Annotated in this window: 40 protein-coding genes and 5 pseudogenes (1 of these 45 cut by a window edge); 34 read left to right on the plus strand and 11 right to left on the minus strand. The window is 62.1% G+C overall.

Features of this window, described 5'->3' with window-relative positions; translation table 11 throughout:
• The 3 genes from ku to AC066S_RS03700 form a co-directional block, all read left to right on the plus strand.
• Positions 1-923 carry the 3' portion of a non-homologous end joining protein Ku gene (ku, locus tag AC066S_RS03690; RefSeq protein WP_126259310.1) on the plus strand. It extends 10 nt beyond the left edge of the window, so only the last 923 of its 933 coding nucleotides appear in the window; the start codon falls outside the window, past its left edge; it ends in the stop codon at positions 921-923.
• Positions 924-1,199: 276 nt separating this feature from the next.
• On the plus strand, positions 1,200-1,703 hold the full coding sequence (locus AC066S_RS03695) for an NUDIX hydrolase (RefSeq protein WP_126259258.1): 504 nt from the start codon (positions 1,200-1,202) through the stop codon (positions 1,701-1,703).
• Positions 1,700-2,164, plus strand: coding sequence for a metallophosphoesterase family protein (locus AC066S_RS03700; RefSeq protein WP_135167068.1), 465 nt, complete (start codon positions 1,700-1,702; stop codon positions 2,162-2,164). Before AC066S_RS03695 ends, AC066S_RS03700 begins: the two co-directional genes overlap by 4 nt.
• A 54-nt stretch (positions 2,165-2,218) precedes the next feature.
• On the opposite strand, the gene ligD is transcribed toward AC066S_RS03700, so the two are convergent.
• Together ligD and AC066S_RS03710 are read right to left on the minus strand one after the other, a co-directional pair.
• The gene (gene ligD, locus AC066S_RS03705; RefSeq protein WP_126259259.1) at positions 2,219-3,166 is read right to left on the minus strand and encodes a non-homologous end-joining DNA ligase; all 948 of its coding nucleotides are present in this window, start codon (positions 3,164-3,166) and stop codon (positions 2,219-2,221) included.
• Between the two features lie 38 nt (positions 3,167-3,204).
• Positions 3,205-3,306: pseudogene (locus tag AC066S_RS03710) on the minus strand (non-homologous end-joining DNA ligase); the annotation flags it as partial.
• Between the two features lie 104 nt (positions 3,307-3,410).
• On the opposite strand from AC066S_RS03710, the gene AC066S_RS03715 reads away from it, so the two are divergent.
• Positions 3,411-3,599, plus strand: coding sequence for a DUF3606 domain-containing protein (locus AC066S_RS03715; protein WP_126259260.1), 189 nt, complete (start codon positions 3,411-3,413; stop codon positions 3,597-3,599).
• A 25-nt stretch (positions 3,600-3,624) separates the two neighbouring features.
• Here the strand turns inward: AC066S_RS03715 and AC066S_RS03720 are convergent, their stop codons facing one another.
• On the minus strand, positions 3,625-3,903 hold the full coding sequence (locus AC066S_RS03720; protein ID WP_126259261.1) for a hypothetical protein: 279 nt from the start codon (positions 3,901-3,903) through the stop codon (positions 3,625-3,627).
• Between the two features lie 1,399 nt (positions 3,904-5,302).
• Between AC066S_RS03720 and AC066S_RS03725 the strand changes: the two genes are divergently transcribed.
• The 7 genes and pseudogenes from AC066S_RS03725 to AC066S_RS03755 all read left to right on the plus strand — a co-directional run bounded on the left by AC066S_RS03725 (position 5,303) and on the right by AC066S_RS03755 (position 16,449).
• A complete protein-coding gene (locus AC066S_RS03725) occupies positions 5,303-6,265 on the plus strand; it encodes an ArdC family protein (protein WP_126259262.1) in 963 nt (320 codons plus the stop codon).
• 103 nt (positions 6,266-6,368) lie between these two features.
• The gene (locus AC066S_RS03730) at positions 6,369-8,486 is read left to right on the plus strand and encodes a ParB/RepB/Spo0J family partition protein (protein ID WP_126259263.1); all 2,118 of its coding nucleotides are present in this window, start codon (positions 6,369-6,371) and stop codon (positions 8,484-8,486) included.
• 184 nt (positions 8,487-8,670) lie between these two features.
• Positions 8,671-12,655 (plus strand): annotated as a pseudogene (locus AC066S_RS03735) (strawberry notch C-terminal domain-containing protein).
• Entirely contained in the window at positions 12,655-13,716 is a 1,062-nt protein-coding gene (locus AC066S_RS03740) for a DUF7146 domain-containing protein (protein WP_126259264.1), read from the plus strand. Before AC066S_RS03735 ends, AC066S_RS03740 begins: the two are co-directional and overlap by 1 nt.
• A 329-nt stretch (positions 13,717-14,045) precedes the next feature.
• Positions 14,046-14,969, plus strand: a complete 924-nt coding sequence (locus tag AC066S_RS03745) for a DUF2493 domain-containing protein (RefSeq protein WP_126259311.1) — start codon at positions 14,046-14,048, stop codon at positions 14,967-14,969.
• 134 nt (positions 14,970-15,103) lie between these two features.
• A complete protein-coding gene (locus tag AC066S_RS03750) occupies positions 15,104-15,553 on the plus strand; it encodes a hypothetical protein (protein ID WP_126259265.1) in 450 nt (149 codons plus the stop codon).
• A 575-nt stretch (positions 15,554-16,128) separates the two neighbouring features.
• Positions 16,129-16,449, plus strand: a complete 321-nt coding sequence (locus AC066S_RS03755; protein WP_126259267.1) for a DUF736 domain-containing protein — start codon at positions 16,129-16,131, stop codon at positions 16,447-16,449.
• 100 nt (positions 16,450-16,549) lie between these two features.
• Here the strand turns inward: AC066S_RS03755 and AC066S_RS03760 are convergent, their stop codons facing one another.
• Positions 16,550-16,798, minus strand: coding sequence for a helix-turn-helix domain-containing protein (locus tag AC066S_RS03760; RefSeq protein WP_126259268.1), 249 nt, complete (start codon positions 16,796-16,798; stop codon positions 16,550-16,552).
• A 146-nt stretch (positions 16,799-16,944) separates the two neighbouring features.
• Here AC066S_RS03760 and AC066S_RS03765 point away from each other — a divergent pair, with 146 nt between their 5' ends.
• The 8 genes from AC066S_RS03765 (at position 16,945) to AC066S_RS03800 (ending at position 21,631) form a co-directional block, all read left to right on the plus strand.
• A complete protein-coding gene (locus AC066S_RS03765) occupies positions 16,945-17,217 on the plus strand; it encodes a DUF2285 domain-containing protein (protein ID WP_126259269.1) in 273 nt (90 codons plus the stop codon).
• 165 nt (positions 17,218-17,382) lie between these two features.
• Positions 17,383-17,577 carry a transcriptional regulator domain-containing protein gene (locus AC066S_RS03770; protein WP_126259270.1) on the plus strand — a complete coding sequence of 65 codons (195 nt, stop codon included), beginning with the start codon at positions 17,383-17,385 and terminating at the stop codon, positions 17,575-17,577.
• 303 nt (positions 17,578-17,880) lie between these two features.
• Positions 17,881-18,153: a DUF2285 domain-containing protein gene (locus AC066S_RS03775; RefSeq protein WP_235885188.1), complete on the plus strand. Its 273-nt coding sequence runs from the start codon at positions 17,881-17,883 to the stop codon at positions 18,151-18,153.
• Between the two features lie 133 nt (positions 18,154-18,286).
• Positions 18,287-18,568: a helix-turn-helix transcriptional regulator gene (locus tag AC066S_RS03780; RefSeq protein ID WP_008561544.1), complete on the plus strand. Its 282-nt coding sequence runs from the start codon at positions 18,287-18,289 to the stop codon at positions 18,566-18,568.
• A gap of 22 nt (positions 18,569-18,590) precedes the next feature.
• Entirely contained in the window at positions 18,591-19,472 is an 882-nt protein-coding gene (locus tag AC066S_RS03785; RefSeq protein WP_126259271.1) for a replication initiator protein A, read from the plus strand.
• A 289-nt stretch (positions 19,473-19,761) separates the two neighbouring features.
• Positions 19,762-20,226, plus strand: a complete 465-nt coding sequence (locus AC066S_RS03790; protein ID WP_126259273.1) for a DUF2840 domain-containing protein — start codon at positions 19,762-19,764, stop codon at positions 20,224-20,226.
• Positions 20,223-20,735 (plus strand): S26 family signal peptidase, encoded by a 513-nt coding sequence (locus tag AC066S_RS03795; RefSeq protein WP_126259274.1) that lies wholly within the window; start codon positions 20,223-20,225, stop codon positions 20,733-20,735. Before AC066S_RS03790 ends, AC066S_RS03795 begins: the two co-directional genes overlap by 4 nt.
• Positions 20,732-21,631 (plus strand): lytic transglycosylase domain-containing protein, encoded by a 900-nt coding sequence (locus tag AC066S_RS03800; RefSeq protein ID WP_245481448.1) that lies wholly within the window; start codon positions 20,732-20,734, stop codon positions 21,629-21,631. Before AC066S_RS03795 ends, AC066S_RS03800 begins: the two co-directional genes overlap by 4 nt.
• Positions 21,632-22,186: 555 nt before the next feature.
• Here the strand turns inward: AC066S_RS03800 and tnpC are convergent.
• The 3 genes and pseudogenes from tnpC to tnpA all read right to left on the minus strand — a co-directional run bounded on the left by tnpC (position 22,187) and on the right by tnpA (position 24,996).
• Positions 22,187-23,722, minus strand: a pseudogene (tnpC, locus tag AC066S_RS03805) (IS66 family transposase).
• Positions 23,723-23,791: 69 nt separating this feature from the next.
• A complete protein-coding gene (gene tnpB / locus AC066S_RS03810; RefSeq protein ID WP_126259275.1) occupies positions 23,792-24,124 on the minus strand; it encodes an IS66 family insertion sequence element accessory protein TnpB in 333 nt (110 codons plus the stop codon).
• Positions 24,121-24,996: an IS66 family insertion sequence element accessory protein TnpA gene (gene tnpA / locus AC066S_RS03815; protein ID WP_126259276.1), complete on the minus strand. Its 876-nt coding sequence runs from the start codon at positions 24,994-24,996 to the stop codon at positions 24,121-24,123. The genes tnpB and tnpA overlap by 4 nt, the downstream gene beginning before the upstream one ends.
• A gap of 261 nt (positions 24,997-25,257) precedes the next feature.
• On the opposite strand from tnpA, the gene AC066S_RS03820 reads away from it, so the two are divergent.
• The 15 genes and pseudogenes from AC066S_RS03820 (at position 25,258) to AC066S_RS03890 (ending at position 40,699) form a co-directional block, all read left to right on the plus strand.
• Entirely contained in the window at positions 25,258-27,021 is a 1,764-nt protein-coding gene (locus AC066S_RS03820; protein WP_126259277.1) for a relaxase/mobilization nuclease domain-containing protein, read from the plus strand.
• 36 nt (positions 27,022-27,057) lie between these two features.
• A pseudogene (locus AC066S_RS03825) lies at positions 27,058-29,044 on the plus strand (conjugal transfer protein TraG).
• A gap of 6 nt (positions 29,045-29,050) precedes the next feature.
• Complete coding sequence (locus AC066S_RS03830; RefSeq protein WP_126259278.1) at positions 29,051-29,476, plus strand: ribbon-helix-helix domain-containing protein; 426 nt, start codon at positions 29,051-29,053, stop codon at positions 29,474-29,476.
• Positions 29,477-29,612: 136 nt separating this feature from the next.
• On the plus strand, positions 29,613-30,947 hold the full coding sequence (locus AC066S_RS03835) for an MFS transporter (RefSeq protein ID WP_126259279.1): 1,335 nt from the start codon (positions 29,613-29,615) through the stop codon (positions 30,945-30,947).
• A gap of 223 nt (positions 30,948-31,170) precedes the next feature.
• A complete protein-coding gene (trbB, locus tag AC066S_RS03840) occupies positions 31,171-32,085 on the plus strand; it encodes a P-type conjugative transfer ATPase TrbB (RefSeq protein ID WP_135167081.1) in 915 nt (304 codons plus the stop codon).
• A gap of 1 nt (position 32,086) precedes the next feature.
• Positions 32,087-32,410 carry a TrbC/VirB2 family type IV secretion system protein gene (locus AC066S_RS03845; RefSeq protein ID WP_126259281.1) on the plus strand — a complete coding sequence of 108 codons (324 nt, stop codon included), beginning with the start codon at positions 32,087-32,089 and terminating at the stop codon, positions 32,408-32,410.
• On the plus strand, positions 32,410-32,673 hold the full coding sequence (locus tag AC066S_RS03850) for a VirB3 family type IV secretion system protein (RefSeq protein WP_126259282.1): 264 nt from the start codon (positions 32,410-32,412) through the stop codon (positions 32,671-32,673). Before AC066S_RS03845 ends, AC066S_RS03850 begins: the two co-directional genes overlap by 1 nt.
• A 10-nt stretch (positions 32,674-32,683) precedes the next feature.
• Positions 32,684-35,125: a conjugal transfer protein TrbE gene (trbE, locus tag AC066S_RS03855; RefSeq protein ID WP_126259283.1), complete on the plus strand. Its 2,442-nt coding sequence runs from the start codon at positions 32,684-32,686 to the stop codon at positions 35,123-35,125.
• A complete protein-coding gene (gene trbJ / locus AC066S_RS03860; RefSeq protein WP_126259284.1) occupies positions 35,122-35,850 on the plus strand; it encodes a P-type conjugative transfer protein TrbJ in 729 nt (242 codons plus the stop codon). Before trbE ends, trbJ begins: the two co-directional genes overlap by 4 nt.
• Positions 35,850-36,203 (plus strand): putative entry exclusion protein TrbK-alt, encoded by a 354-nt coding sequence (gene trbK-alt / locus AC066S_RS03865; RefSeq protein WP_126259285.1) that lies wholly within the window; start codon positions 35,850-35,852, stop codon positions 36,201-36,203. Before trbJ ends, trbK-alt begins: the two co-directional genes overlap by 1 nt.
• Positions 36,200-37,429 (plus strand): P-type conjugative transfer protein TrbL, encoded by a 1,230-nt coding sequence (trbL, locus tag AC066S_RS03870; protein WP_126259286.1) that lies wholly within the window; start codon positions 36,200-36,202, stop codon positions 37,427-37,429. Before trbK-alt ends, trbL begins: the two co-directional genes overlap by 4 nt.
• Before the next feature lie 103 nt (positions 37,430-37,532).
• On the plus strand, positions 37,533-38,216 hold the full coding sequence (trbF, locus tag AC066S_RS03875) for a conjugal transfer protein TrbF (protein ID WP_126259287.1): 684 nt from the start codon (positions 37,533-37,535) through the stop codon (positions 38,214-38,216).
• A complete protein-coding gene (gene trbG / locus AC066S_RS03880) occupies positions 38,213-39,247 on the plus strand; it encodes a P-type conjugative transfer protein TrbG (protein WP_478268934.1) in 1,035 nt (344 codons plus the stop codon). The genes trbF and trbG overlap by 4 nt, the downstream gene beginning before the upstream one ends.
• On the plus strand, positions 39,244-40,455 hold the full coding sequence (locus tag AC066S_RS03885; RefSeq protein ID WP_126259288.1) for a TraB/TrbI/VirB10 family type IV secretion system protein: 1,212 nt from the start codon (positions 39,244-39,246) through the stop codon (positions 40,453-40,455). Before trbG ends, AC066S_RS03885 begins: the two co-directional genes overlap by 4 nt.
• A gap of 4 nt (positions 40,456-40,459) precedes the next feature.
• A complete protein-coding gene (locus tag AC066S_RS03890) occupies positions 40,460-40,699 on the plus strand; it encodes a DUF2274 domain-containing protein (RefSeq protein WP_126259289.1) in 240 nt (79 codons plus the stop codon).
• Positions 40,700-40,841: 142 nt separating this feature from the next.
• Here the strand turns inward: AC066S_RS03890 and istB are convergent, their stop codons facing one another.
• The 4 genes and pseudogenes from istB to AC066S_RS03910 all read right to left on the minus strand — a co-directional run.
• Entirely contained in the window at positions 40,842-41,684 is an 843-nt protein-coding gene (gene istB / locus AC066S_RS03895; protein WP_126259290.1) for an IS21-like element helper ATPase IstB, read from the minus strand.
• A complete protein-coding gene (gene istA / locus AC066S_RS03900; RefSeq protein WP_126259314.1) occupies positions 41,681-43,213 on the minus strand; it encodes an IS21 family transposase in 1,533 nt (510 codons plus the stop codon). Before istA ends, istB begins: the two co-directional genes overlap by 4 nt.
• Before the next feature lie 277 nt (positions 43,214-43,490).
• On the minus strand, positions 43,491-43,661 hold the full coding sequence (locus AC066S_RS03905; protein ID WP_126259291.1) for a YegP family protein: 171 nt from the start codon (positions 43,659-43,661) through the stop codon (positions 43,491-43,493).
• 396 nt (positions 43,662-44,057) lie between these two features.
• Positions 44,058-44,537: pseudogene (locus tag AC066S_RS03910) on the minus strand (IS5/IS1182 family transposase); the annotation flags it as partial.
• Positions 44,538-44,662: the final 125 nt, after the last annotated feature.

Here is a 44,662-nt window from a genome sequence, read left to right on the forward strand (position 1 = left end):
GCGCTAACTGGAAAGGCTTCCTGCGTCTTTCCCTCGTCACCTGTCCGGTAGCGCTCTATCCGGCCACGTCGGAATCCGAAAAAGTCTCGTTCAACCAGCTCAACCGAAAGACCGGCCGCCGCATCAAGTACGCCAAGGTGGACGCTCATACCGGTGAGGAGGTCGACAACGAAGACATCGTCAAGGGCTACAAGGTCGACACCGACACATTCATTGAGGTGACGAAGGAGGAGCTCGAGAACGTCGCGCTGGAATCGACGCGAACGATCGAGATCGACGAGTTCGTCGACCGCAGCGAGATTGATCCACGCTACCTGATCCGCCCTTACTACCTGACTCCAGATGGCAAAGTCGGGCACGACGCCTTCGCCGTTATCCGCGAAACCATCCGCGAAATGAACAAGGTCGCGATCGGTCGCGTGGTGCTGACCAATCGCGAGCACATCATCGCGCTGGAGCCGCTGGACAAGGGGCTGATGGGGACATTGCTGCGCTATCCCTACGAAGTCCGTTCTGCGGATGAGTATTTCGACGATATCCAGGATGTAAAAGTCACCAAGGACATGCTTGATCTCGCCAAGCACATCGTCAATCAGAAGGCGGGTCATTTCGAGCCGGACAAGTTCGAAGACCAGTACGAAACCGCCCTTATCGATCTCATCAATCAGAAGCGCGCGGGCAAGCCCATCGCCGCGAAAGCGCGTCCTCGAGGTGAGAACGTCGTGGACCTGATGGACGCGCTGCGCAAGAGCATCGGAAGAGAGGGCGCGGCAGCTCCAGCGGCACCCAAGAAATCAGGAAAAAAGCCGCGCAAGGCGGCGGCCGGGCAGAAGGAAATGCTGATGCCGATCACCGGCAAGAAGCCTGCGAAGGAGACCGCGGCGAAGAAGCCGGCGGCCAAGCCGCAGCGGAAGTCGGCTTAGGCGTCGTGAAGTATCCGGTGACGATGGACGGCCACTACTTCGTTGTCCGCGGCAGGCTTTGGCGAATGGCTAATCCCATCTCAACGAGGTCACCCGAGATCGTATTGTCGGCCGTCTAGTGGCGGCCCGGCGGGTCGGTGCGCGCGCCAGCAAGGCGGCCGACCGCGAGGCCGAAGCCGCGCTGCATAGGGCCGTGGACGAGGCTAAGCAGCGAGCGCGGTCCAGTATGGCAGGACGGCTCGCCGGCATTCGACTGCTCTGCAAAGTAGGGGCGATATGGCTGCGGTGAACAAGACTTCCAGGAGATCGACCTTGAGCGCGGGCATTCTCGCATACCGCAAGGGAGCGCGGGGGCTCGAGGTACTGCTCGTTCATCCCGGCGGTCCGTTCTGGCGCAATAAGGATGATGGCGCCTGGTCCATTCCTAAGGGCGAAATCGACGCCGCGGATGCTCCGGAGCAGGTCGCGCGGCGCGAGTTTGCCGAAGAACTCGGTCCGAGTGCTTCGATTGGTCCGCTCCAGCCGCTGGGGGAGATCCGACAGCACGGTGGGAAGCGCGTCATCGCATTCGCCGGCGAGGGCCATTTTGACCCAGCTGCGCTAACCAGCAATACCTTCGATATCGAATGGCCGCCACGAAGCGGTCGACGGCAGAGCTTTCCCGAAGTCGACCGCGCGGAATGGTTCGATATCGAGTTTGCGCGGAAGAAGATGCTGTCCGGGCAGGTAGAGCTTCTCGATCGTCTTTTGGCGATCGCCGTTGAGAGCGCCGGGAAATGATCTTCAGGATTGGAATCATTTCGGACACGCACGGCCTGTTGAGGCCCGAGGCGGAACGAGGCCTGGCGGACGTCGATCATATCATCCATGCCGGCGACATCGGGCGCCCCGAGATCGTTGACGCACTTCGCCGGATCGCCCCTGTCACCGCCATTCGTGGAAACGTGGACAGTGGCGAGTGGGCTCGCGACTACCCCGACACGAAACTCGTACGTCTGGCGGACAAGTCGATCTACGTTCTGCACGACCTGAAGACGCTGAAGGTCGATCCCGGCGCCGGCATCGACGTCATCGTCTCCGGGCATTCCCACGTGCCGAAGATCGACACGGTCGGTGGCATTCTCTACCTGAATCCCGGCAGCGCGGGACCTCGCCGTTTCCAGCTGCCGATCACGTTTGCGACGCTCGAACTCACGCCTGACGGCATGCGACCGGAAATCCACGACCTTGGAGGCGAGTGAGTGTCGGCGGAGGGTGCGTCAAACCTTTTTGCCGGCTTTCGCCGAAGGGAAGCACTACTTGCGCGGACGTTCTCGCTCTCGCACGACGTCCTTCGCCCGCTTGTCGGACCTGAGCCCGAGGTAGACGGGCTGGCGCAGTTCGCCCTTACTCGTCCACTCCGCAAATTTGACCTCGGCAACCAACGAGGGCTTGACCCAGGTCGTGGCAGCCTCGTCCTTCACTTTGGCAGGGAAGGGCGATTTCGGGGTCGTCAGCTTCATGAGTTTGGTGTGGAGGTCTTCCAGGACCTTGTGGCTGAAGCCAGTGCCAACATGTCCGATATAGCGCCATGTGTCGTCTTCCCGTACGGCGAGGACCAGGGCGCCGAAGTATGGTCTTGTACGCCTCGGCGCCGTGAAGCCCGCGATCACCACTTCCTGCCGCTTTGCTGTCTTGATCTTCAGCCAATCCGCCGTCCGGCTTCCGGACGCATACGCGCTGTCGGCGCGCTTCGCCATGACGCCTTCCAAACCCTTCCGCTCGGCCTCGGCGAAGAATTTTGTGCCGCTCGCTTTGCGGTGACGGCTGAAGGTAATCAGCCGGTGACGCGGCAAGATCGCTTTCAGCCGTTCCTTGCGCTCGAGAAGAGGCTGTTTGCGCAAGTCAACTGTGTTCTGAAACATGAGATCGAACGCGCAATACAGGAGCTTCGCTTCATGCCGCAATGCGTTCTGAAGTAGCTGGAAATGCGAGACGCCGTCCTTTCCGATCGCAACGAGTTCGCCATCGATCACGGCGTCGCCCTTCACGCCCTCCAGCGCTTTGGCGACCTCGATATAGCTGCGGCTGATGATCTTGCCGTTGCGGCTGTAGAGCGAAACCTTGCCCCGCCGGACTTCCGCGATCATCCGGAAGCCATCGTACTTATCCTCGAAAACCCAGTCGGGGTCGTCGAACGGCGCGTCGGTGAGCGTAGCGAGCATTGGCTGTAAGCGCTTGGGCAGGGTCGACGTCCGGCTCATTCAAGGGCCAATCCTTCAGTGCGTGTGGCGTAATGCAGGGACGGCACCTTATCGCTCGAGGTGGCCAGGGCCGGTTCGATGAAGCCGGGGAAAGGCGCGTTGACGCCGATAACCGCCTGCTTTTTACGCTGAAACGCCACTGAAGAACTCCACGCTACAGACGATTCAAATTGGCACAGTTCGAATCGTTCCGGAACCTGCGAATCCCTGTCGCGTTGCTTCGATGTCACAACAGGAGGCACCCATGGCGGGAGCAAAAAAGAGCAAAACGGCGCGCGGACGAAGGCAGGACCGGGCGCGGGTGGCAGGCGGGCAGGACTACGAAGTGCAGTACGAGGCAAAGAAAACCGGAAGGTCGGCGCCAGCGGTGAAGAAGGCCGTCAAAAAGGTCGGCAACGCGCGCAAGCGCGTGGAGAAACGGCTGCGCCGCTGAGGCGGAGTAGGGTCGGCGTCGGGGCCTAGAGCCGGTCCTCCTCGTCAGGAGGGCATTCTGGGCAGGTATCACCAATCGAGTCCAGCGCGTCGCGAATCGCGGCCTCCACTGCCTGACGGGATACGTCTGCTGGCGGATCTCGACGGGCGATGTCGAAGGCCCGCTCTCGTGCATGCGGATCGGCACGGTCTTGCATCCAACCGTGCTCCTCGCACTCGCGGATGGCGCCGGCTTCGTTCAGCACGTTGATCGCCCAACCGCGCAGGGTGCGGAACGCTGGCCGTCTCTGCTTGGTCATCAGCATTGAAGGTTCTCCCATGCTGAGACGAATCGTTTAGTCCCGCAGACGTTCCCCATCGCTAACACACGACTGGGATTCCGGATCGTGGGATCTCGTGGTCCTTCAAAGGCCGAATTTTCCGCCCGGCCAGATGCTAGGGTGGACAAAAACGAACAGAAGAACCGTTTTCCGATGCTTCAGACGTCCGAGCACAGGTGGTTGCTTCTTGGTCCGTTTTGCGCGTGCGGCTGTCGCCGCACCGGGCTCTCGTGAACCGAGTCGCGCAGCGTCTCGGCCTTGCGGCTTCGATCCCTTGCGCACGAGAAGATAATTCCCTCGCGGGACAGAAACGAAAAACCGGACCTTTATGCAGCAGCCACCTGCACAAAGGTCCGGCTTTATCTTAGCGTGCCGCGATACCAAACGGCTGCAAAGGACGCTTCATATCCTTTGGGAAGGTCTCGCTTTTCATCCGGGTTGCGACCCGGAGGCGGCAATAGATCAGTAGCCGATACGACTACTTCTTTTTCTTTGAAGTCTTCTTCGCCACCTTCTTGGTAGCTGATTTCGTCGTCTTCTTTGCCTTCTTCGCTTTCTTGGCCATGTCGTCCTCTGTAAGAATTGGCTCTCAGTGAACATGCCCACGACGTGCATAGACATGCGCACGAGTGAGACGTTATCACAAAAGCAAAATTGATACCAAGCAGACGTGAAGCCGCATTGAGTCGCTCGCCGGAGGCACTCGCCCTCGGGCCCGCCGTCATTGCATGCCGGCGTCGCTATCACTGCCCTTCGGGTCGGGTGCCTTCTTAACCGGTCTCGCGACGGCACTCGGTCCCGGGTCCCGCCGCTACGCGTCGGCGCTATGCTGACCCTCCTGCGGGTGCCTCTTTCGCCGCGTCCGCGAGTGGTCTTCGCTTTCGCTCCGCCCACAGACCTCTCTTCCACAATTGTGAGACCCCTGTGAAAATGCCAGGCGGTTCTCGTATCATTGCCCGCATCATGTTCGCTCAGGTTTTGGCGCGTGCGGCCAGGGCCGCACCGCGCTCTCGTGAACCGAGCCGCGCAGCGTCTCGGCCTTGCGGCTTCGATCCCTCGCGCCAGAGCTTTGGTGCTCCTCGCCGGGGGCACTCGGGAAAGGGGCTCGCCTGCGGCGATCGCTATCACTGCCCCGTTCCCGGGTGCCGCTATTGAACCGGTGTCGTCGCTGCACTCGGACCCGCGTGCCCCTTCGGGTCGCTATGCTCACGCTCTCCGGGTGCCATTTTCCCTTGAGGCGATGCGCCCTTGTGCACACGCCTGATCGGGCCTGGGTCCCAGGTAGATGGCGCTAGAGGCTGAAAGTAAGAGTGCAGGCTGGGTTTTTTCGTGGCGGGTTAAAAGCTGCGAGAGAGGCTCGCGGTGCCCGTCGCGGAGACCCGCGATGTCAAACCTTAATGCTTGCGCGCGCGCCGGCCACGACCGGGCGAACCTCTATAGCGAAATCACCGATAAGATCATTGCCGAGCTTGAGGCCGGACGTGTCCCCTGGGTTCAGCCCTGGGGTACTGCCGCGGCGAAAGCGCCGCTGGCCATGCCGAAAAACGCGTCGACCAACCGGCAATACAGTGGGGTGAACATCCTCATCCTCTGGGGAGCCGTGATCGAACGCGGATTTACAGGTCAAAGTTGGCTCACCTTTCGTCAGGCGCTCTCGCTTGGCGGCCACGTTCGCAAGGGAGAGCGCGGTACTACTGTTGTTTACGCAGATCGTTTCGTGCCGAATGACGAAAAGCGCCGCGCCGCCGAGACCGGTGAAGACGCGCAGACGATTCCATTCCTCAAACGATTTACCGTTTTCAACGTCGATCAGTGCGAGGAACTGCCAGACGGCATCGCAACCGCTGCTCCGCCACCGCCGGCTGGCCTGATTGAACCCACGGTTGACGCCCTCATCAAGGCCAGCGGAATTCCATTTCGCATTGGTGGAGATCGCGCATTCTACGCAACAGCCGAAGACTATGTTCAGGTCCCGCCACCGCAGGCCTATTTCGAACCCATCAACTGGCACCGTACGGCCTTGCATGAACTCGGCCATGCGACCGGGCATCCCTCGCGCCTCAATCGCGACCAGAGCGGATCCTACGGTACGAAGAAATATGCCTTTGAAGAACTGGTCGCCGAGTTGAGCTCCGCTTTCAGCTGCGCATCGCTCGGGATCGTCCCGACCGTGCGCCATGCCGACTATATCGGTTCCTGGCTTGAAGTCCTACGTGAAGACAGTCGGGCCATCGTGCGTGCCGCCTCACAGGCGAGCAAGGCCGTGGACTATTTGCTCGGCTTCGTTCCCGGGTCCATTGAGCCCGCATCGTTGGATTCGGCTGTCGCCGATCACGAGACGGCGTGATGCTTGGCCTGGTGGCCGCGCGAGAGTGAGAGGAGGGGAGGCTGTTCGCGACGGGTTGGAAGCCAAGAGAGAGTCTCACGGCCGCCCGTCGTGGAGAGCCAAAATGACGAAAGCCGTCCAAAAGATCACGCTGTCGCCTTCCCGGGACATTCCCTTCAATAAGCTCGTGCTCAGCCAGTCGAACGTTCGCCGCGTCAAGGCCGGTGTTTCGATCGAGCAGCTAGCCGAGAGCATCGCGCAGCGTACGCTTCTGCAAAGTCTGAGTGTCCGGGCCGTTGTTGATGCAGCTGGCAACGAGACCGGCATGTTCGAGGTGCCGGCGGGTGGCAGGCGTTATCGCGCTCTCGAGCTTCTGGTGAAGCAAAAGCGGATGTCGAAGTCGCAGGCGGTGCCCTGCGTTGTTCGCGAAGGGGGCATTGCGGAGGACGATTCGGTGGCGGAGAACGATGAGCGGGTCGGCCTGCACCCGCTCGATCAGTTTCGGGCCTTCCAGACACTCCGCGATCTCGGCATGAGCGAGGAAGACATTGCCGCCCGCCATTTCGTGAACCCTGCAATTGTCAAGCAGCGCCTACGGCTGGCGTCGGTGTCGCCGAAGCTGCATGAAGTCTATGCCGAAGACGGCATGACTCTCGAGCAGCTCATGGCGTTCTCGGTCACGGCCGATCACGCCCGCCAGGAGCAAGTCTGGGAGAATGTCAGCCGTTCCGGCTATGACGAGCCTTACCTTATCCGGCGCTTGCTCACCGAGAACACCGTACGCTGGTCCGATCGCCGCGCCCAATTTGTGGGCCTTGATGCCTATCAGAACGCGGGTGGCGGCGTTCTGCGGGATCTGTTCGAGCACGACGACGGCGGCTGGCTTCAGGACGTCGTGCTGCTCGACCGCCTCGTAACCGAAAAGCTCAAGGCCGAGGCTGAGACGATTGCCGCCGAAGGTTGGAAGTGGATATCGATCGCCGTAGAGTTCCCCTACGGTCACATCCAAGGCCTAAGAGAAATCGAGGGCAGACCTGTCGATCTCTCGCCTGAGGAGCAGGCCACCATCGATGCGCTGAACGCCGAGCAGGCCAAGCTCCAAACCGATTATCAGGATGCCGACGAATTGCCCGACGAGGTCGATCAGCGTCTCGGCGCAATCGAGTCGGCACTGGCGGCATTCGAAGACCGGCCGATGCTTTATGATCAGTCGGAGATCGCCCGAGCCGGCGTCTTCATCAGCATCGATTCCGAAGGGCGCCTCTCCGTGGACCGGGGTTACGTCCGGCCAGAGGACGAGGTGCCGGCAGCCGATCCTGATGCCGAGCAGGGCGCTGATGCGTCGTCGACCGAAGGTCAAGGAGGGGGCTCTTCCGTCCAGCGCTCGGTCATAGCGGTCGCAGGTAGTGCTCCTGATGCTGAAGAAGATGATGAGGACGCGGCCAGGCCTCTGCCGGATCGGCTGATTATCGAGCTGACGGCGCATCGTACGCTGGCATTGCGGGATGCGCTGGCAGAAAATCCAGCGGTCGCGTTCCAGGCGGTGCTGCATAACTTCGTGCTGACGGCCTTTTACCGGTTCGCCTCGTCCGGGAGCTGTCTTGAGATCGGCCTTCGCACGCCAAATTTTCCCGCTCAAGCTCCGGGGCTGCGAGAAAGCGTCTCGGCCAAGGCTGTCGAGGCGCGGCATGAAGCCTGGAAGGCACGGTTGCCGAAGAGCGAGAACGATCTGTGGGACACGCTGACGGCTCTCGATGGTGGTGCACAGGCATCGCTGTTCGCCCACTGCGCGTCATTCGCGGTCAACGCCGTCTTTGAACCGGCCAATCGCGCCAATCAGGGCCGCGTCTCCGCGCACGGTGTCCGCACGCGTCTTGACCAGGCTGACGTGCTGGCGCGCGCGGTCGGGCTTGACATGGCGCAGGCTGGCTGGCGAGCGACCATCGACAACTATTTCGGCCGGGTCACCAAGCCGCGTATTCTGGAGGCCGTGCGGGAAGCGAAGGGCGAGTTGTCGGCGCAACTGATCGACCATCTGAAGAAGGCCGACATGGCCAAGGAGGCCGAGCGCCTTCTGGATGGCTCGGGTTGGTTGCCGGAGCCGCTGCGTCTCGTCGATCCCGATGCGGCGCCAGTGGGACAGGAGGGCGAAGCGGGCCCGCTTCCCGAATTCCTCGCCGATGATGAGGATCAAGAGAACGCCAGCGACGACGATCCGCAACAGCTCGACGCGGCCGAGTGAAAACACAAAGCGGGACGGCTCCGGCCGTCCTGCAGTTGCTTGGGGACCGGTGCAGAATGCCGGTCCCCATTCTTATGGGCGAGGGCTCAGAGGGAGAGCTAGGCCGGGAAGGGTTTGAGCCGTTGGGGCGGAGGAGAGCGCCTGATGGTTCGACTCGTTCCTGCTCTCCGAAAGAAATCCTGCCATGACCGAATCTCTTGCCGGCGGCGTCGCCACGCCGCTCTCCATGCGTGCCGCTGCAAATCTCACCTCAGCCGCCGTCAGGGCCGCGCGACAGCTTCTGACCGAGCTCGAACGCGGCCGGCGCATCGATGCCGCTGTTTTGCGTAGCGCCATGGAAGCCGCCTTTGGCGCTTCGGACACAGCCGGCGTTTGGAACTGGAAAACCGCCTATGACGTCTGCGAGGCGGCAACCGTTCTGTTCCTTCGCAAGTTCGGCCCGGCCATGCGCGCCAAGGCCGGCTCGACCGTCGCCATGCTGCCGATGCTTGTGAAGGTCGCGAGCTGTTTGCCGACCCATACGCGGCGTTCCGAGGACAGTCAGGCGCTTCAGCAATTCTCGACACCGATCCAGCTCGGGCTTGCGGCATGCACCGCAGCCGGCATTACGCCGGCCGATCGCGTCCTGGAGCCCTCCGCGGGGACCGGTTTGCTCGCCGTGTTTGCCGAGCTCGCTGGCGGTGCCTTGGTGATGAACGAACTGGCCGAGGCCCGCGCGTCGCTGCTCGATCATCTCTTCGCAAGCGTTAAGGTTACGCGGTTCGACGCCGCCCAGATCGACGATCATCTCGACGCCAGTTTCGTACCAAGCGTCGTACTGATGAACCCGCCGTTCTCCGCGTTGGCCAATGTCGATCGACGGATGGCGGATGCGGCTCTCCGCCACGTCGCTTCGGCGTTCGCGCGTCTTTGCGACGGTGGACGCCTCGTCGCCATCGCTGGCGCGAGCTTCGCGCCGGATAACCCGACATGGCGAGATGCCTTTGTGCGGCTCCAGGAACGCGGGCGGGTCGTCTTTTCTGCGGCTCTCGACGGCAGCTTTTACGCCAAGCATGGCACTCGGACGGATACGAGGCTGCTTGTGATCGACAAGCTGCCCGCCGCAGATCCGAAAGCTTTTCCTGCCTCGCCAGGAATGGCGGGCGATGTCGCGACCTTGCTTGGCTGGGTGAACCAGCAAGTGCCTGAAAGGCTGCCCGTCGCCTCACCATCGGAGATCGCTGCTATCGGGCGGCCAGCAACGTCACGATCGGTCGGCCCCGTTGCACCAACTTCTTCGTCCTCTTCGATAACCGCAGCGCCAGAAGGTGTCGAACTTGCGTACGAAACGGTCGAATGGTCGCCGCCGGAAGGCGGCCGGCTGACCGATGCACTTTACGAGGAGTATGGATTGCAGTCGATCCGTATTTCGGGATCGTGCGCACATCCGACCAAACTCGTTCAATCCGCGGCGATGGCTTCCGTTGCGCCACCGAAGCCATCCTATCGTCCGCACCTGCCCGTCAATGTTATGGCAGACGGACTTCTGTCGGACGCTCAGCTCGAGAGCGTCATCTATGCAGGCGAGGCGCATTCTGAGTTTCTCTCGGGCTCCTGGACGGTCGACGCGACCTTTGATGTTCTGGCCGCCGCGCGCGACGACGCAGAGAATGCCGTCCGCTTTCGACGTGGCTGGTTCTTGGGCGATGGCACCGGGGCGGGCAAGGGGCGGCAGGTCGCGGGGATCCTGCTCGACAACTGGCTCAAGGGCCGCCGCCGCGCGGTCTGGATCAGCAAGTCGGACAAGCTGATCGAAGATGCACAGCGTGACTGGCGCCACCACGGTTCATAATCTCGCTTATGCCCAACGCCTCGGCCTTTGGGGCGGCGCCGACTTTCCGTTCGCCACCCGTGCCGAGTTCGTCGAAGCGATCGAGGAGGGCGGCGTCGCAGCCATGGAAGTGCTGGCGCGTGACCTCAAGGCGCTCGGTCTCTACGCGGCTCGCTCGCTCTCCTACGAAGGCGTCGAGTACGACCTGGTGGAGCACCAACTTACGCCGGAGCAGGTTCGCATTTACGATGCCTATGCCGGTGCGTTCAGCGTAATCAATAACAACCTCGATGCGGCGATGCGAGCCGCCAACATCACAGGCGCAACGGGAACGCTGAACGGGCAGGCCAAATCTGCGGCACGGTCCGCCTTCGAAAGCGCCAAGCAGCGCTTCTTCGGGCATCTTTTGACATCGATGAAGACGCCGTCGCTCATCCGATCGATCGAGAACGATCTTGAGTCTGGACACGCCGCGGTCATCCAGATCGTCTCGACCGGTGAGGCGTTGATGGAGCGTCGGCTCGCCGAGATTCCGACTGAGGAGTGGGGCGACGTACAGGTCGATATCACCCCACGCGAGTATGTTCTCGACTATCTCGCCCATTCCTTTCCCGTCCAGCTTTACGAGCCCTTCACCGATCAGGAGGGCAACCTCTGCTCCCGGCCTGTCTATCGTGACGGTCAGCCGGTCGAGAGCCGGGAAGCTGTCGCTCGCCGGGACCGTCTCATCGAAGAGCTCGCCTCGCTGCCGCCGGTCCCGGGCGCGCTGGACCAGATCGTGCAGCGCTTCGGCACCGACATGGTCGCTGAATTGACCGGCCGCTCGCGCCGCATCGTTCGCAAGGGCGACCGGCTGGTCGTCGAAAACCGGGCCGGCTCCGCCAACCTCGCCGAAACCTCTGCCTTCATGGACGATCTCAAGCGCATCCTCGTGTTCTCCGACGCGGGCGGCACGGGGAGGAGCTACCATGCAGAGTTGTCAGCCCGGAATCGCCGCCTGCGGGTCCATTACCTGCTCGAGCCCGGCTGGAAGGCGGACGCCGCGATCCAGGGGCTCGGCCGGACCAATCGGACCAACCAGGCGCAGCCGCCGCTGTTTCGTCCGATCGCGACCGATGTGAAGGCCGAAAAGCGCTTTCTCAGCACCATTGCCCGCCGGCTCGATACGCTAGGAGCGATCACCCGCGGCCAGCGCCAGACCGGGGGGCAGGGCCTGTTTCGGCCGGAGGACAATCTCGAAAGCCAGTACGGGCGTGACGCGTTGCGTCAGCTCTACACGTTGTTGGTGCGCGGCAAGGTCGAAGGCTGCTCGCTCGAAGAGTTCGAGGATGCCACCGGGCTGAAACTGACGGATGCCAATGGGCTCAGGGATGACCTACCGCCGATCACGACCTTCCTGAACAGGCTTTTGGCGCTCACCATCGACCTACAGAATGTCCTGTTCACCGCCTTCGAGCAGCTCTTGACCGGTCGGATCGAAGGCGCAGTCGCGTCGGGCACCTACGACGTCGGGCTGGAAACGCTCCGCGCCGAAAGCTTTGTCGTCACTAACCGGCGGACGATCTACGCCCATCCGGGCACCGGCGCCGAGGCCCGGCTGCTCAAGATCACGCAGCGCCAGCGCAACCATCCTGTGGGCCTGGACGATGCTCTTGCTCGTGTTTCCGATCGTCAGGCTGTCCTGCTAATCAATGAGCGCTCTGGACGAGCCGCCGTGCAGGTCCCGGCGGTGAGCGTCATGCTCGACGACGGCGAGATCGAACGGCGCGTCCGCCTGGTCCGGCCGATGGAGCAGCACACGGTCGCCTTGAACATGATGGCGGAAAGCCATTGGGCCGAGGCGGACCGTGAGCGCTTCGCTGCGGCATGGCTGGCGGAGCTTGCCGAGGTCCCCGAGTTCTCGGAAAGCACGATCCACGTCGTGGCGGGCTTGCTGCTACCGATTTGGAAGCGGCTGCCGAACGAATCGACCCGTGTCTATCGGCTCCAGAGCGATGCGGGCGAGCGCATCATCGGTCGCAAGGTTTCTGCCGCGTGGGTCGCAAACGTCCTTGCGACGGACGCGCCTTCACTGACGCCGGGCGCAGCCTTTGCCGCGCTGATGGGGGGGCGGGCCGTTATCGATCTTGCGGAGGGGCTCCAGCTTCGCCGCGTCCAGGTGATGGGTGCACATCGCATCGAGCTCTCGGGATTCAACGACACAATGCGCGATCGCCTCCGTGCTGACGGCCTCTTTGGGGAGATCATCTCCTGGAAGCTGCGGATGTTCGTGCCCACGGACGCGAGCGGCGTCGAGGTCCTGTCGAAAGTGCTCGACACTTATCCGGTAGCGCGCATCAGTGAGCGGGAGGCTGTGTGATGTCGCGCGACGCCTCCGAACTGGCACGCCGCCTCGCGCGCGACGCCGAGGCGGTGTGCAGGCACTATCTCTCCCGCGGCAAGCGAGCGGGGCGATACTGGGTAGTCGGCGACGTCCACAACGCGCCGGGCCGCTCGTTGTTCGTCCGGCTCCAGGAATCGCCGAAGGGACTCGCGGGGAAATGGACCGACGCCGCGACCGGAGAACATGGTGATCTCCTCGACATCATTCGCGAAAGTCTGGCGTTGCGAGACTTTCGCGAGGTCGTAGAGGAGGCGAGGCGGTTTCTGAAGCTGCCTCGTTCACAGCCGCAATTCGCTCCGAAACCCATTCGTTCAGTCGCGCCAGCCGGATCGCAGGAAGCCGCTCGTCGGCTCTTTGCGATATCAAGCCCGATTAAAGGGACGCTAGCCGAGACGTACTTGCAAGGCCGCGGAATAGGCCAAATCCATCATGGTGGCAGCCTTCGCTTCCACCCGCGTTGTTACTACCGACCGGACGAGCATTTGCCGACCGAAACATGGCCGGCGATGATAGGCTCGGTCACGGACCTCGAGGGACGGATCACCGGCGTGCATCGCACCTGGCTAGATCCACACGGCTCCGATCGCGTGCGGCTCGGCAAGGCCCCGATCGACACGCCACGACGGGCCATGGGCGACCTGCTTGGCAACGCCGTTCGCTTCGGAGTGGTGGACGACGTGCTCGCTGCGGGCGAGGGGATCGAGACCATGCTGTCGCTGCGTTATGTACTGCCGACCTTGCCCATGACCGCTGCTCTCTCTGCCAATCACCTCTCAGCGATGTTGCTGCCGTCTGGCCTGCGACGTCTCTATATCGCCCGCGACGACGATGCCGCGGGAGATGCCGGACAGGCTATTCTTGCCCAGCGCGCGGAAGCCGTCGGGATTGAAGTGATCCCGCTGTCGCCTCGACTGGGCGACTTCAACGAAGATCTGCACATCTTCGGCCTCGAGGCCCTCCGAGCAGCGTTGCTCCTTCAACTCGTACCGGAGGACGTCGTCCGCTTCCTGCATTCTCCGACGGTAGCTGCGGAATAGCCCGTGCGCTTCGATCGGGGACGACAGCCCGGTCACGACGCGTCCAATGCCGGAAGAGCACGCGACCACGGCCTTCTGGAGGGCGATCGGACGGCAAGCGGCTCGGGCCGGCAATGGCTGCGTCCGGCTATTTTCCGCCGCGCGTGGGCGATGGAAGACACATTATTTATCTGGCCAGCGCGCTTTGCATCGCGAAGCAAAATAGCCGGCCTCCGCCATCCTCCGCTGCGCTTCGGCCCTTCGGGTTCTGGCCCGGTCCGCCCGCCGTCTGAGTGATCGCCACGAAGGCCGCGATGGGCGCGGTCGATCCGGCAAAGGGCCTCTCCACCATGACCGACCACGACGACACCGAGGTGCAGCACGTCTCTTCTCCAACCGATCACGTTCTCACCGAATTGCAGCTCTTCGGTTACCGCCCCTTCGACGACCAGCCCGATCCACGGCCGCTTCCCGAGGGCAGGATCGTCGCCGTAGCCGTCGCCGACATCTTCGATGCCCTGGTCGCGACCTTGAGCGACACTCGGCTCGAGCCGGATCTTGACGATCTGCTCTGGTCGACTGTCAACCTGTTCCATCGTGCCGTCGACCGCATCGAACGCCAACTCGACGACAACGAACAGGCGCAGCAGAAGAGCCAGCGCGAGCAGAACGGCTCCGAAGTCCGATCCGTCGAACTCGAGCGCATTACGGCGGAAGGCATCACGCTGATTGAGCGCCGCAACTGCCTGGAACTCTTCCGTGACCAGGCCATCGAGCGCTTCGAGACACACACCGGCTCATTCTGGCGTCCCCGATCGGGATCACTGGTGAACCACCGCACGCTCACCGCAGCGATGATCGACTCCCGCGACTTCATCGCAGCCAAGCGCCGCACTGAGACCGAGGTCATGTTGCCGGCGGGCCCGAAGATCGCACTCACCGGCGGGCTCGACTTCAACGACCACCACCTGATCTGGGATCGTCTCGACAAAGCTCACGCCAAGCATCCCGACATGGTCCTGCTCCATGGCGGCTCGCCGAAAGGGGCCGAACTGATCGCCTCCAAATGGGCGATCACCCGCAAGGTGCCTCAGATCGCTTTCAAGCCCGACTGGACAAAGCATGCTAAGGCAGCGCCTTTCAAGCGGAACGACGCCATGCTCGAACTCCTGCCGATCGGCCTCATGCACTTCCCGGGCACGGGAATTCAGGACAACCTTGCCGACAAGGCAAAGCGGCTCGGCATTCCCGTCTGGAAGTTCGGCGGCGCGTAAGCGCCGTCACCTCGAAGACGCCAAGGTGGAGTTGCACGCCGCAACTCCGCCTCGTTTCGGTCTCATATCCAGAGTTGCGCCGTGGTGGTGGTGGAAGGCGCGACTGGTACATCTATGCACATGGAGCCACCACCATGCTCGCTATTGGGCTTGTTCTCAACACACTCGGCATCGGCTTGTTCTGCTGGGCGATCTTTACACTCGCCGTGTATGCGTTGCCGCTTTTCGTCTCCCTGAGTATCGGGATGATAGCGTTTCAGAGCGGTGCCGGCCTCATCGGCGCGCTGCTTCTTGGAACGGCCGGCGGTGCGCTGACGCTCGTCCTAGGCCAGGTCGCCTTTGCTGTTACTCGGTCCTCGGCCTTGCAAATCGCGATCGCGACAGCATTTGCTGTTCCCGCGGCTGTCGCCGGCTATCATGTGGTGTTCGCGGTGTCCCAGATCGGGGTGCCTTCGCCGGCTTGGCGTGAGGTCTTCGCTTGCCTCGGCGCAGTCTGCATTGGCGTTACGTCATGGACGCGCTTGATGGTTTTGGCGAAGACCCGCTCGTTCGAGCCGGGCGGGGTCTTGGAGAATCCGTCCTAACCAGTTCTTACGGCCGCATGGCCCGAGAGGATGACCGTTCACCGCCTTCGTCGACGAACAGGTTCGCGTAGATCGGCGCGCTGAGCGATGACTAAAGCCTGATCGCGGGAGAGGCAATCCTCCTCCGAACTCCTTGATCAAGCGGCGGCATCCGGTCTGGCCCACGCAGCCGCGGCGGAGCGGTGTTGCCTCGATTCGTTTCTGGGAGACGATGGCGCCCTTTGCAGCAGATTGTTTCTCTTTCCGCGCTGAATCGTTCCGACCTCTTGTTCATCAGAACCGAGATAGCCACGCTTCTCCAGAGATTGTGGTTCAGCACGCAGACGCACGTGGCCTCGTTGATGGCTTGATCTGGCCGAAGACCGGCTTCGCCTCGATCGTCTGAGCCGCAACGCCGTTGATGCGACTTTCTTCCCCTGGGCTTCGCCCATTCCTCGCGAGACAAGAAAGTCGCCACAACGACGTCCTCCGCTGCGCTCCGGCCCGCGAGCGAGTGCGTCGCCGATCGTCCTCGGCCCTAGATCGCCATCGAGGCCGCGGTGGTCGCGGGCTCGAAACACAACAGGAGAAGTGACATGGCTAACATCGGTTCTTTCAAGAAGGTCGGCAACGAGTTCCAGGGCGAGATCGTCACCCTGAGCCTGAAGGCCAAGGGCGTCCGCATCGTCGCCGAGACCAACCGCTCCAATGACAACGCCCCCAGCCACCGAATCTATGTGGGCCGGGCGGAGATCGGCGCAGCCTGGTCGAAGCGTTCCGAGGAAGGCCGCGACTACCTCTCGCTCAAGCTGGACGCCCCCTCGTTCAACGGGCCGATCTACGCGAACCTGTTCGACGACGAAGGCGGTGAGGGCTACACCCTGCTGTGGTCGCGGCCGCGCAAGACTGGCGAGTAGGCCCACTCCATCAAGCCCCGTCCGGTCCGCCGGGCGGGGCTTCTCATCCTTGGCATCAGTGAGCGCAAACCGGCCGCCGGATCGAGCGGCTCGACATCAATCACTCGGCCTGTCCCCGAGTCTTCTTCTTGGCGCTTGTGGGCGGGCGAGTGAGCAGGTCGGCGGCCTCGACACCCAGGCTGCGCGCGAGCCGATCGACAACGTCGATACCCGCCGCATAAACGCTTCGCTCGAGTGCGCTGATATAAGTGCGGTCAATTTCAGCACGATGAGCCAATTCCTCCTGTGACAAACCACGGGCCTGCCGGAGCTTCCGCAAATTGATTGCAAGTATCTCGCGTATATCCATACGCGAGAGGGCATGTCCTTGAAGAGTATTTCACCACGGAGTATTCTCGACAAAACACCCTCCGGATGGCTCCCGCGACAGTTTTAACGCTTCTGCTCCTTCCGGACCGCGTGTTAGAAATTGTCTAATCTAAGGCGTGGAGTCTTATGAGGAAGCCGCCGCTCGACCCAGACGTCGCCGATGCTGCGCCTGCAGATCAAATTCTCACTGTCTACGATGAGCGGCATGTGGTGACCTACATGCGCCTTCTGCAGGCCGAAAGCGAAGGGGCTGACTGGATGGAAGTCGCTCAAATCGTGCTGCACATCGATCCGGTGCGGGAGCCGGACCGTGCGCGAAGCGCATATCAGAGTCACCTTGCGCGGGCCAAATGGTTGACCGAGCAGGGCCGCCTATTACGTGGCACTGGCTCCAAATAGAAGAAAATTATCGACTGACGACTCGCAGGCAGAACTATTTTCTTTTGCTGATTGGTGGTCACTCCGGTGCACCACGTGGTGCCAAACTAGGGGCTTCCTACAACCGCTTCGTTCATACCTATTGCGGCGCAATCGTTGTTAGCTGTGTGCAATGGGGCGGAAACAATGCCTGAATTCGACTGGCGGTCGCCGGATTCCTACAAGAGCCTACAGGACGCCGAAATCACCGACATCGCCTGGGAATGTCTTCGCCGCAACGCGGACTATCGACGCGACTTTGAGGCGATGATCGCCACCAGCCCAGATGGCGAAGCGACCACCGAGTTCAGGAGGAAGTGGGGCACCTGCTTTCGCCCATGACCCGCAGCGGTCCTTCGACGAGCAGATAATCTTTTGGGCGCCTGAGGTTCTAACGACCGTCGTTCCAGTCACGGTCGCGTCGCCCGCCGGTCGCAGTTCGGCCTCCCGGCCACTGCTCGACCTTGCAGCGGGGCAGGTACGCCGCGCCGCCGATGGCTGGCATGTCGTGCTGCGCATCGGGCAACGGATCACCGTGTCTGGTCGAAAGAGCCTCCCGTGGTAGGCGCGTCATACGCAGCCGAACTGGCGTTTGACGGCGATTTCGGCGCGCGTGCCTATGCAGCCCGACGGCTATGGCGCGCGATGAGTGGACGCGCGCCCGGCCCTGCATTTCACAAGTTATCTAAGCAGCGGCGCGAGCGCCTGAGCGCCGCGATCCGTGCGCTCGATGCGCATAGCGCCGGCGGCAGTTATCGCGTTATCGCCGAAGGGCTGTTCGGCAAAAGGCGCATCCCCGATCACGCCTGGAAGACGCATGATCTGCGCAATCGGACAATCCGCTTGGTGCAAGGCGGCCTCACGTTGATGCGCGGTGGTTACCGCAAACTCCTGCGGCCCGGACGCAAGGACGAGTAGCGCAGTCCTCAAGGGGTGCCGAAAATCGTACCTCCAACATTCAGCATCCCCCTCCGAGATCTTGCTTCTCCATGATGACCCCACACACGCCGGCCTAGCCAAGCGTGGTGCGCTGTCCTCCTGGAGTTCTCAAATGCCCGATCCGATGGCCGGTCTTCCCCCGCGATTCCTGCGTACACCTGAGGCGGCGCGCTATCTTGGCCTGTCCGGCCGCACGCTGGAGAAGCACCGCACGTACGGCACCGGGCCGACGTATCGGAAGATCGGCGGACGTGTTGTCTACGCCGTCGATGACCTGAAAGCATGGGCCGACCGGGGCGCCAAGACATCGACCTCCGACCCCGGCAAGGGAACGGTGCTGCCGGCCAAGAAGCATCCCGCGCTGCGCCCTTATGCCGGCCAGGAACGTCGCTGATCACCACGGAAGGACTGTGATCATGCGGCGCAAAGTCCATTCCGAGCGCGATCAGCTTGAGCTCTTTCGGGCACTGCCCGGTGACCTTGCGCCCCGCGACGCGCAGGATCTGATGGCATATCCGTTCTTCTCGCTCGCAAAGACCAAGCGGATCGTGCCGATCGATTTCCGTGCCGGTGCGATTGCAATTCGTGTCGAAGCCGTGCCGGAACACGGCATGGCAACCATCTGGGATGCAGACGTTTTGATTTGGGCCGCGTCCCAGATCGTCGAAGCCCGCGACGCAGGCTTGAAGACGTCGCGCCTGATGGCTGCAACGCCTTACGAGATTTTGACGTTCGTGGGCCGCGGCACCAGCGCACGTGACTATGACCGCCTGAAGGCTGGTCTGGACAGACTTCAGTCAACGACCGTGCTGACGTCGATCCGTCAGCCGGCAGAACGGCGGCGGCATCGTTTCTCCTGGATCAACGAGTGGAAGGAGACGGCCGATGCTAACGGCCGCCCGTTCGGGCTCGAACTGATCCTGCCTGATTGGTTCTATGCCGGCGTGATCGATGACGCGCTCGTGCTGACAATTGATCGCTCGTATTTCGATCTGACGGGCGGGCTTGAGCGGTGGCTCTACCGGCTCGTGCGCAAGCACGGCGGTCGTCAGGACGGCGGCTGGAGCTTTGACCTTGTGCATCTCCATGCCAAGTCCGGCATTCTCTCGCCGCTCAAGCACTTTGCTTACGACGTGCGCCAGATCGTCCAGCGCCAGATATTGCCCGGCTATCAGCTCGTGCTCACGCGCGACCCGAACGGCATCGACCGCCTGAACTTCACGCCAACGCCTGTTGCTCCCTTAACGGCCCGCCCGGGTCGGCGCGGTCTCATTCCAAATTCGGAGGACAACCTGTGAATCAGCTCGTGCTATCGGGGACCGCAACCCTCGTGCTATCGGGGACCCGATCCTCGTGCTATCGGGGACCGGAATCGGACTTAAGCGCTTGTTTCTCCGCGCTTTCCGGCCGCTCTAACTTTACTAACCAGAAATCCTTCGGATTTCTTCTAACGGACCAGGCGGAAAGCCGCCTTGGCGGCGCCCGGAAACGCCGGTCCGTCAGTCTAGCTCGCCCTTGCGGGCCACGCACACTCTCCGCCGCGCCTCAAGCTTACGGCTACCAGCTCCAGCGTCATGGAGCCGCCGCATGAGCGATCTCACGGAAGTGGAAGTGTTGTGGCTCGAGAAGCGTATCGAAAACCGCATTCGGTTCGGCCGCGTTGTCGAGGAACGCAAGATCGATCGCCACCGGTGTGTCCTGTCATTTGCGCCCGGCAGCATCTTTGCCTTCGTCCGTTGGACCTCCAACGACCTTGGGACAATCATTTCTCGGATCGACATCTTGCGCGCGGTCGCGCCGGGACAGCGCTGCTCGACTGTACCGTACGTGAAGCCCGGCGGACAGATCTTGCTGCGGCTGTCTGGTTGGCCGAAGGTCGAACGGGTGCTGCAGATGGTCGATGCCGTCGAGGCCCTCGGTATCGATCCCGCTGATGTTGCGCCTGATCATTGGCATCACGTTCATAACCGTCTGTCCGTCAACGAGAACCCGCGTCCCTATACGAAAGCGCGCCACCAGGCCTGGCTTCACCGTCAGAGGGTAATGCGATGACGGGACGCCTGAAGACGCTGGCCGCGAGTTTTGTGGCTGCTGCTGCGCTCGTCGCGACGATCGCCCTGGAGCCGCTTCCGCTCTACATCTGGAATGCGTCCGCGAGCGTGCCGATCGGACTCTATCGCTTGCGACCGGCGGAACAATTCCATGTCACTGAATTGGTCGCCGTGCAGCCACCGGACCTGCTCGCGACCTTCCTCGATCTTAACGGCTATTTGCCCATTGGCGTCCCCATGCTCAAGCGCGTGCTCGCCCTGCCGGGGCAGAGTGTTTGCAGAATCGGCCTCGCGATTTCGGTCGACGACATCGCCGTGGGCGAGGCGAGGGATCGCGACAGACGCGGCCGGCCGCTGCCGAAGTGGCAGGGCTGCCGCGTGGTCGGAGACGGCGAGCTCTTTCTCATGAACTGGCAGTCTCACGACTCTCTTGATGGCCGATATTTTGGATTTTTGCCGGCGTCGGCAGTGATCGGCCGTGCGCTGCCGGTGTGGACGTGGGAGGAGTGATCGTGCGTGTTCCACGTGTTCAGACCGCCATTCCTCCGTTCGATCGATTGCGAGATCATTCCTCCACCTCGATGAGCGTCCGCGAGGCCGCCGCGCGCAGCGGCGGTCCAGGGCGGCCGAATACCCGGCGCGGAGAAGCATTGCCCTGGACGGGTGCCGGCACGACAGCATGCTTGGCCCAGTTGTGCGCGCGTGTTTGGGTTCTCGCTTCGCTGCTGCTCATCTGCCCTGTGCCGCACGGTGCCGCCGTCGCCGAGAGCAGAGCGGCCGCGGTTCGAACGGTCACAAAAACGAGGAACCAATTCGCAGCTTTCGTCGACGAAGCTTCAGAGCGCTTTGCAGTTCCGGTGAACTGGATTGGTTCAGTCATCAACATCGAAAGCGCTGGAGACGTGCACGCCAGGTCGGCCAGAGGCGCATTGGGCCTGATGCAGATCATGCCGGCGACTTGGGGGGAACTTCGCGAGCGCTACAATCTCGGGAACGACCCCTACGACCCGCATAACAACATTCTGGCCGGTACGGCCTATTTGCGCGAACTGCTCGATCGGTATGGCTCGCCTGGCGTGTTTGCCGCGTACAACGCGGGACCCTCTCGCTATGAAGAGCATCTTGCAGGCGGCTCTCTGCCAGATGAGACGCGAGCATACGTCGCAAAACTTGCAAGTCTGCTTGCCATCGAACTGCCGCCGAGATGGCCGTCCAGCGGACAGTCAGCAGCAGCTGCAACGCTATTCGTCACGCGATCCGGTCTCATGAAAACACGCGTTCGGTTGCCGGCGCTCATGCCGTCGGGCGGCGTCACGACTGCAATCTCTGCGCCCGATGTTTCGCCCATGGTCCCCCGGCCTATTGGCGTGTTTGTCCCTCGATCGGATGCGGGAGTATCGCAATGACCAAGTGCGCGGGTTCGCAAGCCTTCGTGTGCTTCACCAAGAAGGTGCCGCGTATTGATGGCGTATGGGCGATGCCTTCGGCCCGCGCTCTACTCGTCGCTTCGCTCCTCACCGAGCCACCCTTCGGGTGCCTCGGCCCTTCGGGTAACGATCGCTATCGCAAGCGCTCGGAAGCAGTGGGGGCTTCGCGAGTTGGCTGCGAAGTCGCGGCGGCTCTTTCGGCGACCGGGAGACCACGACGGCAGGACGGGCACATGGTTCTCTCGGCCAATTGGCGTGTTCGTGCCTCGATCGATTCAGGAGCATCGCAATGACCAAGCGTGCGGGTTCGCAAGCTGACGGCGTACGGGCGATGCCTTCGGCCCGCGCTCTACTCGTCGCTTCGCTCCTCACCGAGCCACCCTTCGGGTGTCTCGGCCCTTCGGGTAACGATCGCTATCGCAAGCGCTCGGAAGCAGTGGGGGCTTCGCGAGCCGGCTGCCAAGTCGCGACGGCTCTTTCGGGATCCGGCGACTGGGAGACCACGACGTATGCGTCCGGATCCTGCACATGAGCTCAGGCCTTGACAGGATGCTGAGCGTTCCAAGTCCACGGCAGCAGTTCGTCCAGACGGTTGATCGGATGTCCGTCGACCATTCGCTGCAGCACGTCACGCAGGTATGCGTAAGGCTCGACGTCATTGAGCTTGCACGTCTCGATCAGCGAACAGAGGATTGCCCATCGTTCCCCGCCGCCGTCGCTACCGGCAAAGAGATGGTTCTTGCGGCCGAGCGCCACAGGTCGGATCGCCCGCTCGACGGGGTTCGTGTCGAGTTCGATGCGGCCGTCATGGAGGAAGCGGGTCAATCCATCCCAGCGCGACAGCGCGTACCGGATCGCTTCGGCGAGATTGCCGCGGCCGGGCAGTTGCGGGAGCTGAACCTCGAGCCAAAGGCGAAGGCTGTCAATGATCGGCTTGGCGAGTGCGCGCCGCGTGGCCAGCCGATGCGCTGGCGATTGACCACGCACCTGCGCTTCGACGGCATAGAGGCTGGCGATGCGGCGCAGGGCCTCGTGCGCGATGGGCGTGTCCTCGGCTTGCGCAACCTCGTAGAACTTGCGCCTGGTGTGCGCCCAACATGCGGCGAGAGTGATGTTTCCGGCGCCAGTCAGCCGCTAGAATCCAGCGTAACCGTCGACGTGCAGAACGCCCCTAAAGTGCGTCAGATGCGCTGCCGGGCGCTCCGCTTTCCGGTCGGGCGCGAACACATAAACCGCAGCTGGTGGCTCAGGCCCAGCCCAGCTCCGTTGATCGCGGGCATACACCCACAGCCGTCCGGTTTTGGTGCGCCCGCGGCCAGGATCGAGCACCGGGATTGGAGTGTCGTCGGCAAACAGGTGATCCGACGCGAACATGTGCTCGCACAGCCGATCGTGCAGGGCCGCAAACCACCAGCACGCGCCGCCGACCCATCCGGCCAATGTCGAGCGCTCCAGTTCGACGCCATGGCGGGCAAAAATCTGCGCCTGTCGATAGAGCGGTGTGTGGTCGCAGTATTTGCTGACCAGCACCTGCGCGAGCATGGCTGGCGTGGCCAAACCGCCGGCGATCGGTCGTTCGGGCGCCGGTGCCTGGGTGATCGTTCCGCAGCTGCGGCAGGCATATTTCGGGCGGCAGACGCGCACCACGCGCAACTGCGCTGGTACCCAGTCCAGCATCTCGCTGACACTCTCACCGATCGCATGCAGCGCGCCGCCGCAGCACGCGCATTTCTCGCTATCGACGTTGAGCACGACCTCTTCGCGGGGCAGATGATCCGGCAGTGGCTTGCGCTTCGGCCGCAGTTTCTGCGTCGGCGCAGACGCCTCCACCGAGGCTTGATCTGCCTCGACAGCCGACAGATCGACGTCCAGGTCTTCCAGTCCAAGGGCGAGTTGATCGGCGTCGAGACGCTCGGAACGACGCCCAAATTGTGCACGCTGAAGCTGTTTGATGATTGCCTGGAGACGCTGGATCTCGCTGTTCCGATGCGTGATGACCGAAGCAATGTCGCGCACCAGGCGATGCAGAAGCGCAGTATCCGACGGCAGATTGTCGAGATCGAGCTGCATGACCGATTCTACTCGGACACGCTGATTCGACGAAGCAACTTCGCTATATTCTATGCGTGTTTTTGCGATTCAACCCGCGATGACCGGGCGCCATCGACGCTCGGGTGTGCGCCAATCGATGCCTTCGATCAGCATGGCAAGCTGCGCCGGGGACAGCGTCACCGTGCCGCCCGGATCGCTCATTCTCGGCCAGATGAAGCCGCCTTGGTCGAGCCTTTTGCTGAACAGACAAAGGCCGTTGCCGTCCCAGAACAGGATCTTAAGCGTGCTTGCCTTCTTGCCTCGGAAGGCAAACAGGTGGCCGGAGAATGGGTCCTTCTTGAGGTGTTCCTGAACGAGAGCGGCGAGGCCATCCAGGCCCTTCCGCATGTCGGTATATCCCATGGCCGGCACGATCATCATCGGGCAGTCTCCTGCTCAATGACGTGGCGACGGACTGCATCCGGGTCACTGCCGATCGGTGCGAAGACGCGACGCCCATCGTCCAATTCGACAACCGTCATGCCGTCAGGCGGCTGCAACAGATCATTCAGGACGAGCGTTGCGGATTGTGCGCCAGCGACCCTCACAGCCGCCAATTTCGCCGGCACTCGCTTGCTGAACCCGAACTGTACCCGCCACCGGAACAACATGCTGGTGACGATGCCGTGGCGCCGGCAAACCTCGGCAGCGGTGGCACCGGGTAGCTCGGACTGGGTCACAATCGCGAGCTTTTCCTCCTCACTGAAGCGACGCCGGTTGGCGCGTTCGTCGCTCGGCGGATCGACGGCTGGTGCATCTGTCAAGCGGCTTCTTGCGCGAGACCCCTTAGCAGCGCTGCTAACACTAGTGCTTATTAGTGGGCGGGCACTCGGATGAAGTTGCGTCCGCCAGTCGATTTCCACCTCATTGGCGTCGATCAGATCGCGCCACCGTTTCAGGCTGTGCTGCGATATGCCATGTGCCCGGGCATAGGCTTGCATGCTCAGTCCGCACCACCTCATCGCTTCAACGTGCATTGTCCAGAACGCTTGGACGGCTCTGCAGCGCTGGTCCTTCGACACTGGACTCCGCTTCTTGCGAAGCCGCTCCCGACGTTCCTCGCGACGCAATTCCGCACGTACTTTCAGCGTTTCGGCGTCAATCAGATGCCGCAGCCAGCGATCGAATGTGCCGCCACTGAGACGATGCTGACGACAGTATTTGCGCTTGCTGAGACCGCTTCGCCGCCACGCCTCAACCTGTACCGACCAAAAAGAGCGACGCGCTTCGTTCTTGAAATATTCCGTACCCACCGGAGATCCTCCAATGCAGCAAGGAACCCGATATGGAACGACAACGCACTCTCGGAAAGTCGTGCAGGATTCGGACGCTTACACCACGACGGCAGGACGGCTAGATAAAAGGGGCTCGCCGGTCGAACCGCAAGCCATTGGCATGGCTTGGGTTCTGGCGTGCCGATCGGTCGGGGCGCGTGCCGCGCCTTGCATTTTGATGAATGCAATCAAGGGGGTCTTCGGCACCGTGTGGGCGTTTGATCGTTGGGAGGCCCTGCCGTGAGCGTGGGCGACAGCGATCTGCGTATTCGGCCTGGGCGTATCCGCAGTACCCGCGCGCCGAAGCCGAAGAGCTTCATCAACCAGGTGCTGCGGGCGGCGGAGAAAGCAGGACACACCTCGGATCAGACCAGATCCGGCAGGCGTTCAGCGGCCTATGGGCGCTCCACGTTTGGCCGCGGCCGCCTCGCCTTTAGTCGCGCCAGATTATTCAGCCCGACGCGGCGCGTTGTGGTGAAGGCGCGCGTGGTTCGTCACAAAGGGCGAGCCTTCCGTTCAGCACCGCTGACGGCCCATCTCTCATATCTGAAGCGCGACGGTGTGACCCGGAATGGTGAGCGTGCCAAGATGTTCGATGCCGGCAGCGACGGCGCCGATAGCGCGGCTTTCGCGGAGCGGTGTGAGGACGACCGGCATCATTTCCGGTTCATCATCTCGCCGGAGGACGCTGGCGAGATGACCGACCTCAAAGCCTTCACCCGCGACCTCGCCAGGCAGATAGAATCCGATCTCGGCACGCGGCTCGATTGGGTAGCCGTCGATCACTGGAACACGGACAACCCACACGTCCATCTTCTCGTTCGGGGCGTGGACGAGGAAGGGGCGGACCTCGTGATCTCTCGCGACTATATCAGCCAGGGCCTGCGCTCACGTGCCGAGGAACTGGTTGCCATCGAACTCGGTCCGAAGCCGGAGCACGAGATCCGCAATTCGCTGGAGAAGGAAGTTACGGCGGAACGATGGACGCGGCTCGACCGGGAGATCCGGTTGGCGGCAGATGAGACCGGCTTTATCGATCTGCGCCCAGAGGTTCCCGGCAAGTCCGATCCTGAGATTCGGCGCCTGATGGTTGGCCGCCTTCAGCACCTGGAGAAGATGGGCCTTGCCGCATCCGTCGCACCAGGGGAATGGATGGTAGGGCTCGACGCTGAGCGTAGCTTGCGCGATCTCGGCATGCGCGGCGACATCATCAAGACCATGCACCGCGCCTTTACCGAGCGCGGGGAAGCGCGCGGCGTTGCCGACTTCGTCATCGAAGGCGGAGAGCCGACGTCCCAGATCATCGGACGGCTGGTCGATCGCGGATTGCATGACGAACTGACTGGCGAGGCCTACGCTCTGATCGACGGAACAGACGGACGCGCGCACCACGTGCGCTTCCGAGGGGTCGAGGCGTTCGAACAGGCGCCACCGGCCGGCGGTATCGTGGAAATCCGACGCTTCGGTCAAGCCAGTGACCCGCGGCCGACCGTGGTGCTGGCGACTCGTTCCGATCTCGATCTCGGTGCGCAGGTCACTGCAAAGGGGGCCACCTGGCTCGACCACAGACTTGTTGAACGAGACCCCATGCCGCTCGCTATGGGAGGCTTCGGCCGCGAGACTCGCGAGGCCCTGGAAGCCCGTACCGAGCATTTGATCCAGGAGGACCTGGCGCGGCGGCAAGGCTCACGCATCATCTTGCAGCGCGACCTCCTGAACACGTTGCGCCGGCGCGAACTGGACGAGGTGGCGGCAAAAGTCTCGGCCGACACCGGCCTGGCTCACGTGAACGCCGCCTCCGGGGAGCATGTGGCGGGCACGTATCGCCAGCGGTTGACGCTCACCTCCGGACGCTTCGCCATGATCGATAGTGGGCTCGGCTTCCAGCTCGTGCCCTGGTCGCGCGATCTCGAAAAGAGGCTCGGGCAACACGTCAGCGGCGTCGTGAAAGACGGCGGTGGCATCGAATGGGGCTTTGGCCGCAAGCGCGACCTCGGGCTCTAGCAATCTTTCCAATTCAGTTGCGGAAGGACGTTCGGGATGTCGGGAACCAAGATCCTCTGGGGACAGGTCATCGTTGTCGGCCTGATCGTCTTGATCGCCATCTGGGGAGCAACAGAATGGACGGCCTGGCGGCTTGCCTATCAACCGGAGCTTGGGCGGCCATGGTTCGAACTCTTGGGCTTCAAGGTCTATTACCCCCCCGGTCTTCTTCTGGTGGTGGTTCGTCTATGATGCCTATGCGCCTCAGGTCTTTGTTGAGGGAGCCTTCATCGCGGCGTCGGGGACCTTCGTTTCGATCGCGGTGGCGATCGGCATGTCGGTCCGGCGGGCGCGCGAAGCCAAGAACGTCGAGACTTATGGCTCGGCGCGCTGGGCCGGTGCGGAAGAGGTTCGAGTGGCCGGACTTCTCGGTCCGGATGGCGTGGTGCTCGGCAAGCTCGACCATGACTACCTCCGCCATGACGGACCGGAGCACGTATTGTGTTTTGCGCCCACCCGGTCGGGCAAAGGTGTCGGCCTCGTCGTTCCTTCGTTGCTGGCTTGGCCCGGATCGGCCATCGTTCACGACATCAAGGGTGAGAACTGGCAACTGACCGCCGGCTTCCGCTCGCGACATGGCCGCGTCCTGCTATTCGACCCGACCAACCCAAAGTCTTCGGCCTACAATCCGCTCCTTGAGGTCCGGCGTGGGGAATGGGAGGTTCGCGACGTCCAGAATGTCGCCGATGTCCTGGTTGACCCTGAAGGTTCGCTCGACAAGCGGAACCATTGGGAGAAGACCAGTCATTCGCTCCTGGTCGGCGCCATCCTCCACGTCCTCTATGCCGAGTCGGACAAGACTTTGGCCGGCGTCGCCGCCTTCCTGTCCGACCCGAAGCGGCCCATCGAGGCGACGCTGAAGGCGATGATGACCACCCCACACCTGGGCGAGCAGGGCGCTCATCCCGTGGTCGCCTCGACCGCGCGCGAACTGCTCAACAAGTCGGAGAACGAACGTTCGGGCGTCCTGTCGACGGCGATGTCTTTCCTGGGGCTGTACCGCGATCCCGTCGTGGCCAAGGTGACCTGCCGATGCGACTGGCGGATCGCGGATCTGATCGCAGATAGCCGCCCAACGACGCTCTACCTGGTGGTGCCTCCCTCCGATATTTCGCGGACCAAGCCCCTCATCCGTCTGGTGTTGAACCAGATCGGCCGGCGCCTGACCGAGGACTTGCACGCCCGCGATCGTCGACATCGAGTCCTGATGATGCTTGACGAGTTCCCGGCGCTGGGGCGTCTCGACTTCTTCGAGTCCGCACTCGCCTTCATGGCGGGGTACGGCATCAAAAGTTTCCTGATCGCGCAATCGCTCAATCAGATCGAGAAGGCCTATGGGCCCAACAATGCGATCCTCGACAATTGTCACGTCCGAGTCAGCTTCGCGACCAATGACGAGCGAACCGCCAAACGCGTGTCCGACGCCTTGGGTACGGCGACGGAGATGCGCGCGATGAAAAACTATGCCGGGCACAGGTTGAACCCCTGGCTGGGCCACCTCATGGTCTCTCGGCAGGAGACGGCAAGACCGCTGCTGACCCCTGGCGAAGTCATGCAGCTTTCGCCGATGGACGAAATCGTGATGGTGGCAGGCACGCCGCCGATCCGGGGGAAGAAGGTGCGCTACTATGAGGATCGGCGGTTTAGCGAGCGGGTCTTGCCGCCGCCCGATCCGGCGACATCCGGTCGGTCATCGCGAACGGACGGATGGTCAACGGCCGGAACGCTGAGGCCGGTGCCACTTCCAACCGAGAGGGGGCAAGGAGAGGAAGACGCGGCGAACAGCGGCCTCCGTCGTGAGCCTGAACTCCCCGATCACATTGCGATCGTCAAGGAGACGACCGAACCGACGCCGGCACAGGAGTTTGCTGTCGTCCTTGATGACGATGAGGACGCCGTCCGTCAATCCCGTCTACTACGTCAACAGATGCGTGGCGTCGCCCGTCAGGTCGCCATGGACCCGAATGACGGTATGGAGCTCTGACGCAACATGCGCGACCGGATGAATGTGTATTTCCCGCCGGAGCTCCTGAAGCAAATCTCGGAACTGGCCGATCGCAAGAAACTTTCCCGGTCTGCGATCGTGGAAGCGGCCGTCGTTTCATTTTTGTCACCTGATGGCGCGGACAGACGGGAGGCAGCGTTTACCCGCCGCCTGGACCGGATGTCGCGTCAGATGCAGAGGCTGGAGCGCGACGTCGGTTTGACGGCCGAGACTTTGGCCCTCTTCATTCGTTTCTGGCTGACGATCACGCCACCGTTGCCCAACGATTCGCAGGCGGCCGCACAGATAAAGGGCAGGGAACGCTTTGAGGGATTTGTCGAAACGCTCGGGCGCCGGCTGCAAAAGGGGCAAAGCTTCCTCCGCGAGATTCCGGAAGATATCCGCCGTCACGAACCGGCCGACGAAACCTGACTGAGGGTCCTCAATACGATATCGCGTCGGCCCCTCCTTATTCTACGCCAGCCTACGACCGCAGAGATTTAGCCCAACTGACAAAAAGCTGGACGCGCTATCGGCTCGAATGAGCTGAGGAGCAAGAAGGGCCAGCATGCAAATCTCAATAGCATGGCGTCGGATCGCGCGCGTTTTTCTTCCTTTTGCCGCGGGGCATTATCTTTCGTATCTGTTTCGAACGATCAACGCTTTGATCGCCGGCCAGCTCAGCTCCGATACCGGGCTTGGGACTGCCGACCTTGGACTGCTTACGTCAGTCTATTTCTTGGTCTTCGCGGCGGCTCAGATCCCCATCGGCATATTGTTGGACCGCTTCGGTCCACGTCGCGTTCAGAGTGTTCTGCTTCTGGTCGCAGCAGTCGGCGCCGGACTGTTCGCGGTATCGACCGGTTTCCTGTCGATGTTGATCGCGCGTGCAATGATCGGGCTTGGCGTGGCGGCGGCGCTGACGGCAGGACTGAAGTCCATCATCCTTTGGTTCCCCAGGCAACAAGTTGCCTTGCTGAATGGCTACATGATCATGTTGGGATCGCTAGGAGCGGTGACCGCTACGGCTCCTGCCGAGCATCTGCTCGCCTGGATGGGCTGGCGACAGCTCTTTGAGATTCTGGCGGTCGCTACCGGTGCTACCGCCATCCTCATCTATCTCGTGGTGCCTGAACGAGTCATCATCCCATCAACAGTATCAATTCCCGCGACCCTCAGCTCCGTTTTCCGCGACAGGCGTTTCTGGCGTATTGCTCCGTTGTCAGCGACTTGCGTTGGATCGGCCTGGTCTCTGCAGGGATTGTGGGTGTCGCCGTGGCTAATGGACGTAGAGAGGTTCGATCACACAGCCGTGGTCGGACGGCTTTTCATCATGTCCATCGTATTGAGCGGCGGTGCCTGGTTGTTCGGCATGATGGTCCACTACATCAAACGAGCTGGAATCGGGGCGGAGACGATATTTGCGATGGTTGCAATGCTGTTTATCGCAGCCGAGGTGGTCCTGATCCTGCGAGCGCCTCTGCCGTCCATCTTGCCCTGGTCCATTGTCGCAATTTTCGGAACGGCAACCGTGGTCAGCTTCGCGGTGATAGCGGATTACTTTCCGCCGGAACTGGCCGGTCGTGCCAATGGCGCTTTGAACGTCCTGCACTTTGGCTGGGCCTTTCTGGCACAATACGCGACAGGCTTGATCCTGGAGCAATGGCCCACGAATGAAGGCCATAGGACCGTCCAAGCCTATCAAGTTGCGTTCGGTCTCAACGTAGCGCTGCAGATCGCGGCGCTGGTCTGGTACGCGCTGCCCTGGGGCCGATCTATCGCTTCGTGGATGAACTCAGTCCTTTTCCTCAAGCCGGCTGATGTTTCCTACGCTGCCGAGTCAGTTGGGTTGTATGAGGATTCGGTGATTCTCCTGCCCGCGGATGACGATGCGGAGTGGTGAACAGCAACTCGCGGCGAACCGAGACAATTGAGTAGTCTCAATTGCCGGTTCTCGGACTTTCTTTTTCTACGCTGCTCTACGATCACCAAAAGCGCTTGTTGCGCCACGTCCGTTGGTGCCTTTTCTAATCATCCCATCTGAGGGCCCTGGATGCCCTGATTCGGTGGGGGCGACGGTGGCAATCCATTCCTTTCAATCGGAGACGAATTCGCGCGGCGCGCGAATGCTGCGTAGCGCGCTTGGCACGGCGATCGCCGGTTACCTCGAAGATGAAGCGGTCATCGAGGTGATGCTCAACCCAGATGGGCGACTGTGGATCGATCGGTTGTCGAATGGCCTGATTGACACCGGCGAAACTCTATCCGCGGCGGATGGTGAGCGCATTGTTCGGCTGGTAGCGCACCACGTCCGTGCGGAAGTGCATGCTGGCTCGCCCCGCGTTTCGGCCGAACTGCCTGGGACCGGCGAGCGCTTCGAGGGCCTCTTGCCTCCGGTCGTTGCTGCACCGGCGTTCGCTATCCGCAAGCCTGCGGTCGCCGTGTTTACGCTCGACGACTACGTCGCCAAGGCGATCATGACCTCGGCGCAGGCCGAAATACTGAAAAACTCGGTCGCCGGACGGAAGAACATTCTTGTGGCCGGTGGGACATCGACCGGCAAGACCACATTGACGAATGCGCTCCTGGCCGAGGTGGCAAAGACCTCCGATCGCGTCGTGCTGATCGAGGATACCCGCGAACTTCAGTGCAAAGCGCCAAATCTTGTGGCGTTGCGGACCAAAGATGGCGTGGCGACGCTCTCGGACCTCGTTCGCTCGTCACTGCGATTGCGTCCCGATCGCATTCCGATCGGTGAGGTCCGCGGCGCTGAAGCACTCGATCTGCTCAAGGCTTGGGGCACCGGCCATCCCGGCGGCATCGGGACCATTCATGCCGGCACCGCACTCGGTGCGCTGCGGCGGCTCGAGCAACTCATCCAGGAAGCCGTCATCACGGTTCCGCGCGCCCTGATCGCCGAGACAATCAACCTCGTCGCCGTACTTGCGGGGCGCGGCGCTGACCGTCGCCTCGCCGAGCTCGCCCTCGTCAGAGGGCTTGGTGCTGCCGGCGACTACAGCCTTTCACCAGCAGGAGACTGACATGCGTTTGGAATTTCCAGTTCTTCGGGCCGCAACACTCGCCGCGTCCGGCATAGTGCTTTTGACGACGGCTCCGGCGTGGGCGGCTGGCTCAAACATGCCGTGGGAGCAGCCGCTCAATCAGATTCTGCAGTCGGTGGAGGGGCCGGTCGCCAAAATCATCGCCGTCATCATCATCGTCGTGACCGGGCTCACGCTGGCCTTCGGGGACTCGTCAGGTGGTTTCCGCAGGCTGATCCAGATCGTGTTCGGTCTGTCGATCGCGTTCGCGGCCTCGAGCTTCTTCCTGTCGTTCTTCTCCTTCGGCGGCGGCCTGGTGATCTGATGGAAGATCAGGTCGCAGGCTTTGTCGTACCCGTTCACCGCGCGCTCACTGAGCCAATCCTGATGGGCGGCGCGCCGCGGTCGGTCGCGATTGTCAACGGCACGCTTGCGGCAGCCTTGGGCCTTGGACTGCGGCTCTGGATCGCGGGTCTCGTCCTCTGGTTCGTCGGCCACATGGCCGCCGTCTGGGCCGCCAAGCGCGACCCCGCCTTCGTCGATGTCGTGCGCCGACATCTGCGGATTCCCGGTCATCTCGACGCTTGAGCTCTCGATCATGATGAACCTTGCCGAATATCGCCATTCCAACGCGCGTCTCGCCGACTTCCTGCCTTGGGCAGCTCTGGTCGACGAGGGAATCATCCTCAACAAGGACGGTTCATTCCAACGGACGGCAAAGTTCCGAGGACCTGACCTCGATAGCGCGGTACCGGCCGAACTCGTCGCCGTCGCCGGCCGTCTGAACAACGCCCTGCGTCGACTGGGATCCGGCTGGGCCGTCTTCGTCGAGGCGCAGCGTCATTTTGCGGGGGCATACCCGCCGAGCACCTTTCCGGACGTCGCGTCCGCGCTGGTTGACGCGGAACGTAGGGCTCAGTTCGAAGAGGCTGGTGCCCACTATGAGTCCAGCTATTTCCTGACCTTCCTATATCTGCCCCCGGAGGAGGGGGCCGCGAGGGCAGAGCGACTACTCTATGAGGGTCGCGATCGCACCGTCGGAGCCGATGCGCGCGAGGTGCTCCGTGGGTTCATCGATCAAACCAACCGCGTGCTGCAGCTTGTTGAAGGATTCATGCCCGAACGCGCCTGGCTAGATGATCAGGACACGCTGACCTACCTGCACTCGACGATTTCGACCAAGCGTCATCGCGTCCGTGTGCCCGAAATTCCCATGTACATCGATGCATTGTTGGCCGACCAGCCGTTGACCGGCGGGCTCGAGCCGATGTTGGGTTCAGCGAACCTGCGTGTTCTCACGATAGTCGGCTTTCCCGGCGCGACGACGCCGGGAATTCTGGACGACTTGAATCGCCTGGCATTCTCCTATCGCTGGTCGACTCGGGCGATCATGCTCGACAAGATCGATGCCACCAAGTTGCTGACCAAAATTCGTCGGCAGTGGTTCGCCAAGAGAAAGTCCATCGGCGCCATTCTCAAGGAGGTCATGACCAACGAGGCGTCGACGCTTCTCGATACCGACGCTCACAACAAGGCGCTTGATGCCGACGCGGCACTGCAGGAACTGGGGTCGGATCAGATCGGACAAGCCTTTGTTACGGCGACTATCACAGTGTGGGACCGCGATCCCAATGCTGCGGATGAAAAGCTCCGTCTGGTCGAGAAGGTCATTCAGGGGCGCGATTTCACCTGCATGATCGAGACGGTGAACGCCGTCGAAGCCTGGCTCGGCAGTCTGCCCGGGCACGTCTACGCCAATGTGCGTCAGCCGCCGGTTTCGACGCTCAACCTCGCCCACATGATCCCGATGTCGGCCGTATGGGCCGGTGAGCCGAGGGATTTCCACTTCAAGGGGCCGCCGCTCCTGTTTGGCAAGACCGAGGGATCAACACCATTCCGATTCTCGCTCCATGTCGGTGACGTCGGTCATACCCTGGTGGTGGGACCGACAGGCGCTGGAAAGTCGGTGCTGCTGGCCCTGATGGCGCTCCAGTTTCGCCGTTACCCGAGCTCTCAGGTGTTTGCATTCGATTTCGGCGGCTCGATCCGGGCCGCCGCGCTCGCCATGGGCGGTGATTGGCACGATCTCGGCGGCGCGTTGTCGGACGGAGACGACCAATCCGTTGCATTGCAGCCGCTGGCCTGGATCGACGACCCTTCCGAGCGCGGATGGGCCACGGAATGGATCGGAGCGATCCTGGCGCGGGAAAAGGTCGAGATCACCCCGGAGGTCAAGGATCATCTGTGGTCGGCGCTGACGTCTCTCGCATCGGCGCCGAGGCAGGAACGGACGCTGACCGGCCTATCGGTCCTCCTGCAATCGAACTCCCTGAAACGTGCCTTGCAACCTTACTGCTTGGGTGGCGCCACTGGGCGCCTGCTCGATGCCGAATTCGAGCGGCTCGGTGAGGCCTCGGTCCAGGCATTTGAGACCGAAGGGTTGATCGGAACGAGCGCGGCACCGGCCGTGCTGGCTTACCTCTTTCATCGGATCGGCGACCGTCTCGACGGCCGACCGACTCTTCTTATTGTCGATGAAGGCTGGCTTGCCCTCGACGACGAGGATTTTGCCGGCCAGCTCCGGGAGTGGCTGAAGACGCTTCGGAAGAAGAACGCATCGGTTATTTTCGCCACCCAGTCGCTTTCTGACATCGATGGCTCTGCGATCGCGCCGGCGATCATCGAAAGCTGCCCGACACGTTTGTTGCTGCCGAACGAACGAGCGATCGAACCGCAGATCACGGCCATCTACCGTCGCTTCGGCCTCAATGACCGCCAGATTGAGCTTCTGAGCCGGGCAACGCCCAAGCGCGACTATTACTGCCAGTCCCGTCGCGGCAACCGGATGTTCGAACTCGGCCTTGGCGAGGTCGCGCTCGCCTTTGCGGCAGCCTCCTCCAAGACGGACCAGGTCGCCATCGCGCGGCTGCTCGCCGAACATGGGCCTGAGGGGTTCGTGCCGGCATGGCTTCAGCACCGCGGCATCGCCTGGGCCACTGACCTGATCCCCAACCTCGTCAATCTGGAGAAATCGCTATGAGGCGTCTTGGTCTGTTGCTGACGGCTGGTACCGTTGCTCTGACGCTTGTCGTCACGGTGCCCGCACGGGCGCTCATTGTCTTCGATCCAAATAACTACGTTCAGAACGTCCTCACCGCGGCCCGAGAGCTCCAGCAGATCAACAATCAGATCACCTCGTTACAGAACGAGGCGCAGATGCTGATCAATCAGGCCAAGAATCTGGCAAACCTGCCGTACTCGTCGCTGCAGCAATTGCAATCATCTATTCAGCGGACCCAGCTGCTGTTGGCCCAGGCTCAGCGGATCGCCTACGACGTCCAGCAGATCGATCGCGCCTTCTCGACTAGCTATGCGCCAGCTGCCAGCAGCCAGTCCAACCAGGCGTTGGTCATAAACGCGCAGTCGAGATGGCAGAACTCAGTCGCCGCATTGCAGGACGCGCTCCGCGTCCAAGCAGGCGTCGTCGGCAACCTCGACACCAACCGCATCCAGACGTCCGCATTGGTGACATCAAGCCAAGGTGCCAGTGGCGCCCTTCAGGCGACGCAAGCCGGCAATCAAATTCTCGCGCTCCAGGCCCAGCAACTCGCCGATCTCACGGCTGCCGTGGCGGCCCAGGGCAGGGCGCAGAGCCTTGAAGCGGCGCAGCGCGCATCCGCCCAGGATCAGGGGCGGGAACAGCTCCGGCGGTTTTTGACGCCGGGACAAGGCTATCAATCCCAAGACGTGCGGATGTTCCACTGATGACCGACGTAAGGGCATTCAAGGCGCTGTCGCTGCTCTCGACCATCGGCGTCTTGGTCGTTACCGCCTGCACAATTCAGCTTCGTGGTGGGAACGACCCCGCGCCACAGAAGGCGGAGTACACGACGGGCGCAACCAGCGCTGAGCTCATGCGCTGCCGCAGCATCACGTCGGAGGAAGCGGCAGATTATCAGCATTGCAAGCAGCTTTGGGCCGAAAGCCGCCGCCGCTTCTTTGGCAGGAAAGATGGTGTCGCAGGCCACGATGAAGCGGCCGCAGGCCTAGTGTCGGTCCCAAAGGATCAAAGCCGGATCCCGCAAGGATATCCGAAACCTGAGGCGATCAAGCCATGACTGGTGCGGGGATCATCGACCAGTTCCTGGAGACGTTCACCCGTTATATCGATAACGGCTTCGGGCTGCTCGGGAGTGACGTCGGATATCTCGCAACGACCCTTGCCGCGATCGACATCACGCTCGCCGCGTTGTTCTGGAGTTGGGGAACGGATGAGGACATCATCGCGCGCCTTGTCAAGAAGACGCTCTTCGTCGGCGTCTTTGCCTATCTCATTGGCAATTGGAATAGCCTTGCTCGCATCGTCTTCGAAAGCTTTGCCGGTCTTGGACTGAAGGCATCCGGCGCAAGCCTCTCCGCATCTGATTTCCTGCGACCGGGAAAGATCGCTCAGGTCGGACTTGATGCCGGCCGGCCGTTGCTCGACTCGATCTCGAACCTGATGGGCTACATCAGTTTCTTCGAGAATTTCGTTCAGATCCTCGTTCTCCTGTTCGCCTGGCTCGTGGTGCTGCTCGCCTTCTTCATCCTGGCGATCCAGCTCTTCGTCACCCTGATCGAGTTCAAGCTCACGACGCTGGCCGGCTTCGTCCTCATTCCCTTTGGCTTGTTTGGCAAGACCGCTTTCGCGGCAGAGCGGGTTCTGGGCAATGTCATATCCTCGGGAATCAAAGTCCTGGTCCTGGCTGTGATCGTTGGTATCGGCTCGACCCTGTTCTCGCAGTTCACCTCCGGCTTTGCTGGCGGGCAGCCAACGATCGAAGACGCCATGACATTGGTGCTTGCGGCGCTCTCTTTGCTGGGCCTCGGTATCTTCGGTCCTGGAATCGCAAACGGCCTGGTGTCCGGCGGACCACAACTCGGCGCCGGTGCGGCTGTCGGTACCGGACTTGCCGCTGGCGGAGTTATGGCTGCCGGCGCGGGACTTGCCGCCGGTGGTGCTGGTCTCGCCGGCGGTGCCATTGCAGGCGCCGCGCGCGGTGGCGGCGCGGTCTTTAGTGGAGTATCCGCCGCCTACCGAACCGGAGGCCTTGCTGGCGTCGCGGAGGCCGGTGGCTCGGCCGCCATGAGCCCTTTGCGCCGCGCAGCGGCTGCGCTCGGCGGAGGTGGGCATGCAGGCGAGCAGGCCGCTAGCACCTCGGCCGAAGGGCAACCCAATTGGGCGCGACGCATGAAACGCGCCGAGGCCATTCGGCACGGTGCATCGGCGGCTGGCCACGCGGTCCGCTCCGGCGATCACGGTGGCAGCGGTTCCTCCGTCGATTTGTCCGATGGAGAGCGCTGACACATAGACGAAAGCACTTTCACCATACGCCGCGCGGCAGCGCCTCAAAACCCGGACAGCGCACGGCTTGAAACCGATCAGTTGATTCCAGGGGCAAATATCGATGTTTAAACGACCGTCAGTTCACTATGGGCGAATGCCTGAGCCGACTACGCCTTACCAAAAGGCAGCTCAGGTTTGGGATGAACGCATTGGATCGGCGCGCGTGCAAGCCAAGAACTGGCGCCTGATGGCGTTTGGCTGCCTGTTGCTGTCTACGGGGCTTGCAGGCGGACTTGTTTGGCAATCGAACCAAGGATCAGTCACTCCCTGGGTGGTCGAGGTCGATCACCTCGGCCAAGCCCAGAGGGTTGCGCCCGCCAACTTCGACTATCAGCCCACTGACGCTCAGATCGCCTACCATCTGGCTCGGTTTATTGAAGACGTCAGGGGCCTTCCTGCGGACGGGATTGTCCTACGCCAGAACTGGCTGCGGGCCTATGATTTCACGACAGATCGCGGCGCGGCCGCGCTCAACGACTATGCGCGTAACAACGATCCCTTTGCCAAGTTGGGGAAGGCGCAGATCTCCGTCGAGGTCTCGAGCGTCATTCGCGCCTCGTCGGAAAGCTTTCGCGTCGCGTGGACCCAGCGCGTCTACGAAAACGGCTCGTTGAGCTCGACCGAGCGCTGGACTGCAATTATCGCGATCGTGATCGAGACACCGCGCGATGCCGAACGTCTGCGCAAGAATCCCCTTGGCGTCTACGTTCGCGCCATCAACTGGTCAAAGGAGTTGAGTCAGTGACCAAGACGCCGTCTGACGTTCATTCGAAGCATCCGGTACCGTACAGCAGGATCAGTCCGACTCCGCCCGAATTTTCGACCGCGAAGCGAGCAGTCTTGTTTGCTCTCCTGCTTGCTTCCTTCGCGCTCGGCGGGTGCGCGACCTACATTCCGCCGGAGATCAGCTACGACGCGGAGGTCCCGCCGCTGCCGCCGGCTCCAGCAATTCTCGACGACAGGTCGCGACCGCTGCACGTTCCACCGCTCTGGAATCCGGCTCTTGGCGGCAAGTCGGGAGGGAAGGAAGACGCTGAACCCGTGAGCCGGGTTGAGACCGCAAACAGCGCAGCCCGAGTCGAACCGCGCAAGCGGGGGTATTTCAACGCGGCGCAAATCTACACCTATAGTCCCGGAGCGCTGTATCAGATTTACGCTGCGCCGGGGCAGATCACGGATATCGCGCTAAAGGAAGGAGAGCAGCTAACGGGGGCAGGGCCGATCGCGGCCGGAGATACCATACGGTGGGTCGTGGGCGATACCGAAAGCGGGAGCGGCGACACACGGCGCGTCCATATTCTGGTCAAGCCGACTCGAGCTTCGATCGAGACTAATCTGGTGGTCAATACTGACCGGCGCACCTACCTGATTGAGCTCCGCTCTCGCGAGCGGCCATACATGCCATCCGTTGCCTGGTACTATCCTGAAACGCCACGCGAACGGTCGCGTTCAGTCGCTCTGAAACCCGTTCTGCCTGATCCGGCGCAACGCATCTCCCGCTACGCCATCGAAGGGGATAATCCTCCTTGGCGGCCGCTCGCCGCATATGATGATGGCCGCAAGGTCTATGTCGAATTCCCGCAGGGCATTGTGCAAGGCGAGATGCCTCCGCTCTTTGTCATTGGCCCGGATGGCAAGACCGAGCTCGTCAACTACCGCGCCTACGGCAACGTGTTGATCGTGGATCGGCTGTTTGCTGCTGCCGAACTCCGGCTCGGCGGTGAGCACCAACGGAAGGTCAGGATTGTCAGGACAGACGGGAGGCCGTCGTCATGATTGCGCCGAACGAGAACGACCAGCCCCAAGTCGCGCCGCCGCAAACACAAGAGGAGCAGTCTAGGAGCTTTCGCTTGAGAGCAGAGCATCCGCCCGTCACGAGGTTGTCGCGGAAGATACTGGCGGGCGGGAGCGCGGTTGCCCTGCTCGTCATCGGAGGTGCAGTGCTGTGGTCCTTGCAAAACAATCGCTCCCGTAATCAGGCGGCCGACGAGCTCTACAGTACCGACCACCACAATGTTGCCGATGGCATTACGACACTGCCGAAGGACTACGCCGGCATTCCGCGCCAGGCAGTTCCGCAGCTAGGTCCGCCGCTTCCCGGCGACATGGGTCGACCGATCCTTGCCGCTCAAGGTTTGTCGCCGACGAGTGGCTCTGACCCCGACAAACAGCGCCAGGATCAAGAGACCGAAGCAGCCCGCATCAGTCATCTGTTCGCTTCGACTAATGGGCGAGAGATGCGTCCGTCCGCCGCTGCGCCGGTCGGAGGGGATCGCGTCGTGCTGCCCAACGCAACGAACTCTGGCGACGATGGATATGCGCAAAACGGTCAGGACCGCAAGCTTGCCTTCGTAAACGCTTTGGTGGACCGTCGCACTGTAAGCCCTGACCGCCTCACTAGGCCCGCTTCACCCTACATCGTGCAGGCTGGAACAGTGATTCCTGGGGCGCTGATCACCGGGGTCCGATCGGACCTTCCAGGTCAAATCACCGCGCAGGTAACCGAGAATGTCTTTGACACGCCGACCGGCCGCTTTCTGCTTGTGCCTCAGGGGGCGCGTCTGATCGGTATCTACGATAGCCAGGTCACTTTCGGCCAATCCCGTGTGCTGCTCGTCTGGACACGGCTGATCATGCCGAATGGACGTTCCATCGTTCTCGAACGGCAGCCTGGCGCTGACACCGCTGGGTATGCCGGCCTCGAAGACCAAGTGGACAATCACTGGGGCGAACTGTTCAAAGCTGCGGCACTATCGACGTTTCTGGCGATCGGGACCGAACTGGGGGCCGGCTCGGACACCAACAGCAACGACAGCGCAATCATCCAGGCATTGCGACATGGAGCGTCGGACTCACTAAACCAGACCGGGCAGCAGGTGGTTCGCCGCAGTCTCAGCATCCAGCCCACGCTTAACGTAAGACCTGGCTTCCCGGTTCGTGTTCTTGTCAATCATGACCTCATACTTACATTGTATAGAGGGTGACAACATGCCAAAACTCAAAATAGGGGAGCTTCCAGACGACAAGCCCGTCAAAGTGAGTACGGAGCTCCCTGCGGCGGTCCATCGTGATCTCATTGCATATGCAGAAGCGCTTACGCGTCAGGGGGGGCAAGTGGTCGATCCTACCAAACTCATCGCCCCCATGTTGGCGCGCTTTATGGCGACGGATCGAGGATTTTCTAAGCTGAAACGTCAAGGCCACGTACCGGCCGCTGAAGGACAGTGATGCTCAAAGTTTCGTCGAGACTGTTGTCGACGCTAAATAGTTGATTGCATCAAGCTAAGCGTGCCGCGACGAGGCGGCCGAGTCAGGAGATAATTGACGCTGGCCGCCGGCTTGGCAAGCGTTGATTGACGCTGCGCGACAATCAAGCGGCGCTGCCAGCGTCAATCGCAGTCTTGTCGAGTTCGTTGGGGGTAGTGTGAACAGGCGGCCGGCCTGGACCGCGCTTGCGATCGAGGGCAACTTTTCGACGGTAACTTTCGACGTTCATCTCGAGGATTGTGGCGTGGTGGACCAAACGATCGATGGCAGCCAACGTCATTGCTTGGTCCGGGAAGATACGCCCCCATTCGCCAAATGGCTGATTGGCCGTGATCAGCAGCGAGCGTCGTTCGTAGCGGGCGGCGATCAACTCGAACAACACACTGGTTTCCGCCTGATCCTTGCTCACATATGTGATGTCGTCGAGGATCAGGAGGTCATAGCGATCGAGTTTGGCGATCGCGGACTCCAGCGCCAGCTCGCGCCGCGCGACCTGCAGCCGTTGCACCAGATCAGTGGTGCGCGCGAAGAGAACGCGCCAACCGTTCTCGACGAGGGCCAGGCCGATCGCCGCGCCGAGATGGGTCTTGCCGCCGCCCGGTGGACCGAACAAGAGCAAATTGGCGCCGGCCTTCAACCAGGCGTCGCCGGCGGCGAGCGCCATGGCCTGTGCCTTTGATAGCATCGGCACGCTCTCGAAGTCGAAGGTGGCGAGCGTCTTGCCGGCGGGCAAACGCGCTTCCACCATGTGTCGCTCGATCCGACGGCGGGTGCGATCGGATGCCTCGTGCTCGGCAAGGGCGGCGAGGAAGCGGGCGGCAGGCCATCCTTCCTTGTCCGACTGTGCGGCGAGCTTCGGCCAGATCGCCTTGACGCCCGGCAGGCGGAGCTCATTGAGAAGCAACTCGACACGAGCAGCATCGACGGAGGTGGCGATACCGGTCATGCTGCCTCTCCCAGGTTCGAGCGGCCCGACATGACGCTGACGGAGGCGAGTTCATCGTAGACGTCGAGCGGCGCCAGCTTGACGGCGACGCGCGGGATCGAGGCCGCCTCGGGTCGGAAGCGGTCGCGCAGCGCGGCAAGATCGGGTAACTGTCCGGCGTCCAGATCCATCGCGATCGCCTTGGCGAGCTCGGCTTCGCAGGCTCGCTCGTGGGCCAGCGCTAGAAGTTCGACCGTCACCTTGCAGGCGCGCCGATCGTCACCGTGCTCCCGCAAGGTCTCGAATAGGCGTCTGTAAGCGGCGCGCGGGAAGAGCTGGTCGCGATAGACGAGGTTGAGGAGCGCCATCGGCTTGCGCCGCAGGGCATGGATGACGTGCCGGTAATCGACGACATGCCCGCCCTGGCTCTCCGACACAGGCCGACCGCGCCGCAACGTCACAACCGGCGTGACGCCGAGGAAGCATTCGAGCCGGTCGTCGAAGATGCGCACACGCAGGCGATGGCCAATCAGCCTTGAAGGAACGGTGTAGAACACGCGCCGCAGGATGAAGCCGCCTGACGACGTCACCGGGATCACTTTCTCGTCGAAGTCGGTCGTGCGGCCTTTCGGCAGCGGCGCCAATGCCTCCTTCTCGAGCGCGATCGGCTTGGCGAGGTTGGCGTTGCGCCGGCCGACAATCTCGTCGACAAAAGCCCGGTAGGCATCGAGACTGGCGAAGTCGCGCGTCCCCCGCAGCAACAGCGCATCTTCCAGTGCGCGCTTGAGATGGCCGTGCGCACTCTCGATCGAGCCGTTCTCGTGTGCAATGCCCGCATTGTTGCGTGTTGGTGCCATGCCATAGTGGCCCATCAGCGCAGCGTAGCGCTGTGTCAGATCCTCACGCGCGTCAGCCGCCAGATTGCGGAACGCCGCCGATAGGCTGTCGCTGCGATGCTCCCGTGGAACGTCGCCAAGCGCCCACAGGGCGTTCTGCAAGCCCTCGGCCAGGGCGACGAAGCTTTCGCCCCCGAGCACGACATGGGCATGCTCGAAGCCGGAGAACGCCAACCGGAAGTGATAGAGCCGGTGATCGAGTGGCTCACCTACGATGGTAATGCCGAGCGCGCTCACGTCGGTGAAGTCGGACAGACCCAGCCGCCCAGGCTCGTGCTCCTGGCGGAAGATCACGTCCTGTTCCGGGCCGTTGAGCGCCCGCCACGCATTGATGCGCCGCTCCAGCGTGCGTCGGATGTTGGGCTTGAGGTCGCGATGCCGCCGGCGCAGTTCGTCCAGCACACCGATCACGCGGATGCCGGGAGCAGCCTTCAGGATCGGAACGATCTCGGCGTCCCAATAGGGCGCGAGTGGATCGGATCGTCGCCGGCCCCTCGGCGCCTTCTTCTGCGATGGCGGGCGCGCATCGCCCTCAATCCGATACGCACTCGCTTTCGAGAACCCCGCCTTGGCCGCGGCCGCTTCGGGGGACAATGTCAGTCGGTAGGTCATGTACAGCCTCATCTGGTGGTCGGTGATGTGAAGGCCAGGCAAGGCATCGATTCCCTCTTGTCGAGACGAATCAAAAGCTTGCACCAGCCCCGCCCAGCCGCCAGACGGGTCCAAAAACGCGCGACGCCGATGGCGACGGTCCTCCGGTCGGGCTACGCCCTCCCTTCGGTCCGTCCCCATCGGCGCAGTCTCACCTTGATTGTCGCTGGAGTCTCACCCTGATCGCCGCCGCGCAGCTGGCATATGTTCGAAGAAAAGCGCGAAGCGACTAACGTTAGCGGGCACGTGGGCGGCTTTCTCTAAGATCATCCTCGCTGCGTTACTCCCGCACGCGAGTACTGGCGTCCGTACTCTTCACAAGCTCAATGGCACCAAGGCAATCAACTTTGTTGTGATAGCCCTCGCCGGAATCGGCGATTTTGCGTTCGTTCACCGAGTACAACGTCCAACGCCACTCATTACGCGCGTCCCGGTACAGCTGGAAGTACATAGCCTTGACCTCCTGAGTTATTCCTGCGCCGTAGGTTTGCCAAGTTGTACCGGTGCGAGGGATGCTGGGCACCTACCAGGATTGGTCGGCAGCGTACGGCCACCACGCACACTCAGCTAGTGCCAGCGCTGCCGATTAGCGAAGTGCACCCATTCCCCGAAAGCTGCTTTTGTCAGGCATGTATCGGTTAGTTGTCTCCAAGAATCTCCGCTTTCGATCCACCAGGCTTTCCGAACGTGCAAGTCGAAGGATTCTTCGTGCAAGATCAGAATTAGGGCCGCCGTCCACAGTCGCTCCGAGAGCTTCTCGAAACAGTGCGTCGGAATGCTGCCACCAAGCCCCGCTAAACTTGCTTTCTGCGAAGAACTCAAGAGTCGTCCGTGAAGAACCTGAACTTCAGTTCGGAACGAGCTGAAGTTGGAGGATGAGCTGGACGAGGATTTGGCGCAACAAGAGCTGCAGCCAGCGGAGGAGGCGCCGGAAGTTGTAGCCGGCGGCGGAGAGGACGGCATTGGTGGCATCTCCTTCGCGGTGCCAAAGATAGTTCCGGCCCATCCGATGTTCGGATTTGAGATGGCCGATGACCGGCTCGACGGCGGAGCGGCGGCGCAGCTCGCGTTTGATCTGCGGGATTACCCGCCGCTTTTGGCCTGACGTGAACACCCTGAACTTGTATTCGGGCGCGGCATTGTGGCCGCGGTAGCCCTTGTCAGCGAGGATGCGCTCGATGGTGTTGCCGACGAGTGCCTCCATGTCCGGGATCACGGTCTTGAGCGTATGGCCATCATAGGGGTTGCCGGGCAGCGCCTTCACATGGGCGACGAACTGGCCGCCTTTGGCGTGCGCCAGCGTGGTGGCAACGGAGGCTTTGACACCGATCTATGGACCACGCCCACGTTGCAAGAGGAATCGACAAAGGGATGAAGCGGTTTGCGCCAATCTATCCGGCTTCGATTTGAGGCTGTCGCCCCGAGCCATTATGGATATCCGCCCACTTCTGT

This window comes from Bradyrhizobium sp. CFUWI, assembly GCF_056429085.1.

Excerpts from the sequence above, each read along its gene's own strand:
- AC066S_RS03850 (WP_126259282.1), top strand. The coding sequence starts at position 32,410 with ATGGAAGATCAGGTCGCAGGCTTTGTCGTACCCGTTCACCGCGCGCTC.
- AC066S_RS03765 (WP_126259269.1), top strand. The coding sequence starts at position 16,945 with ATGAGGAAGCCGCCGCTCGACCCAGACGTCGCCGATGCTGCGCCTGCA.
- AC066S_RS03760 (WP_126259268.1), bottom strand. The coding sequence starts at position 16,798 with ATGGATATACGCGAGATACTTGCAATCAATTTGCGGAAGCTCCGGCAG.
- AC066S_RS03720 (WP_126259261.1), bottom strand. The coding sequence starts at position 3,903 with ATGCTGATGACCAAGCAGAGACGGCCAGCGTTCCGCACCCTGCGCGGT.
- AC066S_RS03905 (WP_126259291.1), bottom strand. The coding sequence starts at position 43,661 with ATGTACTTCCAGCTGTACCGGGACGCGCGTAATGAGTGGCGTTGGACG.
- trbB (WP_135167081.1), top strand. The coding sequence starts at position 31,171 with ATGCTGCGTAGCGCGCTTGGCACGGCGATCGCCGGTTACCTCGAAGAT.
- AC066S_RS03885 (WP_126259288.1), top strand. The coding sequence starts at position 39,244 with ATGATTGCGCCGAACGAGAACGACCAGCCCCAAGTCGCGCCGCCGCAA.
- AC066S_RS03770 (WP_126259270.1), top strand. The coding sequence starts at position 17,383 with ATGCCTGAATTCGACTGGCGGTCGCCGGATTCCTACAAGAGCCTACAG.
- trbF (WP_126259287.1), top strand. The coding sequence starts at position 37,533 with ATGTTTAAACGACCGTCAGTTCACTATGGGCGAATGCCTGAGCCGACT.
- AC066S_RS03845 (WP_126259281.1), top strand. The coding sequence starts at position 32,087 with ATGCGTTTGGAATTTCCAGTTCTTCGGGCCGCAACACTCGCCGCGTCC.
- trbE (WP_126259283.1), top strand. The coding sequence starts at position 32,684 with ATGATGAACCTTGCCGAATATCGCCATTCCAACGCGCGTCTCGCCGAC.
- istB (WP_126259290.1), bottom strand. The coding sequence starts at position 41,684 with ATGACCGGTATCGCCACCTCCGTCGATGCTGCTCGTGTCGAGTTGCTT.
- trbK-alt (WP_126259285.1), top strand. The coding sequence starts at position 35,850 with ATGACCGACGTAAGGGCATTCAAGGCGCTGTCGCTGCTCTCGACCATC.
- AC066S_RS03795 (WP_126259274.1), top strand. The coding sequence starts at position 20,223 with ATGACGGGACGCCTGAAGACGCTGGCCGCGAGTTTTGTGGCTGCTGCT.
- AC066S_RS03745 (WP_126259311.1), top strand. The coding sequence starts at position 14,046 with ATGACCGACCACGACGACACCGAGGTGCAGCACGTCTCTTCTCCAACC.
- AC066S_RS03750 (WP_126259265.1), top strand. The coding sequence starts at position 15,104 with ATGCTCGCTATTGGGCTTGTTCTCAACACACTCGGCATCGGCTTGTTC.
- AC066S_RS03695 (WP_126259258.1), top strand. The coding sequence starts at position 1,200 with ATGGCTGCGGTGAACAAGACTTCCAGGAGATCGACCTTGAGCGCGGGC.
- trbL (WP_126259286.1), top strand. The coding sequence starts at position 36,200 with ATGACTGGTGCGGGGATCATCGACCAGTTCCTGGAGACGTTCACCCGT.
- AC066S_RS03715 (WP_126259260.1), top strand. The coding sequence starts at position 3,411 with ATGGCGGGAGCAAAAAAGAGCAAAACGGCGCGCGGACGAAGGCAGGAC.
- AC066S_RS03700 (WP_135167068.1), top strand. The coding sequence starts at position 1,700 with ATGATCTTCAGGATTGGAATCATTTCGGACACGCACGGCCTGTTGAGG.
- AC066S_RS03730 (WP_126259263.1), top strand. The coding sequence starts at position 6,369 with ATGACGAAAGCCGTCCAAAAGATCACGCTGTCGCCTTCCCGGGACATT.
- AC066S_RS03775 (WP_235885188.1), top strand. The coding sequence starts at position 17,881 with ATGAGTGGACGCGCGCCCGGCCCTGCATTTCACAAGTTATCTAAGCAG.
- AC066S_RS03755 (WP_126259267.1), top strand. The coding sequence starts at position 16,129 with ATGGCTAACATCGGTTCTTTCAAGAAGGTCGGCAACGAGTTCCAGGGC.
- AC066S_RS03780 (WP_008561544.1), top strand. The coding sequence starts at position 18,287 with ATGCCCGATCCGATGGCCGGTCTTCCCCCGCGATTCCTGCGTACACCT.
- trbJ (WP_126259284.1), top strand. The coding sequence starts at position 35,122 with ATGAGGCGTCTTGGTCTGTTGCTGACGGCTGGTACCGTTGCTCTGACG.
- tnpB (WP_126259275.1), bottom strand. The coding sequence starts at position 24,124 with ATGATGATCGTGCCGGCCATGGGATATACCGACATGCGGAAGGGCCTG.
- AC066S_RS03790 (WP_126259273.1), top strand. The coding sequence starts at position 19,762 with ATGAGCGATCTCACGGAAGTGGAAGTGTTGTGGCTCGAGAAGCGTATC.
- AC066S_RS03785 (WP_126259271.1), top strand. The coding sequence starts at position 18,591 with ATGCGGCGCAAAGTCCATTCCGAGCGCGATCAGCTTGAGCTCTTTCGG.
- AC066S_RS03740 (WP_126259264.1), top strand. The coding sequence starts at position 12,655 with ATGTCGCGCGACGCCTCCGAACTGGCACGCCGCCTCGCGCGCGACGCC.
- AC066S_RS03835 (WP_126259279.1), top strand. The coding sequence starts at position 29,613 with ATGCAAATCTCAATAGCATGGCGTCGGATCGCGCGCGTTTTTCTTCCT.
- AC066S_RS03890 (WP_126259289.1), top strand. The coding sequence starts at position 40,460 with ATGCCAAAACTCAAAATAGGGGAGCTTCCAGACGACAAGCCCGTCAAA.
- AC066S_RS03830 (WP_126259278.1), top strand. The coding sequence starts at position 29,051 with ATGCGCGACCGGATGAATGTGTATTTCCCGCCGGAGCTCCTGAAGCAA.
- ligD (WP_126259259.1), bottom strand. The coding sequence starts at position 3,166 with ATGAGCCGGACGTCGACCCTGCCCAAGCGCTTACAGCCAATGCTCGCT.
- AC066S_RS03725 (WP_126259262.1), top strand. The coding sequence starts at position 5,303 with ATGTCAAACCTTAATGCTTGCGCGCGCGCCGGCCACGACCGGGCGAAC.